Below are 53,401 nucleotides of genomic sequence, written 5' to 3' on the forward strand. Positions count from 1 at the left end.
GCGATGCCCACCCACCGGCCCGCACCCGCACCGCCGGCCCCCGCCCGCGGCGCCGGGGGAGCGCGAGGGGGCGGCGCGCGAGCGCCCCTCGCAACCCGGCCCCCCGGGCCGGGTGCCGGAAGCGACGGCGCCGCGCGGCCGCGCCGGCCACCACGGCGCACCCGTCGCCCGCCGGGGCCGGCCACCGCGTCCGGCGCGCGGCGGGCCCGGCCAGCGCGGCGCGGCCGTCGCCCCCCGCACCAACGCCGCGCCCCACCGACTCCGCCCGGGGGCTTGGTGCGCCCCGGGCGGAGTCGGTGGTTCGTCACGCGGCGTTGGTGCGGGTCTCGCGGGAGGTGATCGAGTAGGTGTTCTCCGGGATCTTGTGGACGTAGCGGGTCGTCGGGGAGAAGTCGTAGGAGCAGTAGTTGTCCCACGGGCTTCCGGGCCAGAAGACGCGTGCGCACGGGGCACCGGCCCACGGGTGGTAGTAGAGCTCCAGGACGACGCCGGTGGCGTAGCTGCCCTCGACCGTGACGGTGTCACCGACGGCGAAGCCGAAGACGGCGCGCTCCCGGGCGATGTCCTCGGGGTTGGCCAGCCTCATGGCCTGTTCTTCCTTGTGGCCGTTGGCCCAGTAGCCGGACCAGGCGATGGAGAGTGCGCCGTCGTCCACGTCGGTGACGGTTCCTCGCTGGATCACGGGGCGGGCCTTGCCGACGGTGTCGCGGGCGTCGTCGTGGATCGGGTCGTAGATGAATGTGCGTTCCACCCGGTCGCCGACGCGGTAGCCGCCGGACCGGTCGGCGTAGGTTTCTCCGGGGATGTACTCGCGCGGGATGATCAGCGCCGTCTCGTCGTTGTGCCACACCGGTGACTGGCCGTCGAGGGCGACGTAGCCGTTCAGCGTTGCGGGGAGCGCCGGGAAGCAGGCGACCGACTGCATGAGGGTGTCGAGCCGATCCGGGTTCATGGGGCGCTCGAACTCCCCGAGCACCCAGTCGCCGGGGCGAACTTCGGTGATGGGGCACAGCCGCGCCGCGCCCATGTCGGTTCCGGCCGGAGGCTGGCGGAACAGCTCCGTCGGGCGCTCGGTGACGATCAGCGGGTAGAACGTGGCGTCGATGACGGGCACGGCGTTCTCCTCGGTTCGGGTTTCGAGTGGTGCCGGTCGGGGTGCCATCCCCTTCCAACAAGAACAACTATACCAGTCATGACCCGTGTCGTGAAGCGTGAAAGGGCTTCTGACCAGGGTTTTTCCGGGTTTCTTCGGCCCGCGCGTTCTCTCCGGGCCGGGCCGCCCACCCTCCTTGCCAGCCGCTTTTCGCCCGCCCGCGCGGACCCGCACCCGGCGGACGGCCCGCCACGTAAACCGCCCACCGCTGCCGCTCCCCCGCACCGGCCCGACGGCCGGACACGGCGAGGGGGCCGGCGGCGCCGGGTCCGGGAGCGGCGGCGGTGCGCGGCCGCGCCGGCCACCACGGCGCAGCCGCCGCCCGCCGGAGCCGGCCACCCGGGGCGGCGCGCGGCGGGCAGGGCCGCCACGGCGCGGCCGTCGCCCCCACCGCGCCGGAGATGCCCGGCGGGACGACCACGGCCCAGGTGTCCGCGCTCGCCCCGCCGAGGGGGCGGGGATCAGTGCCAGATGGCTCGGCTCCAGCGCACGAACCAGTACCGGCTGCCGCCTCGGCGGAGGTAGACCGGCAGGCCGGTGGTGCGGCGGCGGGCTGAGCGTCGGTACCGGCCGTGCACCTGATCCTTGGGGGCGGCACAGGCGGCTGCGGCGGTGACGTACACCCGGTGCAGTTCTTCAGCGGTGCCGCGCAGGGTGCCGTGCCATCGGTCTCCGGGGGTAAGGGCGAGGTAGGCGCGGTCCAGGATGGTGCGGGTCGCGGCCAGCGTGGCGCGGCGCACGTCCGCAAGGTGGGCCGCCTTGGCGACCGCTGTGCGGGCCATGCCGTTGGCGGCACGGCAGGCTGGTGCGTCGCAGTCCCGGCATTCCTGCTGGGCGTCGTCGGTGTCGGGAAGTGGAGGGAGGCCGGCGAGGATGCCGTACGAGTGGTCGAGGAGGGCCGCCGCCCCTTCGGGTCCCCACGGCGCGTGGTCGACGGGTTCGACGGCGGCCTCGTGCAGCGCGTCAAGAAGCTGGTCGGTGGCGGACTGCACGGCGTTGCTGAGTCGAGTGGCCGCGACTGCCAGGCGGGCGGCTCGCTCGCACGGCCGGGCCGGGTCGCACCGGCAGACGGAGGGGTCAAGCGGCTCCGGCTCCGGCTCGGCCGGGGGGAAGATGATCGCGGACTCCACGGGTGCCCGTCCGGCCTCGTTCACAGTGGGGTGCCGGGTGACCTGGTGACCGGCACCCCTGATGATCTCGACGCATTCCTTCAGGAACCGCCCCCGGCGGTGGACATGGCCGCCCACGAGATGGTCATGGGCGTTCTCGGGTTCGCACCAGTAGATGAGCACCAGCGCGGTCTGGTCCCAGGTGGCGCGGAGGGTGTAGCCGGTTCCCTTGGCGAGGGGCGTGTGGCCGTGCTCGCCCAGGAGCGCGGTCAGGGTGGCGTCGAGCGGGGCCAGGTGCCGGAGGTCGGGGTTCACGGCGTTCTCCTCGGTTCGGGTTTCGAGTGGTGCCGGTCGGGGTGCCATCCCCTTCCAACAAGAACAACTATACCAGTCATGACCCGCGTCGGGAAGCGTGAAAGGGCTTCTGAACAGGGTTTTTCCGGGTTTCTTCGGCCCGCGCGTTCTCTCCGGGCCGGGCCGCCCACCCTCCTTGCCAGCCGCTTTTCGCCCGCCCGCGCGGGCCCGCACTCGGGTGGCCGGCTGCGGCGGGCGGCGGGTCGCCGGGTGTTCGCCCGCTCGCCCGCGGGGCTCCCGGCTGCGGCAGGGAGCCCCGCGGGCCTGACCCCGTGGGCAGGGTCAGCGCGAGAGGTTCGCGGCGGAGATGATCAGTACCGGCTCGTTGCGGAACCAGGTGTCGCACCCGTCCTCGTCGGTGGACAGGACGACGTACCGGAGGGCGCGGTCGGCGGTGCCTGCGGCGGCGTGGCATTCCTGGCACTCCCCGCAGGGCTTCGCAGGGTGGGCGGTGTAGGCGATGGCGAAGTGGTCGGCCTCGCGGGCCCCTTCGGCTCCGTCCGCCGCCTGGCCGAAGTCGGCCAGGATCAGGTCGCCCTCGCGTACGGCGTGCGCCGGGACGGCAACGGCGTCCGCCTCGTCCGCTTCGGCGGGGAGCGGGTCGCACAGCTCCCCCACCGGCCGGGGCCGGGCCAGGAGCGGCGTTCCGGCGGTGTCGGTTCCGAGGTGACGCAGGGGCCCGGCCTCCCGGGCGAGGGGAGCCAGGGCGCTGACCGCGCTGGAGATTGCCCAGCGACCGCCGTAGTCGACACGGGCCTGCCGGGTGCGGTCGGTGATGTCGGTGGTCGTCTCGATGATGCGGCCGGTCTTGGCGTGTCCGTGGTCCGGCAGCTCGAAGGTACGGCGGGCAGAGTCGCCGACGCGCCACCAGACGGCGCTGTCGTGGTCGGCGGGCGCGGGAAGGTGGTCGACGGGGACGCCGAGGTCGGCGGCGGTGGTGCGCGCGCACGCGAGGCGGGTTCCGGCCCGGTAGAGGGCGGTGTCCTGCTCGCACGCCGGGCACCGGCCGTGGCCCGCGTACTGGGCGGCGCGGTCCGGGATCAGCGCGCCGAGTTCGGCGTGGGCCGGGTCCATGAGGAGCACGTACGGGCTGTGCTGGCCGTGCTCGCGGCCCGAGATGACGACGTGTCCGTTCTCCAGGCGGGTGACCCCGGTCAGCGTGACCGGCACCTCCGCGAAGGCGTCGGGGTAGCGGTCCGTCTCCCCGGCGGCGACCAGCGGGGCGCGGTGCACGGGGCGGACCTGGCGGTGGCCCTGGCGCTCGACCTCTTCCCAGGAGACGAACTGCCACCCCTGGGGCGGCGTGGTGCGCCGGGCACGCCGGTAGGCGACGTCCTGGGCGAACATGGTGTCGGCGTCGACCATGCGGACGATGCGCTCCGCAGCCTCGTACTTGCGGGGGTGGGAGGTGCCGAGCGTCTCCTTGACGCCGACCGCGTGCCACGGCGAGGAGCTACGGCCGATCTTCCGTACGTGCCCGGCCGGTTCGGCCGCGCCGTCGACGTGGACCGGGGTGCGGCCCTCGCTGTCCGGCTTGCCGTACCGGTAACGGGTCTTGATGTCGCGCACGATTCCTCCGCTGGTTCGGGTTTCGAGTGGTGTGCCGGTCGGGATGCCACCCCCTTCCAACATGAACAACTATACCATTCAGAACCCGTATCGGGAAGCGTGAAAGGGCCTCTGAACAGGTCTTTCCCGGCGCACTTCCCACCCGGTGATGCGAGTCGGCCGCAGTCGTCGCAGACTCCGGACGCGCCGCCGCCCCCGCCGGGTGTCCAGCGGGGGCGGCGGCTCAGATTCCGTCAGGCGCGGGCTTCCCGGCGCTTGCGCTCGTACTCGGCGCGCCACGCCAGCATCGCGGGGTCGTCGTACTCGACGAACACGTAGAACGCCTTGGCGAAGCAGTCGGTCATGATGTTGGAGCCGTGATCGGCGTTGTACGCCTCCCCGACCGCCTTGAGTTCGACCTCCAGGTCCTTCAGCGCCTGCGATCGGTGCCACCGCGTGACCTTCTCGCCCTGGTAGTCGGTGACTTCCTCGGCGATCCATCCCCAGTCCTGGGGGATGGACTTGATGTCGATGTAGATGGAGCCGTAGCCGCGGCCGATGCGGACGCCGAACTTGATCTCTGCGGGCGCTTCCCCGATGGGGTCGAACCGGTAGGTCTCCAGCGCCTGGGACACCAGTCCGGGGCCGTCCTGGACGAGCGGGGCCTGGCCCGCCTTCCGCGCGACCTTGATGTCCATGCGGATGCCTGCGGCGCGGTCCTTCATGGACTGGCCCGAGCGGTACTTGCTGCCCTGGAAGAAGGTGTTTCCGTGCGAGTCGTAGCCGCGCTCGTAGATGTCGGCCCACATCTGGGCGCGCTCCTCCTGCTCGTCGCCGGCCGCGTCCTTCAGCTTCTCCAGCAGGCGACCCAGCATGTGACGGGCGGCTTCCTTCTCGCCTTCGTGACGGCACTTCCCTGTCTCGCGGCAGGTGGGCGCGGTGCACTCCTTCTCGATCACTGCCCGCAGGGCGTCGATGCGGTTACGGGTCTTCGATGCCTTGGTCTTGGCCATGGCCGGGTGCCCTTCGTTCGGTTCGGGTTTCGAGTGGTTCGGCTGGTCGGGGTGCCATCCCCTTCCAACAAGAACAACTATACCAGTCTTGAAGCGTATCGGGAAGCGTGAAAGGGCTTCTGACCAGGGTTTTTCCGGGTTTCTTCGGCCCGCGCGTTCTCTCCGGGCCGGGCCGCCCACCCTCCTTGCCAGCCGCTTTTCGCCCGCCCGCGCGGACCCGCACCCGGCGGACGGCCCGCCACGTAAACCGCCCACCGCTGCCGCTCCCCCGCACCGGCCCGACGGCCGGACACGGCGAGGGTCAGGCCGCCGCGAGCTGCCGTGAGGGGTAGAGGTAGCGGCCCGGCTGTCCGGGAACGGCGATGGGCGGCCAGCCCGGGGTGGCGCGCAACCTGTGCGGGGGCCGGTGGGTACGGGCGCTCTCCAGCTCGGCCTGGGTGCGCATCCGGGCGAGGCGGCCGGCCAGCTGTCGGGCGGCGGCGTTGGCCTCGGCGGTGATCTCGGCGTACCAGGCGGTGGGGTCGTCGTCGGCGAGCTGGTCCAGGCGCTCCTCCTCGGCGGTGTGCCGGCTCCAGCGCTCGGCGGCCTCGATGACGGCGGCGAAGCGGCGCGGGTCGGAGGGCGGGAGTCGGTTCCAGGCGGGTGAGGCGTAGGCCGGGACGGTCCACTCCCGGGCTCCGTCGGCAAGGGTGGTGACCTGGTGTTCGGCCCACGCTGTGGCGGCGTCGGCGCTGTGCACGGTGTACCTCCACGGGTGGTCGGGTTCGAGTGGTGGGGTCCCGGGGGGCGGCGGTGCCATCCGCCGCCCCCCGGGTGCCGGTTCAGGCGATCTCGTGCTTGTAGGTCTGCTCGGCGCTGACCAGGAGGTGGTCCTCGCACAGCCCGTAGGCGCTGGCGAGCTGCCGGAGGTTGCCGACGTGGCAGGCGAGCGCACGGCCGCGGTCGGTGGTCCAGGCAGGGAAGGGGCGGCCGGACAGGCGCGCGAGGTGCAGCTGGTCCAGGTCCTGCGGGCTGAGGACGAGGGTGCGGCCGTAGTGGAAGGCGTCCGCGAGGGCGTCCCGCACGACGATGGCCACCATGTCGGCGGCGGCCGGGTCACCTTCGGCGCGGCGGGCGGCGCGCGAGAGGGCGCCGGTCGACCGGAGGGCGGCGCGGGCCGCCTTGGCGGAGGGGACGGGTGCACGGGTGCCCTGCGGGTGGTTGAGCATCGCGTTGACGGCGGTTCGGGCGCGGCGGGCGTGCGTCTTGGGCAAGAGGTGGTCCTCCAACGGTTCGGGTTTCGAGTGGTGTGCCGGTCGGGGTGCCACCCCCTTCCAACAAGAACAACATTACCATCCATAACCCGTAACGTGAAGGGTGGGAGTGCCCTTTGAGCAGCGGATTTCATCTCCGCGCCCGACGCGCGGGGGGAAGCAGGGACGCCGACGGCCCGCACCCCTCGCGGGGCGCGGGCCGTCGGGAACGCGGTCAGGAGCGGACGGGGTGAAGGAAGGTCAGGGCCTGCTCGCAGGCGGCTGCGAAGGTCGTGGTGAAGGGGTCGGTGTCGCCTTCGGCCTGCTGGCACTCCCACAGCACCAGGGCGGCGAGGTCGGCGAGTTCCTCGGCCTGGTCGGCGTCGAGGCGGAGCGGCGGGGCCGAGGTGCCGCAGCGCGGGCTGGCGGCGGTCAGCCACTCCGGTAGTCCGGCGGGGTGGCACGCCTGCAACGCGGCGTGCAGGCGGCCCGGGTCGGGGAGCGTGACGCTCATGCCGGCGCCACGGCGCCGGTGGGGGCGGGGACGTTCTCGCCCAGCCAGCGCGCGGCAGCGGTGACGGTCGGGAAGTACGTGCCGTCGCTGCCGCCGATGTGCTGGAAGACGGGTGTGGGGCGTCCGCCGGAGTCGGGGGTCAGTTCGGTCAGGCCCCAGTGCGCGGTGAAGCACGGCCTCCCCCGGGGGGTGAGCGCGGGTTCGACGGCACCGACGATGTCCTGCGGGTCGAGCCGGGGCGCGTTGCGGCGGGCGACGAGGTGCCACTGGGGTTCGCCGGGCTGGTCACTGAGGATGCCCTGCTGCGGCGGAGGGCCCTGGTAGATCCAGAGGGCACCGCACCGCTTGGGCTTGGTCCCCATGCCGAGGCGGACGGTGTCGAACCGCATCGGCACTTCCGGCAGTTCCGCGCGCAGTTCGGTGGCGGCGCCGCAGCGGCGGCAGTAGATCCGTACGGCCAGCGCCTGGTGGGAGTCGCCGTGTCCGCACGCCCCGGGGTTGTCGGTGTCCAGCGGGCAGGAGTGTCCGCTGTTCCGCTCCGATCGCTCGGCGCGGTGGAGGCGGTAGTCGACCTCCCAGGTGGTGGCGGTGCAGTCCGGCCGGTGCTGGGGGGTGGTGTAGTCGAGGTGGGCGGCGAGCGCGCCCAGGCCGCCGGTCATGCGTCGTCGCCGATGCCGAGTTCGGCGTGCAGGGCGTTGAGCTTGTCCAGCTCGGGCCCGCCGGTGGCGACGGACAGGAAGCCCTCCGCGCCCATGCCGATCAGGTGGGCTTCCAGGACGCGGCGGGCGGTCTGGTGTCCGAAGGAGTTGAGGTAGGCGTCCAGGTGGACGGGGCGGCCCTGGGCGTAGCTGAGGGCGAGGGTGAGGAGCTTCTCGTCCGCGCCGGTGAGGTACAGGGTGTCGTCGTCGCGTAGGGCGGCGAGGTCGACCTGGGCGGTCAGGGTGCGCTCGCCCACGGGGCCGGGTGTCCAGGCGAGGGTGGTGTGCCGGGCGAAGTCGCCGCGGCCGGGCAGGCCGGAGCCGGTGAGCAGGTGCACGGCGGCGCGGGTGAGTTCGCTCCGGCTGGCCTGAGCGCCGGCGGTCAGGGCGTCGGCCATCTCCTCCTCGGAGAGGGAGGCGGGACTGGGGGTGACGTCGTTGGGCATGGCGGGTCCTTGTCAGCTGGTGGCGAAGCGGTGCAGGGCGTAGTCGTGGCGGCCGTCGGTGACGGCGGCGGACACCCGGGTCATGAACCGCTGGTAGGCGTCGTTCTGCGTCTCGGTGAGGACGATCTGCTCGGGTACGGTCTCGGAGCCGGGCGCGGCCGCCGCGACGGCGTCGAGCAGCTGCTCGGTGTCGTGCTGGCGGGGCAGTTGCAGCACGGCCAGGCCGCGGGCGAAGGAGTCGACCAGCCTGGTGCCGTCGTCGGGCTCCTGGTGCCGGCCGGGCTCGCTCCACTCGTCGGCGATCTGCTGGAGGAAGTCCGCGAGCTCGGTCCCGTCAGTCCCTTGGAGGGCCGTCCGGAAGTGGGCGAGGGCGGCGGCCAGGACGGCGATGTCGCCGGGGTCGACGTCGGCCGGGTAGAGGGGCGTGTACTCGTACCGTCCGTCGGGCGCACGGAGGGTGTAGGTCCCGGCGGGCCGGTCGCGGTCCGGTACGGAGCGGCCGGTGTTCGCGGCGGTGTGGCGCAGGGGCGCGGGAAGCGCCTGGTACAGGCGGCCGAACGCGTCGTGCACGGCGGCGCCGTCGAGGCCGGCGGGCATCTCCCACACGTCCTGGTCTCCCGCCGCGGCGGCGCGGGTGTTCAGCGCCAGCTGCATCAGCAGCGGCTCCTCCATGCCCATGAGCTGGGCCAGCCAGTCCTCGTCATCGGGCAGCAGCACCCGCCGGGACTCGGTGTCCCCGGTCATGCGCGGGCCTCCTTGCGGGCGGGGGCGGCGAACGGGTCGGGGGCCTCGCCGCTGAGGATCTTGTGGACGAGTTCGGCTACCTCGCGGGCGCCGTCCTCGGTGGCCGGTGCGGCGATCGAGTGCGGCGGGCCGCCGAACGGCTCGTCGACCCGGATGTCCCATCCTCCGCTGCTGAGGGAGAGGGCCACGGACTTGTGCTGCTGGCCGTGCCCGGAGCGGGGATCGGCGGCCGGCGGGTCGACGGCGATGCGCTGGCCGGGCCGTACGGTCAGCCCCCGGCCGGTCAGCTCGGCCACCAGGGCGTCGCGGGCGGCGTGGAGTTCGGCGTGGGTGATCTGCACGCGCGAGCAGTACCGGGAGGCCAGGGCGTCCAGGACGCCCTGGGGCAGGCTGGTGACGTTGGCCCAGTCGGCGGGCTCGATGTGGTGATCCAGTCCGGCGGCGAACAGCTTGCTCAGCAGCTCGGCCGCTTCGTCCAGGACGCCGGGGACGTACAGGACGCGTGCCCCGTACAGGGCTCGGGCCCCCTGGTCGCGGGTGGCGATGCGGATGGCGGTCTTCGCGGCATCCAGAGCGGTGGTGTCGCTCATGGGCGGTGGTTCTCCTAGGTTGTACGGCGCGGGGTCCGGGGCCGATGACTGCGGCCCCGGACCCCCACTGTGTCGGCTGGGTCGGACAGTGCGGGCCGGTTCCAGCCCGCGGGGGTCAGGAGGCGGACGGCTCCGCGATCTCCCGGTGGATGACGTCCGTGTCCACGCCGTTCATGCGCAGTACGCGGGCGACGTCCTCACCGATGGCCACGGCCCAGTGGACGCCGCGGTGGTCGCCGATGGCGATCTTCACCAGGCGGGCGCGGGCGTCGGCGACGTCGTCGAGGATGCCCGTGGCCAGCAGGGCCAGGTTGTCCACGATCCGGGCGACGCCCGCCGCCGAGAGCACGGTGTTGGCGATGACGGGGTCCAGGCCGGTGCGGGCCTCGGCGGCGGGGATCTGGTGGGTGTCCAGGACGTGGCGGCGGATGTCGAGGGTGACGTCGGCCGGCTCCGGGGCGCGGCCGTCGACGTAGCCGAAGGTGGTGATGGTGACGCGGACCATGCGGTGATTCTCCTCGTGTGGTGGGAACTGCCGGGCCGATTCCCGGCAGAGGCTGGGGAAGGGCGGTCGGTGGCTACCGGGCGAGGTGGTCGAGGGCGCGCTGCAAGAGGGGCCGGTGCGCGGCGTACAGGGTGCGCCCGGCGGCGGACACCGTGGCGTCGAGCTGGTCGAGGGAGCCGAAGGGCCACCATGTGGCCTCCAGCGCGTCGTCGGCCCCGGCGGCGGACACCGTGGCGGGCAGCAGGTAGAGCGCGCTGGTGGAGGCGACCCACGCGTGGTCGGAGGCGCGCCAGTCGTCCACGACGTCCCGGCCGAGGATGATCGGCTGGTGGTCGGAGAGGTCGACGCCGGTCTCCTCGCGCAGCTCGCGGACCAGGGCCATCGGCGCGGTCTCCCCGGGGTCGACCATGCCGCCCGGGATCGCCTCGACCAGGATGTCGGACCGGGTGATGAGCAGCACCTGGCGGTTGCGGCCGGTGCCCGCGACGACGATCGGGTCCGCCGCCTGGTTCTCCCCCCACTTGCCCAGGTTGCGGCCGGTGCGGCCGGTGCGGCCCTGCGGGTGGAGCGGCCAGCCCCGCGCGTCGAGCTCGTACGGCACGAGTGCGGCCTTCCGGCGCCGGGCCCAGTCGTGGACGTCGGCGGGCGTCGGCGCGGCCTCGGCCCAGTCGGGCACACCGAGGGCCAGCGCCTGGGGCCGCAGCTCGGGCGGGGTGACGTCCTCGGGGGCGTAGGCCGGCCAGTCCGTCGACCAGTCGCGCAGTTCGGCGGGGACGGTCGTGGTGGTCTCGTTCATGGATCGCTCCTGGTCTCGGGGTTGCGGTGAAGAGGTCGGGTGGGCGTTCACGGGTCGCAGCGCTCGCATTCGGTGTCGTCGGCAGGGGTGTTGCGGTGCGCGGCCGCCAGATCGGCCAGCGAGCGGACCGGGGTCCAGGCCGGTCCCGGGCACCACTCGGTGGGGCAGGAGACGCGGGCCTGGAAGTGGTGGTCGAAGGGGTCGCCGTCGTCGGCCCAGCGCACGGCCAGGGATTCCCCGGCGGCGGCGAAGGCACCGGTCCGGTACGGCCCGCCGCTGGGGGCGTCCCAGTCGAAGAGGTCGGCGGCCGCGTCGCCGAAGACCCGGCGGACGTCCGCGGTGGCCTCGTTCTTCTCCTCCTCGGCGGCCAGTCGCTCCAGCGCGGTGCCCAGGACGGGCAGGCTCTCCGCGAACACGACGTGGTCGAACCCCTCCTTCTTAAGGCGCGGGTGGGCGGCGACGACCTGGGCGTACTGCTCGGCCACGATGTCGGCCGGGACGCACCGGTTGCCGGGCCGGGCGGCGTTGCGCTGCTGGGCGACGGACAGGCCGGGGCCCAGCAGCAGGGCGACGACCGGGGCGCCGTGGGCCCGGCCTGCGGCGACCAGGCGGGCCCGGTGCGCGGCCGCCGAATTGGTGGCGTCGACCACGGTCTTCAGGCCGAGGCGGAGCCGGATGGCGAGCGCGCGCTCCAGGACGTCCCAGACCTCGCCGTTGGCCTGCTGGCTGCCCGGGTCACCGGCGCACAGCGCGCGGAGGTCGTCGGCGCGCAGGACGCTGTCCGGGGGGAACATGCGGCTGGTGCGGGTCTTGCCGGTGCCGGCCGCGCCCAGCAGCAGGATCAGGGCGTCCGGCAGGGCGAGCACGTCGGTGGGAGTGGTCATCAGGCGGCCTTTCGGAAGGGGAGGACGCGCGCGAGGCGGGCCAGGGGGGCAAGGCGGCGGCCGCGCCGGCCACGGCCCTTGGCCTGGTACATCGCGGCGTCGGCGGTCTTGAGGAGCGCGGAGAGGTCGGCGGACGCCGGGCCGTGCGCGGAGCCGATGGAGGCGCCGACCGTCAGGGTCAGGTCCTGGTGGCGGACCGGCCGGGTCAGCAGCGTCCGCAGCGCGTCCAGGTCGAGGCCGGGGGCGTCGGGGACGGCGACGGAGAACTCGTCACCGCCCAGCCGCCCGGCCGTTCCGCCCGCGGCGGCGGACCAGGCGGCCAGCCGGGCCCCGACGGCGGCGAGGACGTCGTCGCCCGCGGCGTGCCCGAACCGGTCGTTGACCGGCTTGAAGCCGTCGAGGTCGACGAGCAGGACCACCGTGGGCCCCTGCGCCAGGACCTGGCCGGCCCGCTCGGTCCACGCCGCCCGGGTGGGCAGGTGGGTGACCGGGCAGGTGCGGGCCCGTGCGAGCTGGCCGTGGAGCGCGGCGTTCTCGGCCAGCAGCTCCTCGACCGCGGGCACCACCCGGGTGAGGTGGCGGCGCAGGTCGACCGGGCTGGCGTCGGGGCGGGCGAGGTCCGTGCGGGCGCGGTCGAGCAGGGCGCCGGTTTCTATGCCGGACGGCATGATGGAGGGTCTTCCTTTCGGTCTTCGAGTCGGGAGGGGGCCCGGGGCGGCGGCGCGGAGTGACGGCCTGCCGCCGCCCCGGGGCAGTTCACCGGGCGGGGACGGTGGTGAGCAGCTTCTGCACGGCGTCCCGCAGTTGGCCGCCGGTCGGGTCCGTCTCGGTCAGCCGGTCCTGCGCCAGCTGGGCGCTCAGGTCGTCGGGGACGCGCGCGAAGGGGCGGGCCAGGTCCACGACGGTCGCCGGGTCGTCGATCTCGTACGGGGTGATGCCCGCGGCGACCAGGTCGCGGATCAGGGCGCCGTCCCGGCGGGGCAGCTGCCAGACCTGGGTGAAGAAGGTGGCCAGCGGGGCGTCCCAGCCGACGATGACCCGTACGCCGGGGTGGACGTGGTCGAGGCGACGCGGCCGGTAGACGCTCACCGCACACCCCCGGCCGCGTGCCGCTCGGCACGGTCGCACTGGACGGCACGGCCGGGTCCGTGGAGGTGGACGTGCAGCAGCTCCTCGCGGCCGGCCACCGGCGTCCACACCCGCCCGCGGCGGCACTCGGCGCGGCGCGGGCAGTCGCTCGCGGCCTCGAACCGGCCGTCGGCGTACCGGACCGTCAGGGCCCGGCTGCCGACGGCGATCTCGCCGTACAGGCGGGTCCGGTCGATCTCGAAGGTCACCTGGTGGAGGTGGTGGGCGATGAGGCGGCCGAAGAGTCCGGCGGCGCGCTCGCGCACCTGCATCCACGGGTCGGGGTCGAGGTGGCCGCGCAGCAGGTCGGTGAGGGGGTCGTTGGGCCGCTGCCACTGGCCGGTGTCCAGGTTCAGGCGGCCGCAGTTCGGGCAGTCCCGGAGGTTGCCCAGGCAGCTGCTGGCGTACTTCTCGCCGCAGCACGGGCAGTGGTGGGAACGGCGCTCCTGTTCGCTGCCGGCGGGAGCGAGGCACCCCTTGCAGACCAGCGGGGCGCTCTGGCCGTTGTGCGGGTGGCGGGCCGCCGGCGGGGGGCTGTTGCGGTGGGTGGGGCAGGACGTCATGGTCTGGACTCCGCAGGAGAGGCCGGGGTCGGCTGCCGCCGTCTGCGCGGCGGCCGACCCCGGGAAGGGGACGGGGGTCAGTGCGCGCGGGCGGCGGCGCTGCCGGCCGCCTCCTGGGCGCGGGCGATGGTGAGCCCCTGCTGGAGCCGCCGCGCGGCCGCCGTCTGCGGGTCGTTGTGCTGCTGGTAGTCCTTGGCCGCGTCGGCCTGGAGCTGCTGGACGGTCGTGTTGGGCTGGGCCACGGAAGTGCCTCCGTCGGTTCGGATTTCGAGTGGGTGCCGGTCGGGGTGCCAACCCCTTCCAACAAGAAGAACATTACTAGTTTTGAAGCTGATACGCAAGGGTTTCAGTACCTCCCCGGCGCGCGGGCCGCCTAGGAGACGGCGGCGGCCTGTGCGGCGAGAAGGGGCCAGAGCAGGCCGTCCTCGTTCCATCGCGGATCGGCCAGGGTGACCTGGTGGGCCTCGCCCACGGCGCGCAGGGCCTCGCGGTGGCATCCGCTGAACCACTGCCGCAGGTGGCGGCGACGAAAGTGCACCCCGAACGCGGTGTGCACGTCCCCGCCCCAGGTGGTGACCGGGATCTCGCGGACGAGTCCGGGGCGCTCGGCGCGGTGCTCGGCCACCAGCAGGCCCGCGGTGCGCGCGGCGGCGGTCAGCCGGTCCCGGCCGGCGGTGTCGACCAGGAGCATCACAGCGGCGCGCTGGCGCCACCGGCGGCCGTCGAAGGCGGGGCCGTCGTATCCGGGCTGGGACTGGACGGTGACCCACCCGGCCCGGTTGACGGCGGCGAGGACGTCGACGAGGGGGGCGGTCTCCGGGTCCGGCCCTCCCCGGTGGGAGCCCCCGGGGAGGGCGTCCAGCTTCCCCTCCAGCCACTGGGCGGTGAGGGCGCCGAGGTCGGCCGTCGTGCGGGCGGCCGCCCAGGCTCGGCTGGTTGCACGAGACATGGGGTGTACTCCTTCGTCCTGCTCGACGGTGCGGGGTCCGGTTCCCGGGCGGGCCGAGGCGGCAGAACACCGCCCCGGCCCGGCGGGTCACCGGTGGGGCAGCTCGACGGCGTCGAGGACGACCGGGGCGGGGGCGTCCGGGTCGAACACCGGCGTGCCGCCCATGTGGATCACCGCGCGCTCGCGGCCGAGGAGGGCGTTGCAGCGGTTGAGCAGATGGCGCGCCTCGCGGGCGATCTCCCGCCTGCCGCCGTACGTCTCGATGTCCCAGATCGCGTACTTCAGCGACATGAAGTCGCCCTTCTGGATCGGGATGCGGACCTTCTCGGGGTCGGGCTCGGTGACGGAGGCGGCTCCCGCGCTGCGGTACAGGGCGGCGATCACGTCCTCGTGGTGACCGAGGCCGCCGATGTCGGGGCGGCGGATGCGCACCCGCTCGGCGGCGTGCAGCATGACGCGCTCGTACGCCTCCAGCTCGGCCAGGGTGAGCGGGACGTACTCCACGCGCGGGAAGTCGCGGCGGACGGGCTGGGTCTGGGGGCGGCTGGTGCGGTTCCTGCGGAACATGGGTGACTCCTCGGTCAGCGGGTGCGGCGGTGGAGGCCGGCGGGGAGCAGGGGCTTGTCGACGTCGCGGTGCTCGATCAGGACGGTCCGGTTGGTCAGCTCGGCGATCTCCGCGGCGCGGCGGGCCAGGCCGACCGAGCGGTGCCGGCCTCCGACGCAGCCGAAGGCCACGGTGATGTCGGCGCCGGTGGACTCGTTGAGCCCGACCGCGAGGTAGGCGGCGGCCTGGGCGAGTTCGCGGGCGCCGCGGGTGTTCATGACGTGCTCGTACACGGCGGCGTCGAGGCCGGTGAGGTGCTTGAGCGCGGGGTCGTGGAAGGGGTTGCGCAGCAGGTCGCGCAGGTCGTAGGTGGCTTCGGCGGCCGGGGGCTGGCCGTGGCCGTAGCCGAAGGAGACGACGCGGATCATCGGGTGCCTTTCGAGGGTGGTCGGTTTCGAGCGGGGCCGGGGCGGCGGTGCCATCCGCCGCCCCGGGTCGGAGCGGGTCAGGCCGTGGCGGCCTGGGTCTTCAGCGAGTCGGCCAGTTCGGCGAGGCCGGCGGCGCGGTGGGCGGGGCTCTCGGCACCGGCGGCGCGGAACACGCGCAGCGCGGCCCCGGCGGGGGCGTCCGGCAGGGCGACGGGGCGGGCCCCGTCGAGGACGGCCAGGAGACGCGCGCCGTGCGCCTCGCATCCGTCCGCGCCTGCGTTCGCGGTGTCCAGGACGGTGACCGCGGGGCGGCCGTCGCAGGGGCGGGGGTCGTCGGGGAGGGCTGCGGGACAGCGGGTGTCGGGCACGGCGGGGCCTCTTTCGCGGGTCGAGGTGGACGTGACGGGCGGATCTGCCCGGCTCCCCTTGGCCCCGGCCTGGCCGGCCGGGACCGCGGGCAGCCGTCAGAGCCAGGCGCGTTCCACGTCGGCGTCGAGCTCGCGGGCGGCGGAGAGCAGGGACTCCTCCAGCCGCTTCTGGTTCAGGGCCTCCTGCTCGTCCCCGGTCTCCTGCGCCCGGGTGCCCTCCTCCCGGCTGAGCACGGCGGCGGCCCGCAGCAGCACGGTCAGCGGGTGGATTCCGCCGTGACGGTTCAGCTCCCGGGCGGCGGCGGCCCGGTCCGGGCTGGCCGTCAGCTTCCCGGCGGCCTCGGCGACGGCGTCGGCCGCCTCCCGCCAGGTCGGGCCCGGGTCGGCCGCCTGGGCGAGGGCCTCCAGGGCGAAGACGGCGAACTGGCCCAGGCCGTAGGCGGCGAGGGCGGGCAGCAGGTCGGTGAGGACCAGCCCGGCGCCGTACTGGAGGGCCGCCGCTCCGGCGAGGACGACCAGAGCCGTCCAGCCGAGGGTGTCGGCCCAGTCGGCGCCGGTGCGCAGGACGGTGCCCGCGCGGCCGCGCAGGGCGGTGACGCCCGGCATCGGCTGGTGGCAGACCGAACAGGCGGGGCGGAGCACGGAGTTGTAGGTGTCGCAGTCGGTGCAGCGGCGGGTCGGGACGATGCGGCGCACGATGCCTCCAGGGCAGTCGGGTGTCGAGTGGTGCCGGTCGGGGTGCCACCCCCTTCCAACATGAAAAACAATACTAGCTTTGCGTCGGTTCGGCAAGGGGTGCCGGTCGTGCGGTGCGGGTCTGTGCGGTGCGGGGCGGTGCCCTTACTCGCCGCCGCCCTTGTCCTCGTCGTCGGCGGCCCGGTTGTCGCGGGCGAAGCGGCGGGCTCCGGCGTTGTCGGCGGCCCGGATGGCGCTCTGGCCGGTGCGGAAGCCCTCGCGGCCCATGTCGAAGCCCTTGCCGACGGCGTTGGCGCTGGCACCGACCGCGCTGGCTCCGGCACCGATGGCGTTGGCGGCCGCGGTGGCCGTGCCGGCCACCGCGGTGACGGTGTTGAGGGCGGCGGCCAGCGTCCCGCCGCCACCGCGGCGCGCGGGGGCGGCGGTGCCCTTGCCTCCGCGGGCGGCGGCCTTCTTCGCGGCGAAGGCGGAGGCTGCCGTGCCGCCCTGGCCGGCGGGGGCGGGCCGGGCGGTGCGGTCGCGCTTGCCCTCCAGGACCTTGCCGTCGGGCATGGTCACGCGGAAGGCACCGGGCTGGGTCTTGTCGACGATCAGCCGGACCATCGCCGGGGTGAGCTCCTTGACGGCGAAGAAGCACTTGGCCTTGCGGCCGCCGTCGGCGCCCTTGTGCTTCTGCTCGCAGGAGGCCATGACGGAGGTGCCGGAGACCATCAGGGTCAGCCGGAACGGGGCCGGGGCCTGGTCCCGGCCGGGACAGCGCACCGGCGTGTCGTTGATCTTGAGGGGGCCGCGGATGGACAGGGTCAGGGTGGCGCTCACGGTCGGGGTTCTCCTTACTCGCTGTGGGCGACGGCGGTGGCGGTGGCGGTGACCTTGCCGCCCAGGACGGTGCGGCCGGTGGCGGTCGCGGTGGCCTCGGCGCGGTTGCCTCCGCCTGCGCGGCGGGCGCGGGCGAACAGGCCGCGTACGACGTAGGCGACGACGCTGACGGCGACGGCGAACGCCACCAGGGCCCAGGCCAGGGCCTCCAGCCAGGGGCCGGCCAACGACAGGCCCCACCCGGCCACGGCGGCGCTTCCGGCGGCCGACCACATCAGCAGGGCGGCGGTCTTGGCCCATGCCGGGACCGGCTGGCTGCGGGGTCCGCCGTAGGGCGCCGGCCGGGTCGCGGGCACGTAGGCCCAGCGCTGCTCGCCGCCGGGCAGGACCACGAGCTCGACGCCCGCGCCGGGCGGCGGCGAGGGGGCCGGGGGCGCGGCGCCCTGCGTCACGGCGATCGAGGCGGCCGGGTGGTGCTGGGTGATGGTGTAGACGGGCTGGGCGTCGGTACGGACGGGCTGGTTCATGATCGGGAAGACTCCAGAGCGAAGATCGTTATGTGGGGGTATGGGGGTGGGTCGGACCCTGGGCCGGGCCGCATCACCGCAGGTGGGAGGGGTGGACACCCCTGGGCCGGGCCCCGGCGGCCCTGGGACGCGTCCCAGGGCCGCCGACGGGTGGCCTACGGTCGGGCCAGGCTCTGACCTGCGGCGATGTCCGCCGGGCCAGGGTGTGGCCCAGGGGTCATTTCTGGATCTTCCGGGCGGCTTCGTAGGCTTCCTCGACGTCGCTCTTGAGGTAGCCGCGGACCCGTCCGGAGTCCTCCCGCCAGCGGGTCGGCTCCAGCGTCACGCCGGTGCCCTCCAGCTCCTTGTCCAGGGCGTCGCCCAGGGCCTTGCCGATCCGCCCGGCGTAGGCGGCCGCCTCCTCCTCGGGGCGCGGCGCCCACTGCTGGTCCCAGTCGGCCAGCTCGGTGCGCACGGCCTCCAGCGGCACCCGGTCGGCGCCGGAGGGGAACGCGCCGAGGATGACGTCCAGCACGGTGGCCTCCTCGGCGGTGACCTCCGGCCGGCCCGGCTTGCCCCGGCCTCCGGGACCGCCCCCGGAGGAGGACAGGCCGGTCGCCAGCAGCAGGTAGTCCTCGATCGGGTCCGCGAACTGGCCCGGGGCCCGGCCGCACTGCTCGCGCAGCTCCCGGCCCGCCGTGATGATCGGCTCCGCGCCGTCGTGCTCCTCGTCCTCGATGAAGTAGGAGCGCATCAGCTCGCCCTCGGCGCCGTCGATGTCGACGATGGTCTGCCCCTTGCGCTCGAAGGGAATTTCGTGCGCGCGCAGCCCGTTACCGGTGGCCCCTTCCTTGAGAATGGCGTTGGTCTGCGTCGGTGAACCCGTTTTCGTGGCGATACGGACAGCGGAGTTGGACTTGAATTTGCGGGGGACCGTGTTCTTGTCCGGGTCCTGGGTGACCAGGAAGACCACGATGTTCAGTGCGGCCGCGAAGCCCGCCAGGCGCTCGATCTTCGCAACGATGTCCGCCGAGAGGGGGCCGGAATTCTGGGTGTATTCCTGCCCTTCGTCGATGATGAGGATTTCGAGCGGGAATTGCGCCAGGTCCCTTTCTCCGAGCTTGGCGCGGCCCTCGTCCTCCAGGAATTCCTCCCGGCGGTTGGCCTCCATCAGCAGGGCGTCGAGGAGCAGGTCGAGCCGTCCGGGCCGGCGGCCGAAGAAGGTGGCGCACACCCGGGAGTAGCCGATGTGCTCACCCGGCTTGGCGCCGGCCGCGAGGCGGATGTTCACCCGCGGGTCCAGGCCGAGCCCGCAGATGATCGAGCGCAGCAGCATTCCCTTGCCGGTGCGCGACATGCCGCCCAGCAGGGCCATGACGTGCTTCAGCTTCAGGTAGATCGTCTCGCCGCGACGGTTGAACCCGATCGGGATGCCCCGGCCCCACACGTCCTGTCGCTCCGGCGCCTCGACCAGCGGGGAGACGCGGGTCTCGGCGAACGGGTCGCTGGTGGCGATCCACAGGGTGATGCGGTTGGGGTGGCCGGCCTGCCGCACGTCCAGCCAGGACGGCTCGACGTTGAGGGCCTCCGCCAGGGCCTCGCGCGCGGCGATGACGCGCGGGGCGGTGACGCCGGAGGGCAGCTTGAGGGTGGCCTCGCACGCGTTGATCGTCACGGCGCGGATGGGGCCGATCAGCTCGGCGATCTCCTCCTCGCCGAGCACCTTGATCTTGCGCAGGGCGGCGTTGATGGTCGAGTCCGTCAGCGGCGCGTCCTCGTCGGCGGCGGCCTGGTCGAAGATGACGTAGGGCTCGGAGCGGCGGCGGACCTCGCGCAGTCCGCACGCGTACATCACGCCGACCACCGGCAGCAGCGCCGGGGTGGCCAGGGCCATGCCCCAGACCTCCGCGATGGCCACGACGGCGGCGACGTAGGAGGTGACGCCGGTGGCGGACAGGACGGTGAGGTTCTCCCGGCGGCGGGCCCGGCCCACGGTGCGGCGCTCGGCCCGCAGTTGGGCGACGTCGCTGTGGTCGGCGTGGCCCTTGCGCTTGGCCTCGACGCGGGCCTCGGCGATCATCTCGCCGTACTCGGAGACCAGGAGGTAGCTGGCGGCGCTGGCGAGCTCGCTGCGCAGTCCCATGGCCGAGAGCTTGATCAGGCGGCCGGCGTAGAGGTGGCTGCGGGAGGCGTGGTAGCCGGCGGCGTGGGTGACGACGGCGCGGCGGTGCTGCCAGACCTCGCGGCTGACCAGCGCGGCGGGCAGGTGCAGGCGCAGGCGGCGCCGGGTGGTCTCGTCGATCTGCTCGACCACGGGGAGGTCCTGGCCGTCGACCTCGGCGGAGAGCTTGACGGTGCCGGTGCTGGCGTCGGCGATGCCCGCCGGGCTGCTGTCCTGGACCTGGGCGCGGGCGGCCTTTTCCAGCGCGTCGCGCTGCGCGGGCGGCATCCGGTCCAGCAGGTTGACGACCTGGCTGTTTCTGGTCGGGGTCTCGGTGGGGTGGGTCATGATGGGCGTCAGTCCTTCCTTGTCGGGGGGACGGGGGCCCGGCCGGGTCGCGTCAACTTCTCCGGCCGGGCCCCCACGTCGTGCGGGGCGGGGTGGAACTACTTCTTCTTGCTGTCGTCCTTCTTCTTGGGCTTGCGCCGCAGGGCCTTGGCGGCTCCCTTGGCCGTGCCGGCCAGCGCCGCGGGGACGACGGGCAGGGCCAGGACGGCGAGGAAGACGACCGCCGCGGCGATGGCCGTGTCCCGGCCGTCCCACCCGTAGCGGACGGGCAGGAGCCACAGGGTCGTGATCCCGGCGGGGGCCGCGAGGATCAGCAGCGGCGGCAGGGTGCGCGGGGTCTTGGTCGTTGCGGTCATGCGCTGATCTCCTCGGTCGTCTGGTCGGTCTCCTGCTGGCGGGCCCGCTCGATCTCCTCGGCCATCGCCTCGGCGAAACCGGGTTCCGCCTCCAGCCGGGCGAGCAGCCGCTTGCCGTAGGAGCGGTGGATGCCGACGCGTTCCGCGAGCACGTACGGGGAGAAGAACCCGTTCCCGCTCCGCTTGCGCTTGTCGGTCGCGGCCTCGTACGCGAGTTCCCGGGCGACCTTGAAGGCGGGTGCCACGAACTCGCTCAGGTCGCGTTCCGTCCCGGCACTCTTCGAGCCGTTCCCGGACCGTGCGGAGCCGTTCTCATCGGCCACCTTCGAGTCGTTCCCGGACCGTGCGGAGCCGTTCCGTTCGCCGGGCTCCGCACCGTTCCCCGCCGGGGCACCAGAGGCCGATTCCCCTTGAGGGCACTGAATTTTTGGCCCTTCGGAACGCTTCTCGCCCGTGGCGGAACTGGACTGCGGCGGGAGCACGGGAACCCACTGGCCGCCCACGAAGGGCAGGCCCCGGAACTTCTGGGAACTGAGCCGCGCCTGAGCCTTCTCCTCCTCCTTGATCGCCCGGAACCGGAACTCCTCGGCACGGGCACGGGCCTCGTCGGCACGGGCCTGGGCGAGGTCTGCGGAACGCTCGGCGGTCTCCGCCTCCAGCGCGACGGCCTCGGCGGAACGCTTCAGCGCTCGGCGCCGCAGCCAGCCCGTACGGGTGCGCGCCCGCTCCATCCGTGCCTCGGCCCGGCGCTGGCGGCGCACCCGCGCGGCCGTCGTGCCGGGCGTTCCGCCGTGGTGGGACTCCCATGCCTGGTCCCATGCCGCCTGCACGGTGATCTTGCGGCGGTAGGGCGCGCGGATGCGCCAGGCGGTCAGGGAGACCATCGGGTGGGCGATCCACCGGGCGAGCTGCTCGCGCACCTCGGCGGCGGTACGGCCGCTCTGGGTGTGCTGGAGCAGCCCGACGACCATCTCGAAGGAGATGACGCCGGCGAGCGAGGCGAGAGCGTTGACCTGTCCGGCCGACACGGAAGGCGAGTGGAAGAGGTTGAGGCTGGCGGCCAGCAGCGCCGAGACGGCGGTCATCAGCCGGTAGCGGCCCGCCGGTGCTCCGCGCCGCACTGCCAGGATGGTCAGGGAGGCCGACGTCCAGGTCAGCCCCTCGACCACGCCGGGCACGATCCAGGAGCGCTCGCCCAGGTCGGCGCGCATGGCCTCGGCCTGGGCCGGCCACGCGATCCACACGGACGCGACGATCAGCGCGGCGACGGCGGTGACCGCGACGATGACGGGCAGCGCGTGCAGCAGCGCCTTGCCGCGCGCCTTCCACTTCTGCACGGCGTCCTTGCGGACGCGGGCCTTCTCGGCGCGGGCCTCCCGGCGCTTCTGCTGCCGCAGCTTCTCGCGCTTGCCCTCGACGCTGAGGCTGCGCTCCTCGACGTCGAGGTCGGCCAGGCGCTCGACCTTGTCGGCCTCGACCTCCGACGCCTTGGCCTCGGCGCCGGCCTTGCGCGCGGTGGCGCGGCCGACCTGGCGGCGCTCGCCGCGCGACATCAGGGGGGTGTCCTCGTCGGTTCGGGGTTCGGTCATGGTCATCGGGTGCGGGTCTCCTCGGCGCGGGGGGCGGCGTCGCGGGCGGGGGCGGTCGGGGTGTGCTGGCGGGCGAGGATCTGCGTGCAGCGGCCCTGTTCGTGGGCCTGGTCGCGGCTGGTGAGGCCGTGGGCGCGCAGGGCCTCGGCGGTCAGCGGGAGGGTGCAGCGGTTCCTCATGTGCTCACCGCCCGGCGCATGGCGCTGCGTTCGGCGGCGGCGTTGATCCCGCGGCGGGCCATGAGGACGACGGCGAGCGATCCGGCGACCAGCACCACGGCGGCCGCGACGACGATGACCGCGAGGGCGGCGGCGCCGACGACGATGACGAACAGCGGGATGACCAGGAAGAACAGGCCGGTGTGGAGCTCGTCCACGCGAACGAGGAACAGGCGGATGAAGGCGTTGACCGCCTCGATGGTGCGGGCGTCGATCTTCACGCGGCCCACCCCCGGGCGATCTCCTCGTCCAGGCCGTGGCCGGCGGCGGACTCCTCGGCGTGCTCCAGCTCGTCGACGACGGCGAGCAGCGCCGGGCGGGGGGCGGTGCGGCGGCGGGCGGTGATGGCGTCGGTGTCGCCCAGGTCCAGCAGGAGCATGGCGACGAACTCGACGCGGGCCCCGCGGGTGCGGGGGCCGTCGGCCGGGCGGCCCAGGAAGAAGGCTTCCGGCTGGCCGGTGAGGGTGGACAGCGCGTGCAGCGCGGCCCCGTACGGGGGTCGCTCGGCGGTGGTGGTGTTCACGGTGTGGTCCTTCGGGGTCGGGTTTCGAGTGGGTCGTGCCGGGGGGCGGGGTGCCATCCCCGCGGGTGGTGCTGCGGGAGGACCGGGCACGGCGGGCCTTCCATCTGCACTGCTCAGGGGCGAATTGCATACCCCTTCTTTGCGACACACATTGTGTAGACAATGCGTTGCCCGAGAAAGATCCTGCCCTCTCGCCACACCAGAGTCAAGCGCTTCGTGCACCCGACGCACATTGAGTAGACAATGCGGAGAGCGACGGGTAGAACTAGGGGCATGTCACCTAGTCAGAAGCCGCCTCCGCTCTATGCGCGTATCGCGAATGACCTGCGCAAACGCATCGACGCGGGAGAATTCCCGGACGGCGCCCTCCCCACGGAGATGTCCCTCGCCGAGCAGCACAAGACCACGCGCGTGACCGTGCGCAAGGGTCTGGACGTGCTGGTCCAGGAGGGCCGCATCTACGCGGACCGCCCGCGCGGCCACTTCGTCCGCGAGCGGCGCCCGATGATCTACCGGCCGCAGCAGGAGTTCCGCAAGCGCCCGCTCAGCCCGCAGATGGACTCCTTCCTGACCGAGATGTCGGAGCTGGGCCGCGAGGCGTCCCAGACGATCGAGGTCTCGGTGGTGCCGGCCCCGGACATCGTCCGCGAGCGCCTGAAGCTGGAGGAGGGCGAGCTCAACGTCGTGCGCAGCCGCGTGCGCTTCCTCGACGGCGAGGCGTACCTGACGAACGACAGCTACTACCCCCGCTCGCTGGTCCGCGACAGCGACGAGATCACCAACCCGGCCGACATCGCCCGCGGCGCGAACGTGGTCCTGGCCGAGATGGGCTACCGCCAGCGCCGCACCGTGCGCGAGTACGAGTGGCGGATGCCCAACCCCAAGGAGTCCGCCCGCCTGGGCATCCCGCCCGGGACCCCGGTCGCGGAGGAGATCGTCACCGGCTACACGGCCGCCGGGAAGCCCGTCCGGTGCGTGATCAACTGCCTGCCCGGCGACCGGATCAAGATGGTCCTGGAGGACGAGAGCCCCCGCCTCGGCAGCGAGCTGACCGTCGTCCCGGCCACCGCGGAGGACCTGGAGACCGTTACGGGCCTGTGGAAGCAGGCCGGCGACTGGCTCCGGGAGCGCGACATCGACCAGTGGCAGTACGAACCGCGCGTCGACCGCATCCGCCGCAACATCGAGGCGGGGGAGTGCTTCCTGGTCCTGGACGACGGGGTCGCGGTCGCCACGCTCACCCTGGACACCTTCGCCGACCCCGACTTCTGGTCCCCCGAGGAGAGCGCCGAAGAGGCCCTCTACCTCCACCGGATGGTGGTCCGGCGCGACGCCAGCGGCGAGGAGCTCGGCAGCGCCATGCTCGACTGGGCCAGCACCCGCGCGCAGGCCCGCGGCGCGAGATGGCTGCGGCTGGACGCCTGGCGCACCAACCAGGGGCTGCTCGACTACTACAGCGCGCGCGGCTTCGACCTCGTGCGCACCGTGACGGCGGACGGCCGCCAGTCCGGCGCCCTCTTCCAGCGGCCGGCCGGCGTCACGCTCGACGTCGGTCCGCTCCTCACCGACCCGGCCGACGCCCCAACCGGGGCCGGAGACAAATGACTTCGTGCCCCCGGCGACGCACCCGTTACGGTGCGTGTGGTCGGATAGAGGAACGGGGGGGCCCAAACCTCCCGAAACGCAACAGGCCCCGTCACGGGGCCTGTCGGTCCGCCGCCGGGGGGTCGAGACCCGGCGAGACGGCCGCACCTTGATCACGGGGAGGTGCGCTCGATGAGCGTACGGGTTCAGGCGATACCGCCGCAGCCTTCGAGCAGCGCCACGCCGACGCAGGCCCGACCACGCTCGGCCGCCGCCCGGCGCCCGCTCCGCCCCGTCCCGCCCCGCTGAACGTCTGATGGCCGCCCCGCCGAAGCGGAACGGCCATCACGTCGACTCGCCCAGAGTCAATGCCCCCGAGGGGGCGCAACCCGCACCCATCAGGTGGGGCCTCACCGGCGTGCTACCCACACGCCAGGAGCGCCAGGATAGACGCGGCCGTGCATCCTCAGCACGTCGATCACGCCGCTACCCCGCTATCTGGCCAAAGAGGCTCCCCGAAATTCCTCAAAGGGAATCTCTCGTGCCACTCCAGCACCACCCGCCCATCCGGCCCGTCAACTCCGGCCGCGGAGCGGCCACATGACCGACGACGTCCCCTTCGACGACGAGCACGAGGTCTACAGCTCCGACGCGCCGCCCCTGTTCACCATGGTCCCGGAGTGGATCACCTACTCCGACCTGAAGCCCGCCCAGCGCGACTTCTGGACCGTGCTCGCCAGCTGCGTGAACCACGATCGCCCGGACAACCGGGTCTGGCCCGCCGGCCCCGAGCTGGCCGACGCCATGAAGATCAAGAACCCCGACCAGCTGAAGCCCTACCGCGAGGCGCTCCAGTCCATCGGCGCGGTCGTGATCACTGAGAAGCGCTACGCCAACGGGATGCGCCGCCGGTACGTCTACGACGTCCGGTACCACCCGCCCAAGGACTACACCGGGCCCCGCAACCGCCAGGAGTGGCTGGCCCGCCGCAAGGAACGGCTGGCGGCCGCCGCCGCTGCCGAGTCCGCCGACACGGCAGCGTTCGAGGCCACGAATCCCGACGAAACCGCAGGTCAGACCGGCACCCCTAAAAATAGAGGGACCGTTCCGCACGGCACCTCTAAAAATAGGGGGGCCGGAGCCCCTGAAAATGGCGGCGCCGGTGCCCCCGAAAATGGGGGTGCAAAACCAGACCAACATCAACCAGACCAACATCAACCACAGACAGCGCCTTCAGCGCGTAGCGCTGGTGACGGCCGCAGGCCCACTACCGGTAGTAGCGCGCGCGAGCAGTCGAGCGGCTCCGCCGCGGCCGACGGCGCGAATGCGCCGAAGCGGAAGCCGGGTCGGTCTGGTGGGGAAGTGCTGGTGACGCCGGAGGTGCAGCTGGTCCTGGAGGCGTTCCCCGACGCCCTGCGCGAAGCCCTGCGCAGCACCGCCCGTACGGACCGGCCCAAGACCGTGATCAGTGCGATCGTGCAGCAGCTGGCCCAGGGCGATCTCGCCCAGGCCCGTAAGCTCGGCGCCCGGGTCGCCCGCCGCTGGGTGACCCACGGCTACACCAACCACTTCGCGGCCGGCACCCTGTCCAGCCCCGTCGGCGCGACCGTGGCCATGCTCAAGCCGGGCCCGTGCCCCGATCCCCGGTGCGAGGACGGCGAGTTCGAGGACGGCTCCCCGTGCCGCTCCTGCATCGAGCGGGACAAGGACTACCGGGCGGACCGGGACCGCGAGCGCAAGGCGGCGGCCGCGGAGAAGAAGGCCGAGGCCCGGCGGCGGGCCTGCCCGCACTGCGAGTTCGACCGCGGGACCAACGGCGCGCCGTGCGCGGACTGCACCCGCACGATCGCCTCGACCGAGCGGGAGGCGGTCCAGCTCGTCGAGCGGGTCCTGGCCGAGCAGCAGGCGACGGTCGGCGACGACCAGGCCGCGGCCGCGTTCCGCGCGTACGTGACCGGGGGCGTCGACCAGGCCCGTGCGGCGGCGGCCGCGCAGGGTGCCGACGCCCTGGGCCAGGCTCTCGCCGCGCGGGTCGCGGCCGACGGCTTCGCCCAGGAGTTCAAGCGGCTGCGCGAGCGCGGGGTCGAACAGGTCGCTCTTGCTGCACCTGCCGACCGCCCCGACCCGCAACCCGAGGTCGGCATCCCCGCTCAAGCGATGTGGCAGGGCGACCGCTGCCCCGGCCACGACGGGACCGGCTGCGACTGGGACCGCCCGGCCGTCGGGTACGACGGCCTGTGCACCCGGTGCCGGGCCGTGCGCGTCCAGAGGGAACCCGCTCACATCAGCTGAACCACCGACTCGGCTCCCGGGAGAACGCTCCTCCCGGGGGCCGACGTGTGCCCGGCCTCGGTGGCGCCTACGGCGCGTTGGCCTCGTACCGGGTCCGCGCGAACCTCCAGGTCCCACGAAGCTGAGGCCGAAAGGCGGCTCCGCCGCGGTCAACGGCGCACACGCCGATCAAGTCGCTTCCTCCGCCGGCCAACTGCGACCACCCCCTCGGCCGCACTGAGCGGAGCGGTCGACCCGCCCCGGGCACCTCGCGGCAGCAGCTGCTCACGCTCGACCCCGGCCGCAGCGAGTGGACCGTTCACGCTCCTGCTGCTGAGACGGCGGCGGTACGGCGGCCGGCCCCCACCCGTCCGACCTCCCGAAGATGATCACCGACGCCACCCACCCCCCTCCCGTAGCCAGCTGCTTTTCCCCAAGCCCCACGACCCGCAGTCGGGGGCCGGCCCGTCACGTAAACCGCCCACCGTTGCCGCAGCGTCCCGCCCCTCCGGGCCGGTACCTGGGGGCTCCTCGCCCCCAGACCCCTCGCCAGCGCCCAGGGCGCGCTGGACCGCCCATCGCCGGGGGGCGCCTCCCCCCGGACCCCCCACCAGCGCCTTTCGGCTGCGCTGGACCAGCCACTGCCGCCTGTCCTCAAGTGCTCGGCCACTCCGCTTCGCTCCGCGGCCTGCGCGCTTGACCGCTCGGGCCCAGGGGGCCCTCCCTGGACAGTTGCCCCTGGGATCAGTGGTGCAGTGCCGTCGTGGCCGGGGTGGTGGACCAGGTGGTCGTCCGGCCGGCGGCGCCGTCGTGGCGGGCGCGAGGGGTCGAGGTCGAGGAGGGCCTGGAGGAGCTGCTCGACGTCGTGGTGGTGCGGGCCGGCCCGGGGCCGGGGAGGGAAAGACGGCTGGCAACAAGGGGGGTCGGCGGGGCTACGTGCTTTTCGGTGCGCGGCGAAGCCGCCTTACTGCCCCCGACTCCGGTAGACCGGCAAGCCGTCGTCCGGCCGCAGCCCCGGTGAACGCGCCGAAGGCGCCTCACCGCCCGCAGACGGCAGCGGACGTCTACTACGTAGTTAGAGGCGAAGATCGTTTCCCCTGGTCAGAGCGTTTCCGAGTAGCTCCAAACTGCCACTCGAATTACAGTTTCGGCCTCTGCGGTTGCCTATACGCAACTGGGCACTCAAAGCCGCGTTTCCGGGTGCGCAGGACCCGCTCGCCGCGCCGTGCACCCTGGTCCTTGCCTATAGGCAACCGCACCGGATACGGTGTGCCCCTGCGGTTGCGTATAGGCAATCATCCGAGGTGAGGAGGGGTATGTCAGGGGCCAACCCGGTTCGTCGCGGCAAGGCCGTGAACCACGAAACCGGTGAGCTTGTGCAGATGTCGTTCTTCGAGGACGACACACTTCAGCGAACCCGTGTCCGCTACGACTGGACTCCTCACCCGGGGCGCCACGTCAACGTGCCGAAGGTTCTCCTGGCGAAGCTCTACGCCAGGGACAGCGGCTACACCGCGAAGCACAGGGACCTGTTCTTCTTCTACCTCGCCCATTCGCCGGATGGGGCTGAGCCGCTGAGGCTCACCTACAAGGAGATTGGTGAGATCCTGGGGGGACGTCCGGCTACGATCTCGACGCTCCTGGGTACGTTGCACGCTGGCGGACTTCTCCTCGAAGCGGAGAAGATCGGCCGGATCACCTTCTACAGGGTCAACCCGCGAGCAGCCTTCGACGGCCCCGCGGCGACCCAGGTGGAAGCCGTCAAGGACGCACGGTTTCCGGTGGTACCCGCCCCGGCCTCAGCGGCCCAGAAGAAGAAGGAGGCGTCATGACCTCGCCCACGACCGCAATGCGGCCGCGCGCCCTTCCGTTCTCGGTCGACCTCATGCGCAAGCTCCTCGTCGAGACAGCCGAGCTGCCAGGCGCCGACTTCCGGGTGCTGACGTACTACCTCACGGCCGCGCCGCTGGGGGACACGGTCAGGGAGACCGCGAAGGTCGTTGCTGAAACCGTGAAGATCAGCCGCGGGAGCACATCCAAGAGCATCAGCCGCCTGGTCGCCGACGGCTGGCTGACGCTGGCCTTCCGAGTCGGCACGGTTCCGTTCTACCGGGCCAGCAACAAGGTCCTGGAGCTGGCGGCCGAGGACGACCGGCCGGAGGAGCCGCTGGCGACGGTTCGGCACCTCCCCCTTCGAGGCGCCGCCGACGAGTAGCCGCCCGCCTGCCAACCTTGGAGCCCGTTCCCACCGAGTGGGGGCGGGCTTCCGGCGTGTTGGCTCCAGCCAACAGCTGAGGGTCGAGGCGTGCGGGCGTGTTGGCTGGAGCCAACGCACCGCCGGCCGCCGCGCTCCCGGTTCGCCCAGAAGCCCCGAGAGCTCCGGGCCGTCGCCGCCCTCCGCGCCACCGAAGGTCTCCGCCTCCTGCCCGACCGCCCAACCGGCCTCCATTACCGGCCAGGGGATAATGAGTCCCCCGCGACCGCCTCTCTCCCTCGGGTCCGTGGGCCCTACTGGGCCCACTCCCCCTCGGGACACCCAGGCCGACGTGCCGCGGCCAGCCCCCGCGACGTAGTAGCGGCGTCTCCGTGCGCAGCGGAGCGGGTCGAACCGGTGGGCACCGGGCCGGGCCCGCGGTCCACGGACCCGCACCAGTACGCGGAGCGGGCACCCACCCGCTGATCAAAAGCGCGAGGACTAATTATCCCCCTGGTGTGAGAGAGCGCGCCGCGGGCGCGCGAAAGAGGGGCGGATGGGTGGGGCGGGGCCGCGGTCGCGGTGCGCGGGCCCCCTCGGCGCCATACGGGCCGGGCAGGCCCCGCCCCACCCATCCGCTCGGCTTCTCATCCGTGCTCCCCCGACCCACCGCTGCCGGGTGCGGGTCCGTGAGAGGGATAGAAAGGACGCGCTTCGCGCGGCGACTGAAGGAGCGGGGCGCCGCATCGGTGCAGGTGGAGGGGCTTCCCCGGGCCGCAGGAGGGCCGAGGAGCGGCTTGGTGCGGGCCCTGGGGCGCGTTCAGGGTTTCCGTGTCGGATTCCGTGCGGGATGCGCCGCCGGGCGCTCACAGGGGCGTCTGAGGCTTCTGTGGCCTTGAGAGGTACGCCGAAACCCGTTTGCCGGACAGCGGCCGACGGCTCCTCACCTGGCGCTAGCCCTCGCCCCGAAGGGCTGTCAACGTTCCGGTGACATCGGGAGGTCGTGGCGCGGTAGGCTGCCGGCCAGCGGCAGGACGCGCACGCCGCACGCCACAAGACGCCCGGCTCCCACGCTGCCGGACGATGGCCAAGGACCCCCGGGTGCTCCCGGCGCGGGCCCGCGCAACGAAGTGCACCCTGCCCGCGCTGATGGCGCCCGAGCCCGGCGGGATGCGTGGGGTCCCGTGACGGAGCTGTCATGACCAAGAGCGGAGCCAGCGGCCCCAAGTCCCGCGCCCGCGCCCGCAAGGAGCGCACCGGCACCAAGTACACCCAGGCCGTCCGGCACGCTGCCCCGACCGCGACCGGCCCGGCCGTGCCCACCGAGGTCACGGTGATGACCTTCCGCAGGGGCGAGCCTCTGCCGCGCACCGCGCCGGACATCGACTGGCAGTGCCACCGGTGCGGTGCCGCCACCGGCCTCTGCGCACTGACGACCGACGCTGGCCAGGGGCACCTGCGGGCCTACTGCCCCTCGTGCCTGCCGCCCCCCGACCTCTACCCCGCGCGGCGGGCCTTCGCCGACCGCCTGCGCGGCCTCCAGGCCCTGGCGGACTGGCCTTCGGCCGAGGACCTCGCCCGGCGGGTCGAGGCGGTGACGGGCCACCCGGCCGCCGCCGCGGTGCGCAACGTCCTGAGCGGGGCCGTCCTGACGCGCTGGGACACGGTGCAGGCCCTCGTGCACGCCCTGGGGGGCGACGAGGGCGACGTCGAGGAGGTTCTGCGCCTGTGGCAGGCGGCCGACCGGGAGCAGAGCCGGGGCCCGAACGGGGTCCTGGACAGGATCGCCCGCCTCGGCCGCGCCGGACGACTCACGGCCGAGGAGCAGGTCGACCGGGAGTGGCCGCGGGTGCTGGACGCGGTCGCCCGCCGGGAGGGCAGGGCCGGGTTCGTACCGCACCGGCTGAGCGACTTCGACTGACCCGTCCGCCCCGGCCCGTGCCGTCACCCGTCCAGGTGGAGGTAACCGTGTCGGTGCGGCCGCGCCGGGTCACCTGCGCCACGGTGGGCGGATGCGCCGCCGTCCCGTCCTGCTGATCCCGCTGGTCCTCCTCGCCGCCACGGCGTGCGTCAGCGTGCGGGCCGAGGGCCGCCCGGCCCCGCCTCCGGCGACGACCGCCGCGGCGGTCGCTCCCCCGGTGACCACTCCGCCCAGCCAGGCGCCCGCGCGCGAGGCCCTGGTGCGTACGGACGACGACAGGCCGCACGGCCGCGGGCGCGACTTCGGGTCGGCTGCGGCCGTCCCGAAGCCCCCGGTGCGACGGACCGCTCCCCCACGGGCGGCCGCGCCGCCGCCCCGGATGCGACCGGCCCGCCCTGCCCCTGCTGCGCCGCGGCGTACGGCGGCGCCGGTGCCCCGGGTGGTGAAGAAGCCGCTCCACGCCCCGCCGGCGAACCACGACATGAGGGCGCTGTGCCGCTCCGCCGCCCGCAACGGCGTCGGCTCGAACATCGTCGAGCTGTGCCGTTCCACGTACGGCTGAGCCGCTGCGGCCCGGTACGCGGCAGGCACGGGGCACTCCGGAGCATCTGTCAACGATCCGGTGACAGGCACTGCACGCCGTCAGGCCGTGCCCTCCTCCAGGCGCATCACGTCGAGGATGTGCAGGAGCTGGCCGTCGGCGGAGCGGGCCATCAGCATCACCTCGTGGGGCTGGGTGTCCTCGCCGTAGTCGGCGGTGGTGATCTCGTTGCGCAGGACGTCCTCGAAGGCGCTGCACTCGGCACAGGACGTCCGGTGCATCAGGTACCGGGCGGGTGCCCGCACGGTGGAGTTGTCGCTCCTGAGCACGTGCGCGGTCTCACCGGTCGCGTGGTCGCCGGTCTGCCCCGTGACGGTGTAGGTGAAGAAGGGGTGGCCCTGGCGGGCCTCGACCACGGTGGCCATTACGTGCACGACGTCCCCGGCGCCGAAGTGGTCGACGCTGATGTCCCGCTGGTGGATGGCGCTGTTGTTCATCTCGTCCTGCAACATGGCGCGACCCTATCCGGGGCGCCGTCAGGCCCTACGGCGCCTTGTCAACGTTTTGGTGACAGAGGCGTCGGGGTGGAAGGGTGGAGTCATGGCGATCGACCCGGTGAAGCGACAGCGTGTGCTTGAGGCAGCCGAGGAGCTGCTGCGCGAGCGGTACGTGGAGGGCGAGTACCTCGACCCGATGAGGGTGATGCTGGCGGTGCGAGCCCAGGCGTTCGGGTACTTCGCCCGGGACGGCGAAGAGGCGACGGAGGTGCCGGCCGAGGATCTCCTGGCGGCGCTGACGCAGGTCGAGGCGGCCCGTGCCCGCCTGGACGCGCTGGAGAGCAACCTGATCCGCGGGGCCCGGGAGCGCAAGGCGTCCTGGCAGCGGATCGCGGACAGCCTCGGCCTGGAGCACCGGCAGGCGGCCGAGGCCAGGGCGACACGCCTGGAGCGGGCCCTGTCGCACAACCGCGACCGGGACGTGCACGCGCAGCGGGGCGAGCGCGCCCGCCGGCGGGCGGTGGACGCGTGGTGCGCCGCGCAGCTCCCCCGCATCCGCGAGACGGCCGCCGCCCTGGTCGACGTCGCCGGGGCGTGGCCGGAGCTGGCCGAGGACTACATCGCCCCCTACACCCTGCGGTCCATCGACGCCCGGCTGCGGGCGGAGGACGGCGACGGTGCCCAGCTGGTTGAGGAGCTGGAGACGATGGGGATGCGGCTGATGCCGTACGGGAAGCCGCCCCTGGAGCCTTCCGGCGAGCGGGCCGTCGAGGCGGCGCGGGTGCACGGCGTCGTGAAGGCCCTGCTCGATGAGGTGCGGCAGGTCCGCCTGGAAGCGGACGCCGCACGGCTGTCAACGAAACGGTGACAGCGGAATGTAGCCGCGGCCGAGCCCGCGGCGCCGCGGCCGGCGCCCCCGTCCGTCCGGGGGCGTGACGGGGGCGCTGCGGGCGGGGCCGGGTGCGGGGAGGTCGCCAGGCGGCAGTCCGAGGTCCCGGCGCAGGCGCGCGAGGTCCTGCCGCAGGAGGGCCAAGGCGGGCCCGGCGGCGCTGTGCGCCGCGGACAGGGCGAGCAAGGTGGTCTCGACGGCCTCGATGGCGTCCTCGGCCGCCGTCGCGGCCCAGGGCCCGGCGCCGCCGGCGACGTCGTGCAGCGCGCAGGCGGCCTCGGCCAGCGCTTCGGCCCGCTGCGCGAGAGCCGGGGCGGCGCTGGGGTGCGGCGTGGTGCTCATGACCGGTGAACGACGCGGCGGACCTGGGGCAACGCGGCCGGGCGTGTCCGCCGACCGGGCGATTCGTTGTACCGGTGCGACGACTACCGACGCCGACCCCGCGTGAGGACCTGATGGCGGCTGGCTGACGCAAAGCCGGTGCTCGCGTGCAGTGACGCCCGTACGCTGAGCGCAGCACCGCCCCGAAAGGCTCCCCCCGTGCCTGCCGGGGCGGCCTGCGTTCACGCGCTCTCCGCCAGCGCGTCGGCGGCCGCTCGGGCCACCGCCGGGTCCGCCCGGATCGCCGCGGCGACTTCCTCCGCGCTCAGGCCGGCGCCCTGGGCGGGCACGGTACGGCACACCCGGTCCTCCAGCCTGGCCAGCAGGGCCTGGGTGGCGGCGTAGTCCTGGGCCACCTCGGCGTCGTTCGTGGCGAGGTCGGCGCACACCGCGCGAAGGGCTGTTCCCAGGCTGGTGAACACCACCTTCATGTGGCCGGGGCAGCGGGCCACCGCGAGGCCGGGGTTCTTCTTGGTGGGCTCGTACGCCCGGCCCAGGGCGGCGGCGGCCTCCGAGAGGTAGGTGACCGCGTCGTACAGCGTGTCGGAGGGAGCGGGCAGGGTGAGCAGGGGGCTGTAGTCGCGCCCTTCGCCGTCCTTGGCGAACTGGTGGGGGACGCCGAGGTCGCGCAGTCCACGGGCGGTGGCCAGCTCCATGATGGTGGAGGAGACGGTGCGGGCGGTCTGGGCGATGTCCTCGGCCATGCGGACCACCGTGCCGCGGCGTTCCTTCGCGGAGGTCTTCGCCTCTTCAGCCGTCAGGGCCTGGTGCTCGGCTCCGAGGTTCTCGAAGACACGGACCAGGTCGGTCACCGCGCTCCGGATGTGGTCCTCGGCGGAGGCGTCCTGCTGGGGGGTCATCGGCATCCTTCGCTCGACGCGGCGGCGACGGTCCGCGCCGCCGCGCGCGGTGACGCGCCGGGCGGCCGCGCCGCCGCGTACAACGGCGGGAACACCGGACGGGACACGTACGGCCGGAAAGACGCCCAAGATGGCCGGTTTCACCCTGGATTCGCTTCGGCGTGCCGGTATTCTGGGGGTGGGCATTGCGTAGGCCCAAGCCCGTCGCTGCGGCCCATGACCGAGCGGCATGAGGGCAAAGGTGCCAGGGTCCCCCGGGACCTGGTCAGCTACCGGAGACGGCAGCGCGCCAGCGCACGAGTTCCCCGTCGTCGTCCTTGACGACTTCCTCCGCCGTGCGCTGATCCTCGTGCGCGCCGGGTCATGGGACCGTGCCGCGCCGAGAAGAGTCAGCTGTGCCGAAGAACGACAAGACCCGCCGCCGTAAGAGCCACGCCGAGCGCGAGCGGATCAAGGCGAAGAAGGCCGCGAGCGGCGCCTCCTACACCTCCGCCCAGTCGGGCACCGTCCACCGCCACCGCGGGCCTGAGCTGCCCGCGCTGGACGGCTCCGGGTTCGGTGCCGACCGTACGGCCGACATGCAGACCGCCTCCGCGCTGATCGGCGCCTGCCTGGAGCAGTGCCAGCCATGCCAGGCCAGCCTCGCCGACCAAGTCCTCGCCGGTGACCGGCTCGTCGTCGCCAGCCTCGCCGGCACCGTCTACGCGCTCCTCCCCTCCCCCGGCTTCGGTTGCTCCCCGGCCACCCGGCGGTTCCACGCGGTGGCCCACGACACCGGGCGCGACGGGTACGGTCCGGCGGTCCTCGCCGCTGTCGAGGAGATGAGTGCGGAGGACCTGGAGGCGCTCCTGGAGGACACGCTCGACCTGTGGGCGGCCGCCGCCGGCGCCGCCCCCGCCCCCGCCTCCCCGGCCGCCGAGGACGGCGCCCCGGACGGAGAGCAGGAGCAGGAGACGCGCCGCTTCGACGTCGCCGGCGGCACCGCCTACCTGCTGAGCGCGGGCATTGACCAGCTGCTGGACCGGGAGGAGATGCAGGCCCTGATCCAGCACGCGGAGAAGTCCGCGGCCGCGGGCGACGCGGTGGAGTGCTTCCTGTGCGACCAGCCGCTCGACGTGACGGCGGAACCGGAGATCCACCTCGGGGTGGCGATGCGCACCCTCACCCTCGACGGCCGGGAGCTCGACACGGTCGTGCCGGTGTTCACGCACCCCGGCTGCGGCCGTACCCGGGTGTGGCCGTGGGCAGAGCTCATGGCCGAGCGGCAGCGCCGCGGGCTGGAGGTCGCCCCCGAGGACCGCCAGCCGGAGAGGCCGGCCGGGCAACAGCACCCCCGCAACGCCGACTACACCACCTTCAGCCTCGCCCGCCGGCCGGGCGGCGGGACGGTGCCCCTGGTCCTCATCGAGCCGGGCGAGCCCGACGCGTACGGCGCCGAGGGCTGGCTGGCGGCCCGGCTCTCCGAGGGCTTCAAGCCCGTCGACCTCTCCGGCCAGCAGCCGTTCCCGAAGCTGGACGGGTGGAGCCTGCGGTGCGACGGGGGCCGCCTGGTCTCGGTGATGACCGCGAGCACCGGCGCCTGGTACCGGCAGGAAGGCGGGTACGCGACGCCGGGCGAGTGGCGCAAGGCCGCCCGGCAGCGCAGCGCGCTGCTCCTGGTGGTGCCGTCCGGCAGCGTGGGCGAGCGCCAAGGCGACCAGTGGCTGGAGGCGGTCAGCCGGGCCGCCGGGGCCGGGCACCTCCTGGGCGGTCTGGTCGCGGTCCGCGGGACGCTGTCATGAGCGGCCGCCGGACCCTGCCCGGGGTCGCCCGCGTGAGGATCACCGGAGACGACGCGGCCACGCAGGCCCTCCTCGACGTGCTGAGCGAGCACTTCACCGTGACGGACCCGGCCCCCTACAGCGGCGGACGCAACTACCTGGAGGTCGACACCCGCCCCGCCGCGCGCGAGGCCGCCGTCGAGGACGTCGCGGCGGCCGGGCCCGCTCCGGTACGGGCCTTCGAGCACCGGCCGGCCGAGGTCCCCTCGACGGTCGCGGTGCTGATGGCCCGCCAGATCGAGGCGGCCCACCAGCACCTGAGCGCCTACCGCGAGCTCGTGCAGACGTACGGCGGCGGCCTGATCCCCGACTGGCACCAGCCGGACCGCGAGCCGGACAACCCGGTACACCGGTCGCTCAGCGACGCCTCGCATCTGGTGTACGACCTGCGGGAGTGGACCAGCCACACCGCCCACGCCTCCGGCGCAGTCGCCGTACTGCCGGAGGTCATCGCCGCGACCCCGGAGCAGGAGCGCGCCGAAGCGGTCCTCTACCCGCCGGGCGAGTGGTGCGCGGTGGCGGGCGGGACCATGCCGCAGCCCGGCGAGGAGCGCGCCGAGGAGACCTGGCAGAGCCCGGTCACCACACAGCTGACCGGGCCGGTCCCGGAGAAGCGCTACAGCGCGCGGGCGTACGGCCGCTCGATCCAGCGGGCGCTGCCCGCCGTCGCGGGAACCCCGGCGGGGGCCGTGTGGGAGGCGGAGCGGTCGCTGTACGCCTTCGTCTGCCAGCACTGGGAGACACCCGGCGACACCCCCGCCGACCTGGCGGCCGCTCTCGACGGCCTGGACGAGCTCGCCGACACCTTCACCAGCGCGTGCACCTTCACCCTGGACGAGATCGGGCGCCGCCTCGACGACGGGCTCCTGGTCGACGTCGACCGGGCCGCCTTCACCGCCGCGGCGGCCGCCGTACGGGACCAGCTCGGCGTCGAGGAGGGGCGGGTGGCCAAGCTCCCGTACGCCCTGGCGTCCGTAGGCCGCACGGTGGCCGGGGCGCGGGCGGCGCTCCCCTCGACGCTGGACGACGACCGCGCCCTCGACGCCCTCGCCCACGCCCGGGTGCTCGGCGCCCTGGACGGCAAACCGCTCACCGAGATCCGGGCGGAGCTGGGCCGCGAGCGGCACTGGCAACGGGTGCGCTCCAAGACCCGGCCGGCCGACTACACCGCGGCGGACTGGCTGCGACGGGCCGTTCACTGGATGCACGCCGCCGGAGCCGGTACGTACAACCACGGCGTCCACCTGGCCGCCGAGCGCTCCCCGCACCGATCCGGTCTGCCGATCGGCACCCCGGCCGCCGCCGACGAGAGGGGCGGGCGATGAACCGCGATGCCGTGCGTGCGGCCGTCGGCCCCCAGCTGGCCGCCCTGACCCTGGTACGGGCGCTGATGGGCGGGGCGCTGGAGCGCAAGGGGCTGGAGCAGACGATCGACCAGGCCCGGGGCGGGCTCGACGAGGGCCTGCGCTACATGTCGACGTGGGCGCGCGGCGCGGACCTGCGCGCCGAGCTCGTGCCCATCGTGTGCTCGCTGGGCCGGACGGCGGTCGCCGCGCTGGCCATCACCCAGGACTGCGACCCGGCGGCCGTCAGCCACTGGCTCGACATCCAGGCCCGCACGGTGCGCGAGCAGGAACCGAACCCGGCCGTGGAGCACCCAGCCGACTCGGTCACCATCGGCGTCGCCGCCCTGTTCGCCGAGGAGCTGCATCGCACCGGTGAGGCCGACCGGGAGGAGCTGGCCGGCAGGGAGCAGAAGGCCCTGGACCTCGTGGAGGACTGGGTGCGGCCCGGTGCCGCAGCGCAGGACCATCCTGAACTGCTCCTGTCGGGCGGCTGGTTCGCCGCGGTGACGCTGGCCCACGCCTTCGCCTTCGACGAGCGCCGGATGCAGGCGTACGTCGAGGACCACGCGCGCGCCCTGGCTCTGGCGGGCCGCTGAAGGACCGCCGGGACAAACAGGAGGGCCGCCACCGTCGTCGTATGGTGGCGGCCCCCCGGGGCTGCGGGCATCAGCGCCGGGGCGCCGATCGGTTGGTCTCCGCCGCGGTCACCGGCCGGGTCCGCTGCCAGGCCCGGACGAGAACGAGGGAGCCGAAGCGCCACCAGCGTTCTTGGCGCCACATCGTCCGCAGCAGCTCGCGCCGCACCGCCTTGGGCAGGTTCCGGAACTGAGGGAAGTCCATGTTCATGTCGCCGGTGAGGCGGGCGCCCTGCCGCTCGGCGTGCATGGCCAGGCCGGCCGCGAGCTCGGCGGTGATGCGTTCCTGGCTTCCCGGCTCGCGGCCCTGCTCGCCCGGCACCCAGCGGTAGGCGACCGCGGTGTTGGACAGGTCGCTGTAGTCCGGGCCGGCCCCGGCCGGTCGGCCGGCGTCTTCTCGTGGGTTGTCCATCCTGGTCTTCCTGTCGGTGCTCGCGTACGGGTCGCGCGACGGCCAGTATGGCCGGGGCTCCGGCAGGGCGGATGAGTACGCGTACCCATCCGCGGCCGCCGGTCAGCGCGAGGAGTGGACCTGCTCCTGGAACCGGCGGTACCAGCCGGGCGAGTAGGCGTGCTCTCCGCGGGCGCGGGCCATCATGAGCGTGAAGCCGAAGAAGATCATGGCGACAGCGGCGAGGCCGGCGAGGCCGAAGGTGAGGACCGGGCTTCCTCCGGCGAGCGCCGACACCTGGCCCGCGACGAAGGCGGCGGCGCCGAGCACGGCGGCCGCCACGAGGCGGCGCCACAGCGGCGACCCCGTGCCCCACCAGCGCAGAAACTTCACGATCATCGGTTGCTCCTTGATGTCGACCGGCCTGTTCCTGCCCGGTGCCGGACGCCGCTGAACCCTACGCGCCTACCCGGAGGTCCCGGCGGGCTCAGGAGCGTTCCAGGGCGTCGAGCAGCTCGGCGGCGTACCCGGCGGCGTCGAGGTCGGCGTTCTCCAGCCTGGCCTGCCCGAGCAGCTTCAGGACGGTGGCGTGGTCGGACCGGGCCCACGCCGTCCTGGTCGCCTCGCGCAGCGTGCGCCGGGCCTTGAGGACTCGCGGATCGGTGTCGTCCCCGGCGGCCGCACGGGCCTGGTGGAAGGCGTCGACGGCCTGGGCGACGGCCGCGAACGCCGCGGCGGTGGCCTGCCTCTCCTTCTTCTCCGCCTCGTCGTTCAGCAGCGGTCGCCGTACGAGGTACGGGGCCCACTTCGGCTTGCGGTCCCCGGCCCGGCGCTCGTCCGCGTAGGAGTCGCGGCGCTCCTGCACCCCGCGGCGCAGCTGCTCCAGCCCGGTGGGCAGTTCCCAGCCCGCTCCCCCGCGGTTGGTCCTGTCGGCCTTCAGCTCCTGGACGTGCGCCCGGTAGCTGCCGATCATGCCGCGCAGCATCAGGGGCATCCCCCGCTTGTAGGCGCCCTGGCGGTGGTCGGCGCGGTTGCCGTGCAGGACGACGAACAGGGCGCCGGCCCCGCCCTCCAGGTCCTCGGTGAGGCGGGCCCGGATCGGGAGCCAGTGGGCCAGGGCGGCCTGCGTGACCGGCGAGAGCGGCCAGACCTCGGTGACGTGCAGGTCGGAGCCGTCGGCCTGGGGATTGCGGGTGATCTTCGCCAGGGACAGGTCGGGGGCGATGTCGGTGATGCCGATGGTGCACAGCTCCCCAGAGCGCGCGGCGGTGTCGAGCACCGTGCCGAGGACGACCAGGAAGCGGGCCCGGCCCGGGTCGGAGGGGCGGGCGTCGACCTCGGTCCGCACCCGGTTGTGCAGCTCGCTGCGGGCCCAGGCCGGCATCGTGCCCTTGGGGGTCGGCTTGGGGTAGGAGTACGCCCCGCTGGGCACTCCGGCCGCAGCGGCGAGGCGGCGCAGGATGCTGGCACGGCGCCGCTGGGAGGCGGTCACGTGCTTGGGCGGGGTCTTCAGCTCCTTCGCCCGCAGCTGCCCCTCGTCGGTCATGTCGCACAGGGCGGCGGCGCCGGGTCCGAGCAGGTCCTTCAGCGATGCGCCGTAGCGGTCCCGGTAGTCCTTCTCCTTCAGCGCCCGGTGCAGCGTGCCCTCCACCCACCGAACGTGTTTGCCGACGCTCTCGGTCACCTCCGGGTCCGCCAGCACCTCCCTGACCAGGTCGGAGAGCTGTTCGCTCACCGGGGCGGGGTCCTCCTGCACTGGGCTCGTCGTCACGCGGAACTTCCCTCCTCCTCGATCTTTGAGGACTCATTATCCCCCTGCCGGCTACCTATGGTGCCCGAGCGCGGGCCGCCCTGTCGACGCGTTCAACCGGTTCCGCGGCTCGCGGTAGATTTGCGGACCACCCGCCGGACGAGGAAGCAGTGAGAGCGATGGCGAAGCAGGCAGGGCCGACGAAGCAGGTGAACGCCGACATCCCCGGCCACTGGGAGATCGCCGCGGGCGTCGGCCGGGGCCTGACCGCCTCGGTGGCAGAGGTGACGTACGAGAAGCGCGGCGGCCGCTGGGAGCAGACCGGCATCGTCACGGTGCGGGGCCCCGGCCTCGACCGCACCGGCGCTGAGACCGGCGAGCAGGCCGAGCGGACGTTCTCCCCCGGGGAGCCCGGCCACTACATCCCCCAGTGGCTGACCGACCTCGTCGACGAACACCGTCCGCGCCCGGACACCGACTGATCCCGGCCGCCCTCTCGAACACCGCCCCCGGCGGCCCGGGAAGCGGCATACCCTCGTACGGACCGACCGCGTACGACAGGGGGCTCCCGTGGTGATGCCATTGCCGGACATCTTCGAGACTCGGCAGGCGACGGCTCTGCGCGACGCCCTCGTGGCTGGCGACCTGGAGCAGGCCAAGAAGATCGAGGACCACCTGCTGGCCGAGGCGGCCACCAGCCCGGAGGACCGCGAGCTCCTCGCCGACCAGCTGCGCGCCTCGATGCTGTTCCGCGCATACGTGGACGCCTCCGGGGCCGGCGACACGGCGATGGCCGCGCTGCTCCAGAATCTCCTGACGTCCCTGTGCTCGCCGAGGACGGTCCAGACGACCGTGATGAGCGGCCTGCTCTACGCCGGGGTCCAGCAGGGCGCGCTGCCCGCGGCCGACCACGACCGCCTGTCCGAGTGGATGAGCGGTGCCGACGTGGGCGAGGAGATGCGGGCGCGCCTGGCGAGCATCAAGCGCACGCCGTAGGCGGCGGTTGTCAACGTTTCGGTGACAGCGGTGGGGCCGGTGTCAGCGAGCCGTGCGATGCTGCCGCCACCGACACGCCGCGAGCAGAAAGGCCCCCGCGTGACCGCGACGACCTCGACCGGAGCCCGACCGGCCGGAGCCTCCCCGCAGGAGGCGAACCCGGCCGCCATGGCCCTGGTGCTGGCCTGCGGCGTCGGCTTCCTCGCCGCCGCCGTCACGGTCACGGCGGACGCCTACCTGCTGCTGGAGCAGCCCCTGGTCACCATCATCTGGCTGACCAGCGCCCTCACCGGATGCGTACTCGGCGGACTGCTGTGCCGCCTCCTCGCACGCCGTCACCGTCTGGCCCCTCGCGCGGTGTGGGTGACGATCGGGGCGATGATCGCCCTCGTGTGGGGCGTCAGCACCGCCTCGTCGCACGTGTTCATGTCGTCGTGGGACCGCTTCGACCGCGAGCTGGGCGGGACCGGCCGGTGTCTGGCGGGTACGCCGTACGGCCGGGAGAACGCCTCGGTGGTGACCACCGTGCCGGCGAACGGCGGAGAACGCAGCGGCGTCATGGAGGTCTGGCCGGGCGGCCCGGTTCCGGAGGGCACGCCGAAGGGCCACAAGTTCCCGCCGCTGAAGCTGAAGAACGCGGTCAACGGCGGGGTCCGTCCGCTGGCTCCGGCCGATGGCACGTCCAGGGACCTACTGCGCTCCTACGGCTGCCGCTGACGTCCGCCGGGCGGCCCCCTACGGCCTCACCGCGCTCCGGGTGATGTGCCGGTGGGTCACCTCGACCCGGGGCCCGTCGGCGCCCAGCCGCTCCCGGAGCATCTCGCCGACCCACTCAGCCACCGCGACGCTCCCGTGCACGCCGTCCGTGCCGCCGATCAAGACGTGCACGCTCCGGCCGCGCGGCCCGGCGTAAGCGAGGAGCGCGGCGGTCTCCCCCGCGATGCGCTCGACCAGTTCCTCGGCGCACTCGCTGTGCCGGGCCTGCCCGCGCACCTGGGGGTCGAGGCCGGTGACGGTCTGCCGGCCCGCCGCGGGGCGGGGCAGCAGACCCCGGACGTCGAACAGGAGGGCGTGGCCCACGGGCCGGTCGTCTTGGTGGCGGAAGCCGAAGGACTCGATCGTGACGGGTAAGGGGTTCATGGCTCCAGGCTCGGGGCGGGGCGGCGACAGGAGAAGGGGTTTCCCGTTTCCACTTGGTCGTGTCGCAGCTGGTAGACGTCTCAGTGAGACGCCGGGCAGAGGGCAGTGTCAGCGGTTCCACCCGAAGGGGGGACGGCACGGGTCGGCGCGGCCTGGACCGCGCGGGCGGCGTAGTCGAGCGAGGTCGCCCAGAGCCATCCGGCGCGGGCGGGGTCGACGGCGGCCGCGGCGTGCTCGGCGTTGCCCGCTGCGTGGCCCCACAGGTCGCGGACCGGGCCCCCGTGCTCGGCTTCGGCGGCCCGCAGGGCGGCCACGATCGCGGCGGCCGGCGGCGGCTGGTCGCCGCTCTGCCCCAGCCAGGGACGGACGGCTTCGGCGACGGCCACCGCGGTGGCCGTGGAGAACGTGCGCTCGCTCATGCGTCTCACCATGCCCGACGGAGGGAGGGCGTCATGCGGTCCGCGCGAGCCATCGGTCCAGATGGGGGCGGAACTTCGCCACTGCGGCGGCCGCGTGCCTGGCCCGGCGCTCGCCGTCGCCGCGGCGGCGGATGTAGGTGAGCGTGGTGGCCGGGTCTCGGTGGCCGGCGAACTCCTGAATCTCCGCCAGCGGCACGCCGTCGTCGTGCATGTGGGTCAGACGGCTGACGCGCAGGACGTGCGGGGTGAGATCGCGGCCGGGCAGGACGCCGGCGCGCTTGCCGAGCCGCGTGAGGATGCGGTCCACGTCATGACGGTCCAGGCGCTCGCCCTGGGCGTCCACCAGCAGGGGCCCCGTCGTGCGGCCTCCGACCAGCCGCGTCAGGAGCAGGTGGAGCTCCTGGAGGCCGGGCACGCCGGGGGGAAGCTGCCACTGGTGCCCCTTGTCGCCCTTGCGGGTCAGGTCGATCGCGGGGGTACGGCCGTTGTGGAGGTCCTCGACGTCGGCGGCGCACCACTCCGAGACGCGGCCGGCGAAGGTGTAGACGAGGGCGATCACTACGACGTCGAGAAGGCTTTCCGCCCACTCGAACAGGTCGGTGAGGTCCTCGACCTCGATCATGGGGGTGGCGGTGGTCTCGTCGCGCCGGTCGATGCGGGGCCGGTTGTGGCGGGTGACGGGGTTGGGGATGAAGGTCTGGGACTCCTCGGCCGCGAAGGTGGTGAGGGAGGAGAGGGCGGACAGGCGGCGGGCGATGCTGCGGTCCGCGCGCTCGCGGCGTTCCTCGCTGAGACGCCAGGTGGTGATGTCGCCCCGGGTGATGCACCCGATGTAGAAGCGCTCGTGGCCGAGCTCCCGGGCGAAGGAGTGCCAGAACCGCAGGTCGTCGGCGTAGGCCCGTTTGCTGTTGACGCTGGGGATCGTCGAGGACGCCAGCCAGTTCATGACGGTGGTGAAGGTGTCGACACGGCAGATGTCCCGGAGGATGTCCATCCGGTGGCGGCGGGGGCCCAGCTCCCGGGTGACCGGGTCGCGCGGCGCGACCTCGCCGAGGGCCTCGCGGATCTGGGCGAAGGCGTCTTCGGCGCGGGTCGGCGGCAGGGCGATGTCGCCGGCGGGACGCTGAGCGACCTCCGGTCTGGGCATCACGGCCGGAAGTCCTCGCGGAAGTCGGGGTGCGCGGAGAAGGCGGCGGCGGCACAGCGGAGCGACCAGCCGAGAGCCTGGATCTGCCCGGCGAAGAAGCTGCGCCGGTCGTCGTCTCGGTGCGGGTGCTCGAACTTCTCCTCGAACTCCAGCAGGCTCCGGTTCACCCCGGCCAGCAGACGCTCCTCTTCCTCCTCCGCCACCTTCGCCCGCTCGGCGATCCGGGCCTTGAGGAAGGCGACCAGAGCACGGTCGCGGTCCAGGGCGGCCTCGTCTTCGACGATCAGCTGGAACTTCAGGGCGGTTTCCCCGTCGGCCATGTGCCCCTCCTTGCTCTCGATCCCCAAAACTACCTGCGAGGACGGACAGCAACGGGGTGCCCCCGCCGGGCTCAGGTCCGGGGGCTCTGCCTTGCACCGGAAGCGAGCAAGGACGCCGACGGGGTCGCGGCCACGGCGCGCCATGGAAGCGCGTGAGGGGTCATGCCCCCATGGCCAGGAACTCACGAACCGCCCGGATGCTTCCGTGTGGGGCGAGCTGGCCACGGAGATCAGTGAGGGCGTCGGAGGGGCGCGCCGAATTGACGCTGCTGTTCTGACGGAAGGCGTCAGTCGCTGTGGCACAGGCGGCGTCGATGTCGCCGAGTTCGAGGTGAGCGCGGGCGGTGCGCGAGAGGTAGAGAACGTTGTCCCGAACGTGGCCGGCGGCGCTGTACTCGGCTTGCTGGGCGGCGGTGAAGCTGTGCAGGGCGCGGCGCGGGTCGCCCAGGTCGAGGGCTGAGGAGCCCGCCAGCATCTCGATCTCGCCTTCGGTGACCGAGTAGGCCCAGGGCGGATCGTCGTCGTGTGTGCCCCGAGAGAAGGCGTCACGGGCGGCGTTGAACTCTCTGGCGCATCCCTTCAGGTCGCCCGTCTTGGACAGGGCCCGGCCGGCACGGGCGTGGAGGAGGGCGCGGACGCGGGGGGTGGTTACCCCACCGGCCACTCGGGACTGGGCGGTTCGTACGAGGTTCACGGCGTCCTGCGGGTTGCCCTTGGAGTACGTCTGAATCGCCATGAAGTTCAGGGTGTTCGCGCCGACTTCGGGGTCACCGGCGGAGGCCGACGCCCGCAGGGACGTGATGTAGAAGCGCTGGGCTTGTGCGTGCTGATCGGCGTCGAAGTGCAGCCAGCCGCACATGCGGGAGGCTTCGGCGAGCGCGGAGAACAGGCGGCGGCTGATGCTGCTGTCACAGGTCGTGTTGCTGGCGTACCCGCTCAGGAGCCGGTATTCCTCTACGGCCGACGGGAGCAGGTCGCTGCCGCTGAGGACGTCGTCCAGATGCCGCAGGTCGTCCAGGCGACGTTCGAGCCGGGTCATCAGGTCCGGGTCGAGGCGGCGGCCGGGGGCCGCGAGCGGTAGTGGGACGTCCGTGACCGCGTTGCTCCAGTGGGACGCGATGCCGGACAGTGCCGCACCGCTGGAGATCAGGAATCCCCGTCGATCCATGGACCCTCCCCGAGCGGCAGCCGCTACTGCTGTAACGGTACCCGCAGGGGACCAGGGGCTGTCGAGCACCGGGCGGTCACCGGGGAAGGCCAGGAGGAGGAATCCCGGCCAGCCGAGTTCGGTGACGGCCGCCGGGGGGATGCCGTGGAGGTGGGCCATCGCGTAACGGGTGGGCTCGTCGGGAGCATGGACGCCGGTTTCCCAGCGCGACACCTTTTCCCGCCGCTTGGCCATCCGGCCGTAGCCGAGCGCGTGGTGGGAGTCATCGAGCCGGTCTAGGTACTCCTCGCCGGTCACGTCGAGTTCGGCGCGCAGCGCGGCCAGAGGGCTGCGTAACGGCGTTGCGGCCATCGAGATCTCCTCCGCACCGGGGCCGGGGGGTGCGCTGCTGACAGTAGCCAGTCGCTCACCCCGGCGGCACCGGTTCCAAATACGGTCCGCAACACCTCAGCAACAGGCTTCGCCTTCCCCGCCCGGGGTCGGCGGCGGTGCCATGGACCCGCCGCACACACCGCCGTGAAGGAGGGAGCCACGATGGGCGAGTTCAACGTACCGCTGGTGTCAGTGGTGGTGAGCGCTCGCGGGAACACCGCGCGCCTGCGGAACCTGCTGGATGCCCTGGCCCGCCAGAGCCTGCCCGCCGACCGGTTCGAGGCGGTGGTCGTGGACAACGACCTGCCCGGACCGGTCCGCCCCATCGCCGAGGCCGTCCGGGATGGTGACTGGCCGTTCGCGGTGCGGGTGCTGTACGAGCCGACGCCGGGCCTGAGCGCGGGCCGCAACCGCGGGATCTGCGCGGCCCGGGGCCGCTACGTCGCCATCACCGATCCGGACATCACCCCCGAACCGGATTGGCTGGGGACCCTGGTGGCCGCGATCGAGGAGGAGGAGGTGTTCGCGGTCGGCGGCCGCACCGTCGTGGAGTACCCCGGCGGCGAGGTCACCGCGCTGACGAAGGCCCTGCGCGAGTGCCACGGCGCGGTGGACTGGCCCGATCACCGCGAGCTGGCGGTGTGGCCGTACTGGGTCACCGGCTGCAACCTGCTGTTCGACCGTCAGACCGCTCTCGACATCGGCCTGTTCCGTACCGACCTGGGGCGCCGCGGCCGGTGGCTCGGAGACTGCGAGGACCTGGAGTTCGTGGACCGCGCCCGCCAGGCCGGTCACCAGACCCTCATCGAGCCGGCCGCCGTCGTCTCCCACCCCGTCTACCGGCCGGAGACAACCCTGCGGTACTTCGTCCGCCAGGGCGCCGGCCACGGGATCTGCGTCGCCCGGATGCACCTGAGCGTGCGCGTCGAGCCCGCCGCCATCCAGGCCGGGCGGGACGCGGTGCACCAGGCCGTGATCGGACTGGCCGCCGGATGGACCTTCCTGGACCGCTCCCGCGCCGTGGAGTCGGCCCGCGACCTGGCCCGCATCGGGGCCTACCACCTGGAGCGCGGACGCCTGCGGCTGCTCGGCCGCCGCCCGATCGCGCTCGCCCACCTGCCTGCCCAGAAGACCAAGGAGACCTGCTGATGGACGTCATCACGGCCGCAGGGCTGTACCCCGCCGGCGCCGAGAACGCCGTCGAGGTGATCGAGCGGAAGGGCTCCGGCCACCCCGACACCCTCGCCGACGGCATGGCAGAGGCGATCTCCCGTGCGTACAGCGCGTACTGCCTGGAGCACTTCGGCGCCATCCTCCACCACAACACCGACAAGCTCGCGCTGCTGGGCGGCGCCGCCGACGTCGCGTTCGGACATGGCGAGATGACCGCCCCGATCCAGGTCCTGGTCAACGGACGGATCACCACGGCGCTGGGCGAGCAGAGCATCCCCGTCGAGGACATCGTCACCACGGCGGCGCGGCAGTTCCTGGGCGCCGCCCTGCCGCTGCTGGACACCGGGCGGTGGGTGCAGGTGAGGCCCCGGCTCACCCAGGCGTCCAGCCCCGGGGCCGTCACCACCGGGGCGAACGCCGACCGGGAGGCGTCCCGCCAGCGCTGGTTCGCCCCGCGGAGCCTGGACGACCTCGCCGAGCGACACCGCCTGTTCTCCAACGACACCTCCGCCGGTGTCGGCTATGCCCCCCTCGGGATCGGGGAACAGCTCGCCAGCGGCATCGAGACGCACCTGAGCAGCGAGAGCTTCCGTGCCGAGCACCCGTACTTCGGCACGGACATCAAGCTGATGGTCGTGCGCACCGGCACCCGCGTGCGCCTGACGGCGTGCGTGCCGCAGATCGCCCGGCACACCCCCGACCTGGACACCTACATCGCCCGCCGGGCGCTGGCCCGGGAGCTGATCATCGAGACGGCCGCGCGGATCGCTCCGACCGTGGACATCGAGGTCTTCGTCAACACCCGCGACCAGGACCAGCGGCCCGAGCTCTACCTGACCGCCACCGGCTCATCCATCGAGTCCGGCGACGAGGGAGTGGTCGGCCGGGGCAACCGCTCCAACGGGCTGATCTCGATGCTTCGCCCCTGGTCGGCCGAAGGCGTCTCCGGCAAGAACCCGGTCTACCACGTCGGCAAGCTCTACAACCTGGCCGCCACGGAGGCCGCCCGCCGGCTGCACGAGGAAACCGGGCTGGAGTGCGCGGTCGCACTCGTCTCGCAGTCCGGCCGGGACCTGGCCGACCCGTGGCAGGCCGTCGTCCAGACCTCCGGCCCGAACCCGATCCTGGCCGCCGACGCCCGCCGGGTCCTCACCGCCGTGATGGAAGACCTGGAAGGGCTGCGGGAGCGGCTGCTGGCCGGGAAGCTGGCCACCGCATGATCGCCCACCGCGAGACGGCCGCCCCGTTCCTGCCGTGCCTGAACCCCGCCACCCTCTCCGGTGTCGACCTGCCCGACTTCCTCGCCCTGGCGTCGGCCGCCGGGTTCGAGGCGGTCGAGCTGTCCATCCAGCAGGCCCAGGCCGTGGGCGCCGCCAGGGTCCGCGACCTGCTGGCCGAGCACGGCCTGACGGTGGCCGCCGCCAGCGGCATCCTGCCCGCCGGGCCCGTACTGCCCGCCCCGCTGCTGGTCGACACCGCGGCGTATGACGAACACCTGCTGACCCTGCGCGAGCGGCTGAAGACGTTCACCGAACTGGACTGCCCCGTCGCCACGACCGTCCTCAACCCCTTCTCGCCGCTCGACCAGGGCGAGGCCCTGACCCTCGCGTGTCAGCGGATCACCCGCCTCGCGGACACCGCCGCCGAGTACGGCGTGCGCCTCGCGGTCGAGGCGGTCAGCGTCGTGGACGGGCTGCCTCCCGAACTCGCCGGCCCCCACCCAGTGGCCGCGACCCTGCCCGCCGTCGCCGAGCTGCTGCACGAAAGCGGCGCGGAGAACGCCGCGGTGCTGGTCGACTCCTTCCACTGGGCGGTCTCGGGAGCCGACCCCCGGCACATCACGGATCTCGGTACAGGAGGAGTCGGCCACGTACAAGTCGCGGACGTCCCCCACGCCGGCACCCCGCACGGCTGGACGGACGGGCTGCGGCTGTTCCCCGGCGACGGCGCCCTCAACTGGTCCGCCTTCGCCGATGCGCTGACCCAGGTCGACTACACCGGGACCGTCTCGGTGGAGCTGTTCAACCCCGTTCTGCGGGCCCTGCCCGAGGACGAGATCGCCGCCCGTTCCTACCGCGCGGCCACCGGCTGCTGGACCCCCGAGGAGGCATCCCGATGAGCCCGCAGACCCGGCCGTGGAGACTGGCCGTCGCCGGATGCGGCGCCGCCGCCTTCGGTCTCCACCTCCCTCTGCTCACCTCCCGCCCCGCCTTCGAGGTGACGGCACTGGCCGACCGCGACCCGGCGCGGGCCCGCGCCGCCGCCGCTCACTTCGCCGTGCCCCGCGTCGCGGGGACCACGAAGGACCTGCTCGACGGTGCGGACATGCTGGTGATCCTCACCGGCGTCCACGAGGACCTGATCGAAGCGGCGCTGGACGCGAACGTGCACGTCTTCACCGAGAAGCCGGTCGGACTGGACGTCACCGGCACCCGCAAACTGGCCGCCCGCGCGCAGGAGGCGGGGCTGCTGCTGGAGGTCGGGGCGATGCGCGCCCACGACCCGGCCCTGCACGCCGCCCTCGCGGCGGTCCCCGACCCGTCGGGCGGCTGGCTCATCAAGGCCGACGGCGTGGACGAGACCGCCCGGCGGCGCCTGCTGCCGCCCGGCTTCGACCCGTACACCTTCACGGACGACCCGCCCCAGGCGGCACCCGAGCAGCTCGGCGGCCCGGACCAGGTCGCCGCCCTCCAGATCCTGCTGTGGCAGGGCTACCACCTGCTGACCGCTCTGGTCCTGGCGGTCCCCGGCGTGACGCCGGCCGCGTGCACCCTGGACGCCGAGAGCCAGTCCCTCCACGCCGTACTCCACGGTCCGGCCGCGGAGACCTTCACCCTGGTCATCAGCGCGACCCCGCCGGGCCGCTTCCTGGAACAGATCCACTTCAGCGGCCCGTCCGACGCGGCCACGGTCGACTTCGCCCGCCCCTACGAGGCGCCCGCCGCAACATCCGTCACCACCGCCACCAGCAAGCGCGACGGCTTCGCCGACCCCTTCGCCGCCATGTGGCAGGCCGTCAGCGACCGGCTGGCCGGGCAGTACCCGGCCGACCTGCCCACCAGCGCCGCCCTCGCCCTGCGGGTGGAAGACCTGGCGCTCGCCCTGGCCGCCACCTGCCGCCCCGGCCCGCACCACCCCCGGAAGGACTGACATGCCCACCGACGCCCCTGTCCTCGTACTCGACGGGCCTCCCGGAGCCGGCAAGACCTCCTTGCTCGCGCGCATGGTGCCCGTCCTGGGCGACGAGTGCCTGTGGTTCACCGAGCCCAACGCACGGCTGAGCACCGGCCTCCGGGCCCCCGTGCACCCCTCCGCCGCCGGACACAGCCTGTGGTTCCTGCGGCACGAACTGGACAAGGCCCGCGCCGCCGCCCAGCTCGCCGCCGACCCCGCCACCCGGCTGCTGATCTCCGACCGCAACCACCTCGGCGCCCTGGCCTACTGCTGGGCGACCCGCGCGGCCGACAGCCTCCCCTACCGCACCGCACGCGACTACTACGCCCGCCACATCGCCCCCGCCCTGCCCCCGCAGATCCTGACCGCGATCCTCCTGGTCAGCCCCGGCGAGAGCCTGAACCGCCGGGGGAACGTGGCCGAGCGGCCCCGCTGGAAGCAGTGGTTCGACGAAGGACTGCTGGAGCGGCTGCACACCTTCTACACCGACATCGCCCCGACCCTGTGCCCCACCCCACCGCTGATCATCAAGACCGACGGGGCCACGCCGGGCACCGTCCTCGCCCAGGTCAGCGGCTTCCTCGCAGACGCCGGCCTCACCGACACCGCCGCGAAGCTCACCACCGCCATCACCCCGGACGTACGGCCGGAACTGGACGCCCGATTCCGGGGCGTCTACGACGCACTGGGTGGACTGGAGTCCTTCGGGCACCCCTTCACCGAACCGCTCGACCACCGCGGCGGCACCGTCCAGCTCTGCCAGCTCGGCGCCCTGTACCGCGACCCGGCGGGCCGCACCGGGCTCTGGGACCTGCTGGCCGAACCCGTCCGGGGGGCCGCCTGATGACCGCCCACGCCCCCGTAGTCGTCGGCATCAACGTGGGCCACGACGGCGGCGCCGCCCTCATCACCGACACCACGATGGTCGCCATCAGCGAAGAACGTCTCAACCGCACCCGCTACAGCCCCGGCTGGCAGGCCGCCCTCCTGTACTGCCTGCGTGCCGCCCGGGTGCAGCTCCAGGACGTCGACCTGATCGCGGTCAGCGGCATCGGTCACCACCCGCCCACAGCCGACGAGACCGGCCTGGCCCACCTCGGCGTCGACCCGGCCCGGATCGTCCCCGTCGACCACCACCTCAGCCACGCGTACACCGCGTACTGCCTCAGCCCGTACGACGAGGCGACCGTCCTGGTGGTCGACGGCGGCGGAAACAACGGCGACACCGAGACCTACTACGCGGCCACCCGGGACGGCATCCAACGCCTCGGCGGCAACCCGCCCGAGCGGCCCCGCGCGGGCGGTATCGGTGCCACGTACGAGGCGTTCACGAACTGGCTGGGGTGGCACGAGCAGGAAGCCGGGAAGACGATGGCCCTCGCGTCCTACGGGGACCCCGGCGCCCACCGGACTCCGCTGTTCGACGTCGAAGGCGCCACCGTCCACGGGTATCTCACCCGCACACATGCCGCAGGTGTTGCCGAGCTCGCAGAACGAACCGGTGCCGACTTCGGCCCGCCCGACAGCCGGGGCGGCGACCAGCGCGGCACCGACGCTGCCGCGTACGTCCAGGCCCAGACCGAACAGGCCCTGAGCGCCCTGGTCGGACAGACCATCGCCGCCACCGGCCTGAGCAACCTGTGCTTCGCCGGCGGCGTCGCCCTCAACTGCGTCGCCGCCGACAAGCTCCGCCGCCAGGACGCGGTCAGCGGCTACTTCGCGCCGCCAGCGTCTTCCGACCGGGGCCAGGCGCTCGGGTGCGCCCTCTACGCGTGGCACCAGATGACCGGCGAGATTCCCCGCCGCCCGCTCGCTCACGACTACTTCGGCCGCACCTACACGGACTCGGAGATCGAGCAGGCCCTGACCCGTGATCCGCGCTCCGGACTGGTCGAGCGCCGCCGGACGCCGCACCGGTGGCGACGAGAGAGCGACATCGCGGCTGCGGCGGCGCAGATGATCGCGGACGGCCGGATCATCGGCTGGTTCCAGGGCGGTAGCGAACTCGGCCCCCGCGCGCTCGGCGGTCGCAGCATCCTCGCCGACCCTCGCACGACGTCCAGTTCCGAGGCGCTGAACAGCCGCATCAAGCACCGCGAACCGTTCCGGCCCTTCGCGCCGGCCGTCCTCGCCGGCCACGCACGCGACTGGTTCGAGCTCGACGTGCCCAGCCCCTTCATGCTTCTGGCGCCGCCGGTCAGGGAGGACCGGACAGACAAGATCGCGGGAGTCGTCCACGTCGACGGGACCGCCCGGGTGCAGACCGTCGATCCGAGCGCTCCCGCCTTCGCAGCCCTGATCGAGCGCTTCCACCGGCTCACCGGAACCCCGGTCGTGCTCAACACGAGCTTCAACGACAGGGAGCCCATCGTGGAGACCCCCGCACACGCCCTGGCCACGTTCCAGGCGTGTGACCTGGACGCCCTGTGCATCGGGGACTACCTGGTCGAGCGCAGCTGAACCACCTGCCAGACTGGAACCATGAGCACTCTGCCTCTCCGGGAGGCGGCCCGAGCCGTCATTCTCGACGCTGACCAGCGCATCCTGCTGCTCCGGTACGACGAGAATGGCGGCTTCTGGGCGACCCCAGGCGGCAGCCTTGAGCCGGGTGAGGACTATCCGACCGCCGCCCTGCGCGAACTGGGTGAGGAGCTTGGCGCGAAGGATGTGCTCCTGTCCGGCGAGATCGCCGAGCGTCGCCGAGAACATCCGGTCGGCGGGCGCCGCGTGCAGCAGATCGAGAAGTACTTCCTCGTCCGCGCATCGTCTGACGCCCTCGATGCCTCACGTGCCACACAGACGGACAACATCCGGGCCAGCCGCTGGTGGCCGCTGGATGAGCTCCGCTCAACCACAGAAACGGTCTACCCGCTCGGCCTTGTCGATGTGGTGGCCGATGTCCTTACCAAGGGTCTCCCGCGGGAGCCCGCCCTTCTTCACTGAGGGCCCGACAAGACGTTCGTCCCGCCCCCGAGCGCGGCCGCTTTCACGGCGACCTGCCTCGGGAACGCTCCATGAGTCTGTGACAGCACTCACGGTGGGCGCAGTCTGTGCTGGTCGTAGCGTTGAGGGCATGTATGTCGATATTCGTAGCGTGCTGCGCAAGCACGAGGAAGAACTGCGGTGCTTCCGCCAGAATCTGTTCTCCGCAGACCCGCCCTCCGAGCTGCCGGCAGCCATGTCGAGGCACATCCGGACGACGGGACTGACGGCGCCGACCGGCTTCGGCCCGGTGCGGTCGGTGACCGACCGGCACGCGGTTCTCACGGTCCTCGGGGACATCAGCGACCAGGCCGTGCTCTTGGAGCGGCCGGATCGGGACGGGAGCGTGCTGACGCTGTCGGTCGCCGCGAGGCACAAGCAGCTGGGCACGCGCCAGGCTGTTGATCCAGCGGAGGCAGGGGCCTGGGTGAAGGCGATCGTGGGTTCCGCTTGGGCGCCGCACGTCTACACGGCCGGCGCCTTGAGCGGCTTCGCCTCGGCCGGTGTCCGGACCTCTCACCCCTTGACGACGCGGTACTTCTACCTGTTCCTGAGCCGGGACGGTGTCCCGCACGCTGAGCCGGAGCACCAACTCGGGGTGGAGCTCTCCCTGCTTGGTGAGGCGGACGCTGCCTGACCCGTCCAG

63 protein-coding genes are annotated in these 53,401 nt (G+C 73.3%); 21 read left to right on the forward strand and 42 right to left on the reverse strand.

Annotated features, from left to right (window positions below):
• Positions 1-304: 304 nt before the first annotated feature.
• From E5083_RS30135 to E5083_RS30275, 31 genes are all read right to left on the reverse strand, one after another.
• Positions 305-1,114, reverse strand: a complete 810-nt coding sequence (locus E5083_RS30135; RefSeq protein WP_135788849.1) for a hypothetical protein — start codon at positions 1,112-1,114, stop codon at positions 305-307.
• Between the two features lie 500 nt (positions 1,115-1,614).
• The gene (locus E5083_RS30140) at positions 1,615-2,577 is read right to left on the reverse strand and encodes a hypothetical protein (RefSeq protein ID WP_244317702.1); all 963 of its coding nucleotides are present in this window, start codon (positions 2,575-2,577) and stop codon (positions 1,615-1,617) included.
• Positions 2,578-2,898: 321 nt separating this feature from the next.
• Entirely contained in the window at positions 2,899-4,185 is a 1,287-nt protein-coding gene (locus E5083_RS30145; RefSeq protein WP_208754223.1) for a hypothetical protein, read from the reverse strand.
• A gap of 233 nt (positions 4,186-4,418) precedes the next feature.
• Positions 4,419-5,177, reverse strand: coding sequence for a hypothetical protein (locus E5083_RS30150; protein ID WP_135788850.1), 759 nt, complete (start codon positions 5,175-5,177; stop codon positions 4,419-4,421).
• A gap of 301 nt (positions 5,178-5,478) precedes the next feature.
• Entirely contained in the window at positions 5,479-5,916 is a 438-nt protein-coding gene (locus E5083_RS30155) for a DUF2742 domain-containing protein (RefSeq protein WP_135788851.1), read from the reverse strand.
• Between the two features lie 82 nt (positions 5,917-5,998).
• Complete coding sequence (locus tag E5083_RS30160) at positions 5,999-6,430, reverse strand: hypothetical protein (RefSeq protein WP_244317703.1); 432 nt, start codon at positions 6,428-6,430, stop codon at positions 5,999-6,001.
• A gap of 214 nt (positions 6,431-6,644) precedes the next feature.
• Complete coding sequence (locus tag E5083_RS30165; RefSeq protein WP_135788852.1) at positions 6,645-6,923, reverse strand: hypothetical protein; 279 nt, start codon at positions 6,921-6,923, stop codon at positions 6,645-6,647.
• The gene (locus tag E5083_RS30170) at positions 6,920-7,582 is read right to left on the reverse strand and encodes a hypothetical protein (RefSeq protein ID WP_135788853.1); all 663 of its coding nucleotides are present in this window, start codon (positions 7,580-7,582) and stop codon (positions 6,920-6,922) included. Before E5083_RS30170 ends, E5083_RS30165 begins: the two co-directional genes overlap by 4 nt.
• Entirely contained in the window at positions 7,579-8,067 is a 489-nt protein-coding gene (locus tag E5083_RS30175; RefSeq protein ID WP_244317704.1) for a hypothetical protein, read from the reverse strand. The genes E5083_RS30170 and E5083_RS30175 overlap by 4 nt, the downstream gene beginning before the upstream one ends.
• Before the next feature lie 12 nt (positions 8,068-8,079).
• Entirely contained in the window at positions 8,080-8,811 is a 732-nt protein-coding gene (locus tag E5083_RS30180; RefSeq protein ID WP_135788854.1) for a hypothetical protein, read from the reverse strand.
• Positions 8,808-9,401 carry a hypothetical protein gene (locus E5083_RS30185; RefSeq protein ID WP_135788855.1) on the reverse strand — a complete coding sequence of 198 codons (594 nt, stop codon included), beginning with the start codon at positions 9,399-9,401 and terminating at the stop codon, positions 8,808-8,810. The genes E5083_RS30180 and E5083_RS30185 overlap by 4 nt, the downstream gene beginning before the upstream one ends.
• A 115-nt stretch (positions 9,402-9,516) precedes the next feature.
• Positions 9,517-9,906, reverse strand: coding sequence for a RapZ C-terminal domain-containing protein (locus tag E5083_RS30190; RefSeq protein WP_135788856.1), 390 nt, complete (start codon positions 9,904-9,906; stop codon positions 9,517-9,519).
• Between the two features lie 73 nt (positions 9,907-9,979).
• On the reverse strand, positions 9,980-10,702 hold the full coding sequence (locus E5083_RS30195) for an NUDIX domain-containing protein (RefSeq protein WP_135788857.1): 723 nt from the start codon (positions 10,700-10,702) through the stop codon (positions 9,980-9,982).
• 47 nt (positions 10,703-10,749) lie between these two features.
• The gene (locus E5083_RS30200) at positions 10,750-11,586 is read right to left on the reverse strand and encodes an AAA family ATPase (RefSeq protein ID WP_244317705.1); all 837 of its coding nucleotides are present in this window, start codon (positions 11,584-11,586) and stop codon (positions 10,750-10,752) included.
• Entirely contained in the window at positions 11,586-12,254 is a 669-nt protein-coding gene (locus tag E5083_RS30205) for a GGDEF domain-containing protein (RefSeq protein WP_135788858.1), read from the reverse strand. Before E5083_RS30205 ends, E5083_RS30200 begins: the two co-directional genes overlap by 1 nt.
• A gap of 88 nt (positions 12,255-12,342) precedes the next feature.
• Positions 12,343-12,675 carry a hypothetical protein gene (locus E5083_RS30210; RefSeq protein WP_135788859.1) on the reverse strand — a complete coding sequence of 111 codons (333 nt, stop codon included), beginning with the start codon at positions 12,673-12,675 and terminating at the stop codon, positions 12,343-12,345.
• Positions 12,672-13,277 (reverse strand): hypothetical protein, encoded by a 606-nt coding sequence (locus tag E5083_RS30215; RefSeq protein ID WP_135788860.1) that lies wholly within the window; start codon positions 13,275-13,277, stop codon positions 12,672-12,674. The genes E5083_RS30210 and E5083_RS30215 overlap by 4 nt, the downstream gene beginning before the upstream one ends.
• A 77-nt stretch (positions 13,278-13,354) precedes the next feature.
• Positions 13,355-13,519: a hypothetical protein gene (locus E5083_RS31405; RefSeq protein ID WP_167513675.1), complete on the reverse strand. Its 165-nt coding sequence runs from the start codon at positions 13,517-13,519 to the stop codon at positions 13,355-13,357.
• A gap of 131 nt (positions 13,520-13,650) precedes the next feature.
• Complete coding sequence (locus E5083_RS30220) at positions 13,651-14,226, reverse strand: DUF6919 domain-containing protein (protein WP_135788861.1); 576 nt, start codon at positions 14,224-14,226, stop codon at positions 13,651-13,653.
• Positions 14,227-14,313: 87 nt separating this feature from the next.
• Positions 14,314-14,793 carry a hypothetical protein gene (locus E5083_RS30225; RefSeq protein WP_135788862.1) on the reverse strand — a complete coding sequence of 160 codons (480 nt, stop codon included), beginning with the start codon at positions 14,791-14,793 and terminating at the stop codon, positions 14,314-14,316.
• Positions 14,794-14,807: 14 nt separating this feature from the next.
• Positions 14,808-15,200: a RapZ C-terminal domain-containing protein gene (locus tag E5083_RS30230; protein ID WP_135788863.1), complete on the reverse strand. Its 393-nt coding sequence runs from the start codon at positions 15,198-15,200 to the stop codon at positions 14,808-14,810.
• Between the two features lie 77 nt (positions 15,201-15,277).
• Positions 15,278-15,568: a hypothetical protein gene (locus E5083_RS30235; RefSeq protein WP_208754225.1), complete on the reverse strand. Its 291-nt coding sequence runs from the start codon at positions 15,566-15,568 to the stop codon at positions 15,278-15,280.
• Between the two features lie 96 nt (positions 15,569-15,664).
• The gene (locus E5083_RS30240; RefSeq protein ID WP_135788864.1) at positions 15,665-16,264 is read right to left on the reverse strand and encodes a hypothetical protein; all 600 of its coding nucleotides are present in this window, start codon (positions 16,262-16,264) and stop codon (positions 15,665-15,667) included.
• A gap of 144 nt (positions 16,265-16,408) precedes the next feature.
• Positions 16,409-17,083: a hypothetical protein gene (locus E5083_RS30245; RefSeq protein ID WP_135788865.1), complete on the reverse strand. Its 675-nt coding sequence runs from the start codon at positions 17,081-17,083 to the stop codon at positions 16,409-16,411.
• Between the two features lie 14 nt (positions 17,084-17,097).
• The gene (locus E5083_RS30250) at positions 17,098-17,610 is read right to left on the reverse strand and encodes a hypothetical protein (protein ID WP_135788866.1); all 513 of its coding nucleotides are present in this window, start codon (positions 17,608-17,610) and stop codon (positions 17,098-17,100) included.
• Positions 17,611-17,827: 217 nt separating this feature from the next.
• On the reverse strand, positions 17,828-20,098 hold the full coding sequence (locus E5083_RS30255; protein WP_135788867.1) for a hypothetical protein: 2,271 nt from the start codon (positions 20,096-20,098) through the stop codon (positions 17,828-17,830).
• Positions 20,099-20,196: 98 nt separating this feature from the next.
• The gene (locus E5083_RS30260) at positions 20,197-20,454 is read right to left on the reverse strand and encodes a hypothetical protein (protein WP_135788868.1); all 258 of its coding nucleotides are present in this window, start codon (positions 20,452-20,454) and stop codon (positions 20,197-20,199) included.
• Entirely contained in the window at positions 20,451-22,043 is a 1,593-nt protein-coding gene (locus E5083_RS30265; RefSeq protein WP_167513676.1) for a DUF2637 domain-containing protein, read from the reverse strand. The genes E5083_RS30260 and E5083_RS30265 overlap by 4 nt, the downstream gene beginning before the upstream one ends.
• 2 nt (positions 22,044-22,045) lie before the next feature.
• On the reverse strand, positions 22,046-22,222 hold the full coding sequence (locus tag E5083_RS31410; protein WP_167513677.1) for a hypothetical protein: 177 nt from the start codon (positions 22,220-22,222) through the stop codon (positions 22,046-22,048).
• The gene (locus E5083_RS30270; protein ID WP_244317706.1) at positions 22,219-22,482 is read right to left on the reverse strand and encodes a hypothetical protein; all 264 of its coding nucleotides are present in this window, start codon (positions 22,480-22,482) and stop codon (positions 22,219-22,221) included. The genes E5083_RS31410 and E5083_RS30270 overlap by 4 nt, the downstream gene beginning before the upstream one ends.
• Entirely contained in the window at positions 22,479-22,784 is a 306-nt protein-coding gene (locus E5083_RS30275) for a hypothetical protein (RefSeq protein WP_135788871.1), read from the reverse strand. The genes E5083_RS30270 and E5083_RS30275 overlap by 4 nt, the downstream gene beginning before the upstream one ends.
• 273 nt (positions 22,785-23,057) lie before the next feature.
• On the opposite strand from E5083_RS30275, the gene E5083_RS30280 reads away from it, so the two are divergent.
• The 6 genes from E5083_RS30280 (at position 23,058) to E5083_RS30310 (ending at position 31,316) form a co-directional block, all read left to right on the forward strand.
• Positions 23,058-24,389 (forward strand): GNAT family N-acetyltransferase, encoded by a 1,332-nt coding sequence (locus E5083_RS30280; protein ID WP_135788872.1) that lies wholly within the window; start codon positions 23,058-23,060, stop codon positions 24,387-24,389.
• Positions 24,390-24,968: 579 nt separating this feature from the next.
• Positions 24,969-26,660, forward strand: coding sequence for a hypothetical protein (locus tag E5083_RS30285; RefSeq protein ID WP_135788873.1), 1,692 nt, complete (start codon positions 24,969-24,971; stop codon positions 26,658-26,660).
• 1,295 nt (positions 26,661-27,955) lie between these two features.
• Entirely contained in the window at positions 27,956-28,471 is a 516-nt protein-coding gene (locus E5083_RS30290) for a helix-turn-helix domain-containing protein (protein ID WP_135788874.1), read from the forward strand.
• Positions 28,468-28,854, forward strand: a complete 387-nt coding sequence (locus tag E5083_RS30295) for a MarR family transcriptional regulator (RefSeq protein WP_135788875.1) — start codon at positions 28,468-28,470, stop codon at positions 28,852-28,854. Before E5083_RS30290 ends, E5083_RS30295 begins: the two co-directional genes overlap by 4 nt.
• Positions 28,855-30,031: 1,177 nt before the next feature.
• A complete protein-coding gene (locus E5083_RS30305; RefSeq protein WP_135788876.1) occupies positions 30,032-30,754 on the forward strand; it encodes a hypothetical protein in 723 nt (240 codons plus the stop codon).
• 91 nt (positions 30,755-30,845) lie between these two features.
• Positions 30,846-31,316 carry a hypothetical protein gene (locus E5083_RS30310; RefSeq protein WP_135788877.1) on the forward strand — a complete coding sequence of 157 codons (471 nt, stop codon included), beginning with the start codon at positions 30,846-30,848 and terminating at the stop codon, positions 31,314-31,316.
• 80 nt (positions 31,317-31,396) lie between these two features.
• On the opposite strand, the gene E5083_RS30315 is transcribed toward E5083_RS30310, so the two are convergent.
• Positions 31,397-31,807 carry a hypothetical protein gene (locus E5083_RS30315; RefSeq protein WP_135788878.1) on the reverse strand — a complete coding sequence of 137 codons (411 nt, stop codon included), beginning with the start codon at positions 31,805-31,807 and terminating at the stop codon, positions 31,397-31,399.
• 88 nt (positions 31,808-31,895) lie between these two features.
• On the opposite strand from E5083_RS30315, the gene E5083_RS30320 reads away from it, so the two are divergent.
• Complete coding sequence (locus tag E5083_RS30320) at positions 31,896-32,660, forward strand: hypothetical protein (RefSeq protein WP_135788879.1); 765 nt, start codon at positions 31,896-31,898, stop codon at positions 32,658-32,660.
• Here the strand turns inward: E5083_RS30320 and E5083_RS30325 are convergent.
• Positions 32,646-33,023, reverse strand: a complete 378-nt coding sequence (locus E5083_RS30325; protein ID WP_135788880.1) for a hypothetical protein — start codon at positions 33,021-33,023, stop codon at positions 32,646-32,648. The genes E5083_RS30320 and E5083_RS30325 overlap by 15 nt on opposite strands.
• A gap of 221 nt (positions 33,024-33,244) precedes the next feature.
• Positions 33,245-33,922: a hypothetical protein gene (locus E5083_RS30330; protein WP_135788881.1), complete on the reverse strand. Its 678-nt coding sequence runs from the start codon at positions 33,920-33,922 to the stop codon at positions 33,245-33,247.
• Between the two features lie 395 nt (positions 33,923-34,317).
• Between E5083_RS30330 and E5083_RS30335 the strand changes: the two genes are divergently transcribed.
• The 3 genes from E5083_RS30335 to E5083_RS30345 are packed head-to-tail and all read left to right on the forward strand — an operon-like array spanning position 34,318 to position 37,684.
• Positions 34,318-35,703 (forward strand): hypothetical protein, encoded by a 1,386-nt coding sequence (locus tag E5083_RS30335; RefSeq protein ID WP_135788882.1) that lies wholly within the window; start codon positions 34,318-34,320, stop codon positions 35,701-35,703.
• Between the two features lie 32 nt (positions 35,704-35,735).
• Positions 35,736-37,067, forward strand: coding sequence for a hypothetical protein (locus E5083_RS30340; RefSeq protein ID WP_244317707.1), 1,332 nt, complete (start codon positions 35,736-35,738; stop codon positions 37,065-37,067).
• On the forward strand, positions 37,064-37,684 hold the full coding sequence (locus E5083_RS30345) for a hypothetical protein (protein ID WP_135788884.1): 621 nt from the start codon (positions 37,064-37,066) through the stop codon (positions 37,682-37,684). The genes E5083_RS30340 and E5083_RS30345 overlap by 4 nt, the downstream gene beginning before the upstream one ends.
• 70 nt (positions 37,685-37,754) lie before the next feature.
• Here the strand turns inward: E5083_RS30345 and E5083_RS30350 are convergent, their stop codons facing one another.
• From E5083_RS30350 to E5083_RS30360, 3 genes are all read right to left on the reverse strand, one after another.
• The gene (locus E5083_RS30350) at positions 37,755-38,135 is read right to left on the reverse strand and encodes a hypothetical protein (protein ID WP_135788885.1); all 381 of its coding nucleotides are present in this window, start codon (positions 38,133-38,135) and stop codon (positions 37,755-37,757) included.
• A gap of 102 nt (positions 38,136-38,237) precedes the next feature.
• Positions 38,238-38,513, reverse strand: coding sequence for a hypothetical protein (locus tag E5083_RS30355; RefSeq protein WP_135788886.1), 276 nt, complete (start codon positions 38,511-38,513; stop codon positions 38,238-38,240).
• Positions 38,514-38,601: 88 nt separating this feature from the next.
• Entirely contained in the window at positions 38,602-39,885 is a 1,284-nt protein-coding gene (locus E5083_RS30360; protein ID WP_244317708.1) for a hypothetical protein, read from the reverse strand.
• A 158-nt stretch (positions 39,886-40,043) separates the two neighbouring features.
• Here E5083_RS30360 and E5083_RS30365 point away from each other — a divergent pair, with 158 nt between their 5' ends.
• From E5083_RS30365 to E5083_RS30375, 3 genes are all read left to right on the forward strand, one after another.
• Positions 40,044-40,346 (forward strand): hypothetical protein, encoded by a 303-nt coding sequence (locus E5083_RS30365; protein WP_135788887.1) that lies wholly within the window; start codon positions 40,044-40,046, stop codon positions 40,344-40,346.
• 94 nt (positions 40,347-40,440) lie between these two features.
• Positions 40,441-40,860 carry a hypothetical protein gene (locus tag E5083_RS30370; protein ID WP_135788934.1) on the forward strand — a complete coding sequence of 140 codons (420 nt, stop codon included), beginning with the start codon at positions 40,441-40,443 and terminating at the stop codon, positions 40,858-40,860.
• Positions 40,861-40,959: 99 nt separating this feature from the next.
• Complete coding sequence (locus E5083_RS30375) at positions 40,960-41,577, forward strand: hypothetical protein (protein ID WP_244317709.1); 618 nt, start codon at positions 40,960-40,962, stop codon at positions 41,575-41,577.
• A gap of 18 nt (positions 41,578-41,595) precedes the next feature.
• Here the strand turns inward: E5083_RS30375 and E5083_RS30380 are convergent, their stop codons facing one another.
• The 5 genes from E5083_RS30380 to E5083_RS30400 all read right to left on the reverse strand — a co-directional run bounded on the left by E5083_RS30380 (position 41,596) and on the right by E5083_RS30400 (position 45,405).
• A complete protein-coding gene (locus tag E5083_RS30380; protein WP_135788888.1) occupies positions 41,596-42,000 on the reverse strand; it encodes a RapZ C-terminal domain-containing protein in 405 nt (134 codons plus the stop codon).
• 80 nt (positions 42,001-42,080) lie between these two features.
• On the reverse strand, positions 42,081-42,419 hold the full coding sequence (locus tag E5083_RS30385; RefSeq protein WP_135788889.1) for a hypothetical protein: 339 nt from the start codon (positions 42,417-42,419) through the stop codon (positions 42,081-42,083).
• Between the two features lie 31 nt (positions 42,420-42,450).
• Complete coding sequence (locus E5083_RS30390) at positions 42,451-43,566, reverse strand: tyrosine-type recombinase/integrase (RefSeq protein ID WP_135788890.1); 1,116 nt, start codon at positions 43,564-43,566, stop codon at positions 42,451-42,453.
• Positions 43,566-43,886, reverse strand: coding sequence for a hypothetical protein (locus E5083_RS30395; protein WP_135788891.1), 321 nt, complete (start codon positions 43,884-43,886; stop codon positions 43,566-43,568). Before E5083_RS30395 ends, E5083_RS30390 begins: the two co-directional genes overlap by 1 nt.
• A gap of 160 nt (positions 43,887-44,046) precedes the next feature.
• On the reverse strand, positions 44,047-45,405 hold the full coding sequence (locus E5083_RS30400; protein ID WP_135788892.1) for an NsdA family TPR-like regulatory protein: 1,359 nt from the start codon (positions 45,403-45,405) through the stop codon (positions 44,047-44,049).
• Positions 45,406-45,588: 183 nt separating this feature from the next.
• Between E5083_RS30400 and E5083_RS30405 the strand changes: the two genes are divergently transcribed.
• From E5083_RS30405 to E5083_RS30440, 8 genes are all read left to right on the forward strand, one after another.
• Entirely contained in the window at positions 45,589-46,575 is a 987-nt protein-coding gene (locus E5083_RS30405) for a glycosyltransferase family 2 protein (protein WP_135788893.1), read from the forward strand.
• Complete coding sequence (locus E5083_RS30410; RefSeq protein WP_167513678.1) at positions 46,575-47,819, forward strand: methionine adenosyltransferase; 1,245 nt, start codon at positions 46,575-46,577, stop codon at positions 47,817-47,819. The genes E5083_RS30405 and E5083_RS30410 overlap by 1 nt, the downstream gene beginning before the upstream one ends.
• Positions 47,816-48,718, forward strand: coding sequence for a sugar phosphate isomerase/epimerase family protein (locus E5083_RS30415; RefSeq protein WP_135788895.1), 903 nt, complete (start codon positions 47,816-47,818; stop codon positions 48,716-48,718). The genes E5083_RS30410 and E5083_RS30415 overlap by 4 nt, the downstream gene beginning before the upstream one ends.
• A complete protein-coding gene (locus E5083_RS32095; protein ID WP_135788896.1) occupies positions 48,715-49,749 on the forward strand; it encodes a Gfo/Idh/MocA family protein in 1,035 nt (344 codons plus the stop codon). Before E5083_RS30415 ends, E5083_RS32095 begins: the two co-directional genes overlap by 4 nt.
• Position 49,750: 1 nt before the next feature.
• Entirely contained in the window at positions 49,751-50,617 is an 867-nt protein-coding gene (locus E5083_RS30425; RefSeq protein WP_135788897.1) for an AAA family ATPase, read from the forward strand.
• Positions 50,617-52,233, forward strand: a complete 1,617-nt coding sequence (locus tag E5083_RS30430; protein ID WP_135788898.1) for a carbamoyltransferase family protein — start codon at positions 50,617-50,619, stop codon at positions 52,231-52,233. Before E5083_RS30425 ends, E5083_RS30430 begins: the two co-directional genes overlap by 1 nt.
• A gap of 21 nt (positions 52,234-52,254) precedes the next feature.
• Positions 52,255-52,716, forward strand: coding sequence for an NUDIX hydrolase (locus E5083_RS30435; protein WP_135788899.1), 462 nt, complete (start codon positions 52,255-52,257; stop codon positions 52,714-52,716).
• Between the two features lie 130 nt (positions 52,717-52,846).
• Positions 52,847-53,392 (forward strand): hypothetical protein, encoded by a 546-nt coding sequence (locus E5083_RS30440; protein ID WP_135788900.1) that lies wholly within the window; start codon positions 52,847-52,849, stop codon positions 53,390-53,392.
• Positions 53,393-53,401: the final 9 nt, after the last annotated feature.

The organism is Streptomyces bauhiniae (genome assembly GCF_004784475.1).
GTDB lineage: Bacteria > Actinomycetota > Actinomycetes > Streptomycetales > Streptomycetaceae > Streptomyces > Streptomyces seoulensis.

Bases quoted from the DNA above. Each gene is read 5' to 3' on its own strand.
- E5083_RS30150 (WP_135788850.1), bottom strand. From the start codon at position 5,177: ATGGCCAAGACCAAGGCATCGAAGACCCGTAACCGCATCGACGCCCTG.
- E5083_RS30165 (WP_135788852.1), bottom strand. From the start codon at position 6,923: ATGAGCGTCACGCTCCCCGACCCGGGCCGCCTGCACGCCGCGTTGCAG.
- E5083_RS30170 (WP_135788853.1), bottom strand. From the start codon at position 7,582: ATGACCGGCGGCCTGGGCGCGCTCGCCGCCCACCTCGACTACACCACC.
- E5083_RS30175 (WP_244317704.1), bottom strand. From the start codon at position 8,067: ATGCCCAACGACGTCACCCCCAGTCCCGCCTCCCTCTCCGAGGAGGAG.
- E5083_RS30180 (WP_135788854.1), bottom strand. From the start codon at position 8,811: ATGACCGGGGACACCGAGTCCCGGCGGGTGCTGCTGCCCGATGACGAG.
- E5083_RS30185 (WP_135788855.1), bottom strand. From the start codon at position 9,401: ATGAGCGACACCACCGCTCTGGATGCCGCGAAGACCGCCATCCGCATC.
- E5083_RS30190 (WP_135788856.1), bottom strand. From the start codon at position 9,906: ATGGTCCGCGTCACCATCACCACCTTCGGCTACGTCGACGGCCGCGCC.
- E5083_RS30195 (WP_135788857.1), bottom strand. From the start codon at position 10,702: ATGAACGAGACCACCACGACCGTCCCCGCCGAACTGCGCGACTGGTCG.
- E5083_RS30200 (WP_244317705.1), bottom strand. From the start codon at position 11,586: ATGACCACTCCCACCGACGTGCTCGCCCTGCCGGACGCCCTGATCCTG.
- E5083_RS30205 (WP_135788858.1), bottom strand. From the start codon at position 12,254: ATGCCGTCCGGCATAGAAACCGGCGCCCTGCTCGACCGCGCCCGCACG.
- E5083_RS30215 (WP_135788860.1), bottom strand. From the start codon at position 13,277: ATGACGTCCTGCCCCACCCACCGCAACAGCCCCCCGCCGGCGGCCCGC.
- E5083_RS30220 (WP_135788861.1), bottom strand. From the start codon at position 14,226: ATGTCTCGTGCAACCAGCCGAGCCTGGGCGGCCGCCCGCACGACGGCC.
- E5083_RS30225 (WP_135788862.1), bottom strand. From the start codon at position 14,793: ATGTTCCGCAGGAACCGCACCAGCCGCCCCCAGACCCAGCCCGTCCGC.
- E5083_RS30230 (WP_135788863.1), bottom strand. From the start codon at position 15,200: ATGATCCGCGTCGTCTCCTTCGGCTACGGCCACGGCCAGCCCCCGGCC.
- E5083_RS30250 (WP_135788866.1), bottom strand. From the start codon at position 17,610: ATGAACCAGCCCGTCCGTACCGACGCCCAGCCCGTCTACACCATCACC.
- E5083_RS30255 (WP_135788867.1), bottom strand. From the start codon at position 20,098: ATGACCCACCCCACCGAGACCCCGACCAGAAACAGCCAGGTCGTCAAC.
- E5083_RS30260 (WP_135788868.1), bottom strand. From the start codon at position 20,454: ATGACCGCAACGACCAAGACCCCGCGCACCCTGCCGCCGCTGCTGATC.
- E5083_RS30265 (WP_167513676.1), bottom strand. From the start codon at position 22,043: ATGACCGAACCCCGAACCGACGAGGACACCCCCCTGATGTCGCGCGGC.
- E5083_RS31410 (WP_167513677.1), bottom strand. From the start codon at position 22,222: ATGAGGAACCGCTGCACCCTCCCGCTGACCGCCGAGGCCCTGCGCGCC.
- E5083_RS30280 (WP_135788872.1), top strand. From the start codon at position 23,058: ATGTCACCTAGTCAGAAGCCGCCTCCGCTCTATGCGCGTATCGCGAAT.
- E5083_RS30285 (WP_135788873.1), top strand. From the start codon at position 24,969: ATGACCGACGACGTCCCCTTCGACGACGAGCACGAGGTCTACAGCTCC.
- E5083_RS30290 (WP_135788874.1), top strand. From the start codon at position 27,956: ATGTCAGGGGCCAACCCGGTTCGTCGCGGCAAGGCCGTGAACCACGAA.
- E5083_RS30295 (WP_135788875.1), top strand. From the start codon at position 28,468: ATGACCTCGCCCACGACCGCAATGCGGCCGCGCGCCCTTCCGTTCTCG.
- E5083_RS30305 (WP_135788876.1), top strand. From the start codon at position 30,032: ATGACCAAGAGCGGAGCCAGCGGCCCCAAGTCCCGCGCCCGCGCCCGC.
- E5083_RS30310 (WP_135788877.1), top strand. From the start codon at position 30,846: ATGCGCCGCCGTCCCGTCCTGCTGATCCCGCTGGTCCTCCTCGCCGCC.
- E5083_RS30315 (WP_135788878.1), bottom strand. From the start codon at position 31,807: ATGTTGCAGGACGAGATGAACAACAGCGCCATCCACCAGCGGGACATC.
- E5083_RS30320 (WP_135788879.1), top strand. From the start codon at position 31,896: ATGGCGATCGACCCGGTGAAGCGACAGCGTGTGCTTGAGGCAGCCGAG.
- E5083_RS30325 (WP_135788880.1), bottom strand. From the start codon at position 33,023: ATGAGCACCACGCCGCACCCCAGCGCCGCCCCGGCTCTCGCGCAGCGG.
- E5083_RS30330 (WP_135788881.1), bottom strand. From the start codon at position 33,922: ATGACCCCCCAGCAGGACGCCTCCGCCGAGGACCACATCCGGAGCGCG.
- E5083_RS30345 (WP_135788884.1), top strand. From the start codon at position 37,064: ATGAACCGCGATGCCGTGCGTGCGGCCGTCGGCCCCCAGCTGGCCGCC.
- E5083_RS30350 (WP_135788885.1), bottom strand. From the start codon at position 38,135: ATGGACAACCCACGAGAAGACGCCGGCCGACCGGCCGGGGCCGGCCCG.
- E5083_RS30355 (WP_135788886.1), bottom strand. From the start codon at position 38,513: ATGATCGTGAAGTTTCTGCGCTGGTGGGGCACGGGGTCGCCGCTGTGG.
- E5083_RS30365 (WP_135788887.1), top strand. From the start codon at position 40,044: ATGGCGAAGCAGGCAGGGCCGACGAAGCAGGTGAACGCCGACATCCCC.
- E5083_RS30370 (WP_135788934.1), top strand. From the start codon at position 40,441: ATGCCATTGCCGGACATCTTCGAGACTCGGCAGGCGACGGCTCTGCGC.
- E5083_RS30380 (WP_135788888.1), bottom strand. From the start codon at position 42,000: ATGAACCCCTTACCCGTCACGATCGAGTCCTTCGGCTTCCGCCACCAA.
- E5083_RS30385 (WP_135788889.1), bottom strand. From the start codon at position 42,419: ATGAGCGAGCGCACGTTCTCCACGGCCACCGCGGTGGCCGTCGCCGAA.
- E5083_RS30390 (WP_135788890.1), bottom strand. From the start codon at position 43,566: ATGCCCAGACCGGAGGTCGCTCAGCGTCCCGCCGGCGACATCGCCCTG.
- E5083_RS30395 (WP_135788891.1), bottom strand. From the start codon at position 43,886: ATGGCCGACGGGGAAACCGCCCTGAAGTTCCAGCTGATCGTCGAAGAC.
- E5083_RS30400 (WP_135788892.1), bottom strand. From the start codon at position 45,405: ATGGCCGCAACGCCGTTACGCAGCCCTCTGGCCGCGCTGCGCGCCGAA.
- E5083_RS30405 (WP_135788893.1), top strand. From the start codon at position 45,589: ATGGGCGAGTTCAACGTACCGCTGGTGTCAGTGGTGGTGAGCGCTCGC.
- E5083_RS30410 (WP_167513678.1), top strand. From the start codon at position 46,575: ATGGACGTCATCACGGCCGCAGGGCTGTACCCCGCCGGCGCCGAGAAC.
- E5083_RS30415 (WP_135788895.1), top strand. From the start codon at position 47,816: ATGATCGCCCACCGCGAGACGGCCGCCCCGTTCCTGCCGTGCCTGAAC.
- E5083_RS32095 (WP_135788896.1), top strand. From the start codon at position 48,715: ATGAGCCCGCAGACCCGGCCGTGGAGACTGGCCGTCGCCGGATGCGGC.
- E5083_RS30425 (WP_135788897.1), top strand. From the start codon at position 49,751: ATGCCCACCGACGCCCCTGTCCTCGTACTCGACGGGCCTCCCGGAGCC.
- E5083_RS30430 (WP_135788898.1), top strand. From the start codon at position 50,617: ATGACCGCCCACGCCCCCGTAGTCGTCGGCATCAACGTGGGCCACGAC.
- E5083_RS30435 (WP_135788899.1), top strand. From the start codon at position 52,255: ATGAGCACTCTGCCTCTCCGGGAGGCGGCCCGAGCCGTCATTCTCGAC.
- E5083_RS30440 (WP_135788900.1), top strand. From the start codon at position 52,847: ATGTATGTCGATATTCGTAGCGTGCTGCGCAAGCACGAGGAAGAACTG.